Consider the following 57671-nt stretch of genomic DNA (forward strand, 5'->3'; position numbering starts at 1 on the left):
GGCGCCATCGACGTTTTCCGGCGGCGAACAACAGCGCGTGAATATTGCCCGCGGCTTTATCGTCGATTACCCGATTCTGCTGCTCGACGAACCCACGGCGTCACTGGATACAAAGAACAGTGCGGCAGTCGTTGAGCTCATCACCGAAGCGAAAGCGCGTGGGGCCGCGATTGTCGGTATTTTCCATGACGAAACGGTGCGTAACCACGTCGCCGATCGTCTCCATCCGATGAGTACAACATCATGATTATCAATAACGTAAAGTTAGTGCTGGAAGATGAAGTTGTTCATGGTTCTGTCGACGTCAGGGATGGCATGATTCGCGCGTTTGCGCAGACCCAGAGCGGCCTGCCGGAAGCGATGGATGGTGAAGGCGGCTGGCTGTTGCCAGGCCTGATAGAGCTGCATACCGACAATCTGGATAAATTTTTTACGCCGCGTCCGAAAGTGGACTGGCCTGCCCATTCCGCGATGAGCAGCCATGATGCGCTGATGGTCTCCAGCGGGATCACCACGGTGCTGGATGCGGTCGCGATTGGCGACGTGCGCGACGGTGGCGATCGGCTGGAAAATCTCGAAAAGATGATCAACGCCGTCGAAGAGACACAAAAACGCGGCTTAAATCGCGCCGAACATCGCCTGCATTTGCGCTGCGAGCTGCCACATCACACCACCCTGCCGCTGTTTGAAAAACTGGTTGATCGTGAGCCGGTGACGCTGGTGTCGTTGATGGATCACTCACCAGGACAGCGCCAGTTCGCCAATATTGAGAAGTATCGCGAGTATTATCAGGGCAAATACCAGCTGACCAACGAACAGATGGCGCATTACGAAGAAGAGCAATTGCAACTGGCCGCCCGCTGGTCGCAGCCCAACCGTGAAGCCATCGCCGCGCATTGTCGCCAACGGGGGATTTCCCTGGCGAGCCATGACGACGCCACCCGCGATCATGTCGTGGAATCGCATCAGATTGGCAGCGTGATCGCCGAATTTCCCACCACGTTTGAAGCGGCAGAAGCGTCGCGACAGCATGGAATGAACGTGCTGATGGGCGCGCCGAATATCGTGCGCGGCGGTTCGCACTCCGGCAACGTCGCGGCACACCAGCTGGCCTCACTCGGTCTGCTGGATATCCTGTCGTCCGATTACTATCCGGCAAGCTTGCTGGATGCGGCCTTTCGCGTGGCGGACGATCACGACAACGCCTTCACGCTGCCGCAGGCCATCCGCCTGGTGACCAAAAACCCGGCACAGTCGCTGAACCTGCATGATCGCGGCGTGATTGGCGAAGGTAAACGCGCCGACCTGGTGCTGGCGCACCGCAAAAGCGAACACATCCACATCGATCATGTCTGGCGTCAGGGCAAGAGGGTTTATTGATGGCGGGAAAGCTGGTCTGGTTAGTGGGGCCGTCTGGCTCCGGTAAAGACAGTCTGCTGGAAGCACTGCGCGTACTGGAACATCCGCGCATTCTGGTGGCGCATCGCTACATCACCCGGCCCTGGAATGCGGGCAGCGAAAACCATGTGGCGCTGAGTGAACAGGAGTTTTTTACCCGCGCCGCACAGCAGTTGTTTGCCCTGAGCTGGCACGCCAACAACTTTTACTATGGCGTCGGCGTGGAAATTGACGTCTGGCTGCATGCCGGGTTTGACGTGGTGGTGAACGGATCGCGGGCGCATCTTCCGCAGGCGAAAGCGCGCTATGGCACAGCGCTGCTGCCCGTCTGCCTGCATGTGTCGCCTGAAGTGCTGCGCGAGCGGCTTGAGCTTCGTGGCCGCGAGAACGCCAAAGAGATCGACCAGCGTCTGGCACGGGCGGCGCGCTACACGCCGGATGACTGCCATATGCTGAATAACAACGGAAGTCTGCTACAGTCAGTGGAGACGTTTTTATCCCTGATCCGCCAACCCGTTGCGTCACAAGAGAACCCTCATGCCTGCCTGTAACCTGATGCAAGGTACACGCTGTAAGGAGGAATGATGAGTCTGATTCTTCGCTTAACCGGCACCGGAGGCGCGCAGTTGGTTCCGGTCTTCGGCTGCGATTGCGCCGCCTGCCGCCGCGCCCGCCAGTATCCTCAACATCGTCGCCGTCCGTGCAGCGGCGTGGTGAGCTACAACGATGCCGTCACCCTGCTCGATGCCGGGATCCCCGACATAATGGAACATCACCCCGCTGGCAGCTTTCATCAGTTTTTACTTACCCATTACCATATGGATCATGTTCAGGGGTTGTTCCCGCTGCGCTGGGGGATTGACGAACCCATTCCCGTCTACGGGCCGCCGGATGAAGAGGGTTGTGACGATCTGTTTAAACACCCGGGGATCCTGGATTTCAGCCACACCGTGGAGCCGTTCGTGGTGTTTGACCTGCAGGGACTCCAGGTCACACCGCTGCCGCTCATCCATTCAAAACTGACCTTCGGCTATCTGCTGGAGTCTGCGCACAGCCGCGTCGCCTGGCTGACCGACACCGCCGGGCTGCCCGACAAAACGCTGACGTTTCTGCGCAATAATCATCCGCAGGTGATGGTGATTGACTGCAGTCACGAGCCGCGCGACGAAACGCCGCGCAACCATAACGATCTCAATACGGTTATCTCGATCAAGGAAGAAACGGGTTGCCCGCGGGTGATCCTGACGCATATCAGCCATCGTTTCGATGTGTGGATGATGGACAATCCACTCCCGGAAGGGATAGAAGCAGGGTTCGACGGCATGGAGATTATGCTGGATTAACGAGCGTAATCATCCTCAAAACGGCGTTCCTCATCTTCCAGCTGGCGCCGCTCCTGATCGAGCTGGCGCTGGCGGTCATCGAGTTGGCGACGCCGGTCTTCGAACTGCCGACGACGATCGTCATATTGTCGGCGACGATCGTCGCTCATCTGCTGTTCCCAGCCCTGATCACGGTCATCGTCATAGTCCCGGTTGTTGTCGGGTTTCCAGGCATCATTAATCGCCTGCTGAATATTACCGATCGCGTCGTCAATCACATCCGCGTGAGCCAGTGGGCTGCTCAATGAGAGCAGGCTGAACAGAATCGCTGCTACATGCTGTTTCATAAGGTTAATCTCGATGCCGGGCTGATCTCACGGTAGTGAATCGCCAGCAGCACGTGTAGTGGAGGATTCTCAAAACCATCAGCCCCCGGCGATTATCACTTTGTCAGCCCGCGTTATCATTTCGAGAAACGTCGCCACCGCCAGCCATTTCGACACGTCAAATCTGACGAGAATCTGCTTTTCGTCATGACATCGCCCAATACTCGCCCGTAATATCAGGGGATACCCACAATAAAAACATGGCATAGAAGATGCATAATCAGTGTGAAAGCGCGAGAGCGTAAATTGATTAACTGGAGCGAGACCGATGAAAAAAGTCGTCACGGTTTGCCCGTACTGCGCATCAGGTTGCAAAATCAATCTGGTGGTGGATAACGGCAAAATCGTCAGGGCTGAGGCAGCGCAGGGGAAAACCAACCAGGGTACGCTTTGTCTGAAAGGGTATTACGGTTGGGATTTCATTAACGATACGCAAATCCTCACCCCCCGTCTGAAATCCCCCATGATTCGCCGGCAGCGCGGCGGCAAACTGGAGTCTGTCTCCTGGAACGAAGCGCTGGATTACGTCGCCACCCGTCTGAGCGCCATCAAAGAAAAGTACGGCCCGGACGCCATCCAGACGACAGGCTCTTCACGCGGAACGGGTAATGAAACTAACTATGTGATGCAAAAATTTGCACGCGCCGTTATTGGTACCAATAACGTCGACTGCTGCGCTCGCGTCTGACACGGCCCTTCGGTTGCAGGTCTGCACCAGTCGGTCGGTAATGGCGCCATGAGTAATGCCATCACAGAGATTGATAACACCGATCTCGTGTTTATCTTCGGGTACAACCCGGCAGATTCACACCCTATTGTGGCGAATCACGTGATTAACGCCAAACGCAATGGGGCGAAAATTATCGTCTGCGATCCGCGCAAAATTGAAACCGCGCGTATTGCGGATATGCACGTCGCGTTAAAAAACGGCTCGAACATCGCGCTGCTTAACGCCATGGGGCATGTCATCATTGAAGAAAATCTGTACGACAACGCGTTCGTCGCGGCCCGTACGGAAGGCTTTGAAGAGTATCGTAAAATCGTCGAAGGCTATACGCCAGAGTCGGTTGAAGAGATCACCGGCGTCAGCGCGCAACAGATTCGTCAGTGCGCGAGAATGTACGCCACCGCGAAATCCGCGGCGATCCTGTGGGGGATGGGCGTTACGCAGTTCTATCAGGGTGTGGAAACCGTCCGTTCACTGACCAGCCTCGCGATGTTAACCGGCAACCTCGGTAAGCCGAGCGTTGGTGTTAACCCGGTTCGTGGTCAGAACAACGTTCAGGGCGCCTGTGATATGGGCGCATTGCCGGATACCTTCCCGGGCTATCAGTTTGTCAAAGAGGAAAAACATCGCGAGAAGTTCGCCAAAGCGTGGGGCGTGGAAAGTCTGCCTGCCCACACCGGTTATCGCATCAGCGAGCTGCCGCACCGCGCGGCGCATGGCGAAGTGCGTGCGGCGTACATCATGGGCGAAGATCCGCTGCAAACCGATGCCGAGCTCTCTGCTGTTCGCAAAGGGTTTGAGGATCTGGAGCTGGTGATCGTGCAGGACATCTTTATGACCAAAACCGCCGCGGCGGCAGACGTCATCCTGCCTTCCACCTCCTGGGGCGAGCACGAAGGGGTTTACACGGCGGCGGATCGCGGCTTCCAGCGCTTCTTTAAAGCCGTTGAGCCGAAATGGGATCTGAAAACGGACTGGCAAATCATCAGCGAAATCGCCACACGCATGGGTTACCCGATGCACTACAACAACACCCAGGAGATCTGGGACGAGTTGCGGCATCTCTGCCCGGACTTCTTTGGCGCAACCTATGAGAAAATGGGCGAACTGGGTTATATCCAGTGGCCATGCCGCGATGAGTCAGATGCCGATCAGGGTACCTCGTATCTCTTTAAAGAGAAATTCGATACCGATAACGGGCTGGCGAAATTCTTCACCTGCGACTGGGTGGCGCCCATCGATAAACTCACTGATGAGTATCCGATGGTGCTCTCCACTGTACGTGAAGTGGGCCACTACTCCTGTCGTTCGATGACCGGCAACTGTGCCGCACTGGCGGCGCTGGCAGATGAGCCCGGCTATGCACAAATCAATACCACCGACGCCGAGCGTCTGGGCATTGAAGATGAAGCGCTGGTATGGGTGAACTCCCGGAAAGGCAAAATCATTACCCGTGCGAAAGTCAGCGACCGCCCGAACAAAGGTGCGGTTTACATGACCTATCAGTGGTGGATTGGCGCCTGTAATGAACTGGTGACGGAAAATCTGAGCCCGATAACCAAAACGCCGGAGTATAAATACTGTGCTGTTCGCGTTGAACCTATTGCTGATCAACGCGCTGCGGAACAGTATGTGATCGACGAATATAATAAATTGAAATCCCGCTTGCGTGAAACTGCAATGGGTTGAATTAATTATTTTCGCTAATAATAAGGGGTGAATTAATTCACCCCTTTTTTATATTCAAATTATGCGATCCTGATTCCAGAGAAATGTAATTTTTTCTTAAAGGAATTACATCTTTGCTTCGTGAAAATCAGCGGTATTATTCAGGTCGGGTGCTTAAGGCTTTCTGTCTTAAGCATTAGTGAGGGACAGAAAGCAGTAAGCCCCGGGAAGATGTTTCCATCCACCCGAGGCTATCCCTCATACCCACGCAAGGATGAGGGTAGCCTCTTACTTCACGCATTGCAAGGAGTAAAAGGCATGACGCCATTTAAATACCTGTTAGGCATTTTGTTAATAATCTGTCTGACAATCCTGATTTTCTCCTTAATTAATCGCGGTTCTCTTTGCGAATTAACGATAAGGAACGGACATCAGGAGGTGGCGGCAAAATTAGCCTGTCATAAAGGTTAGTCCACAGGCGGGGAAACCCGCCTGGCTTGCGGAGGGTCAGAGGTCTTAATGCACCCGTTTTATTTTTCCTGCCAGCCAATTATACTGCGGACTCTGTACTCTGAAGATAACTAAAAATGAAATACCTCTATTTATTACTTTTCTTGTTTGTATTCTCATTACATGCAAACGACATTGGCAGCCAGTTTCAGCAGCAGGCGCAGGCGGGTGATCCGCACGCACAGTACCTTCTCGCCGACACGTACTACAGTTCCGGCGATGAGCAGAAGGCGCACTACTGGGCTGAAAAGGCGGCGGAAAACGGTAATGCCGATGCCATTGCGTTGCTGGCGCAAATGTCGTTGAAAAAGAATATCGCGGCGGCGAAAACGCTGGCTGAACAGGCAAGCGTTGCTGGCAGTAAAATCGGCGATATCATCCTCGCCCGCGTTCTGGTTAACAGCGAGGCGGGCACGCCAGACTATCCGCGGGCGGTTAAGCTCCTGGAGAATGCCGCGCAGAATATCGAAAGCGATGCCGCTGTCGATGCGCAAATGTTGCTGGGTCTCATTTATGCCAACGGCGGTCCGATGCCCGAGGACGACGTCAAAGCCGCCTGGTACTTCAAACGTAGCTCTACCCTGTCGCGTACCGGCTATGCCGAATACTGGGCGGGGATGATGTTCCTGCAGGGGGAAAAAGGATTTATCACGCCGAACAAACAGAAAGCGCTTCAGTGGCTCAACCTGAGCTGTATGGAGGGGTTTGATACCGGTTGTGAGGAGTTTGATCGGCTGAGCTACGAATAACCGCCTCAGTCGTTGACAGGCCGGGTGCGCATTCGCGTCACCCGGCAGACCGTGTTAAGGATTTGCGGTTTTATCAAATTTGCCCAGCACCTCGCGCTCGTAAGCCAGTGCTTTTTTGCGGTCAAATTTGTGCTCCCATTTGGCAATAACCAGTACCGCCAGCGCGTTACCGACCACGTTCAGCGCCGTACGCGCCATGTCGAGAATACGGTCAACCCCGGCGATAAACGCCAGACCTTCCAGCGGGATCCCAACGCTGCCCAGCGTCGCCAGCAGCACCACAAAGGAAACGCCCGGAACACCGGCAATCCCTTTCGACGTCACCATCAGCGTCAGCACCAGAATGATCTCCTGACCCAACGACAGATCGATACCGTACAACTGCGCAATAAAGATAGCCGCGATGCTCTGGTAAAGCGTGGAGCCATCAAGGTTAAAGGAGTAGCCGGTCGGCACCACAAAGCTGGTAATCGACGCGGGCGCGCCGTAGGCTTCCATTTTCTCGATAATGCGCGGCAGCACGCTCTCGGAACTGGCGGTAGAGTAAGCCAGAATCAGCTCTTCTTTCAGGATGCGGATCAGCGTCCAGATACTCAGGCCGCAAATGCGCGCCACCAGCCCCAGCACAACCAGCGCGAAGAACAGGATCGCGACGTAAACCAGCACCACCAGTTTGGCGAGCGGCCACAGCGAGGCGAAACCGAAGTTCGCCACCGTCACCGAAATCAGCGCGAACACCCCAACCGGCGCGTAACGCATCACCATGTGCGTCACTTTGAACATCGTTTCAGAGATCGCGCGGAACACCGTCACCAGCGGTTCACGGTGTGACGACGGCAGTGACGACAGTCCCAGACCAAACAGCACCGAGAAGAAGATCACCGGCAGCATGTCGCCCTTCGCCATTGAGGCGAAAATGTTGGTCGGCACCAGCGACAGCAGCGTACCCATCAGGCCATGCGCGTGGCTCTGCACGTCCGCCGTCGTACTCTGGTATTTCGAAATATCCACGGTCGCCAGTTGCGACATATCAATGCCCGCGCCAGGCTGGAAAACGTTCGCCAGCGTAATGCCAAGTACGATGGCAACGGTTGTGATCACTTCGAAATAGAGAATGGTTTTCGCGCCAATACGCCCGAGTTGCTTCGCATCACCCACGCCCGCAATCCCGACCACCAGCGTCGAAATCACGATCGGTACCACAATCATTTTGATCAGATGGATGAAGATATCACCGGCCGGAGATAACAGGTTCGTGATCAGCCACTCGCGGCTGTCACTTTGGTAATGCAGATAGCTGCCCAGCAGAATGCCCAGCACCAGCGCCAGCAAAATTTGCCAGGCCAGGCTGACTTTTGTTGTTTTCATGACTACAGACTTCCTCAATGAGAGATGTCATTCCTTTAATGAATGACACCTGCTGAAAGGGGTATGAATTGTGTTGCGTTTGTTAGTGGGGTTTTTTAACGCGCGATATCAGTATCATTTGCATGGCATGCTGCGCAACCCTTTCAGAATGGGGCTTTTGTCTGCTGAAGTGCATAAACGTGCGAGTTTATTTCATTTAGATTGCATAAGTTTTTGTTATAAAAAACTTTTTAAATTCACCATTTCTATAAATTCATATCCGCAATTATTTCCTGTCTAAGATTCATTTGATGCATTTTCATACAATTCACTGATTGCGTGATCCGTCGCGCAAATAATAAACAAAAGTGATAGATCCTCCTTCAATTAACGTTTATTTGACATATTATTAACATCTTACAAGGAGAAAAAAAGCCATGAGCCAAATACATAAACACGCGATTCCCGCCAGCATTGCGGACAACTGCCTGATTAACCCGGAACAGTACAAGGAGAAGTATGCGCAGTCTGTGACTGACCCGGATGCCTTCTGGCGTGAGCAGGGAAAAATCATTGACTGGATCACGCCGTATCAGAAGGTCAAGAACACCTCTTTTGCGCCAGGTAACGTCTCGATCAAATGGTACGAAGACGGCACGCTGAACCTGGCGGCAAACTGCCTCGACCGCCACCTGGCCAGACGCGGCGATCAGACAGCCATCATCTGGGAAGGTGATGATGCCACGCAGAGCAAACATATTACCTATCGCGAACTGCATCGCGATGTCTGCCGTTTTGCCAACGTCCTGCTGGATCTGGGCGTCAAAAAAGGCGACGTGGTTGCTATTTATATGCCGATGGTGCCTGAAGCCGCGGTGGCGATGCTGGCCTGCGCGCGTATTGGCGCCATCCACTCGGTGATCTTTGGCGGCTTCTCACCGGAAGCGGTCGCCGGGCGTATCGTCGATTCTAACTCCCGTCTGGTGATCACTGCCGACGAAGGCGTTCGCGCCGGACGCGGTATCCCGCTGAAGAAAAACGTCGACGACGCGCTGAAAAACCCGAACGTAAAAAGCGTTGAACACGTTGTGGTGCTGAAACGCACCGGGGGAAACATCGACTGGGAAGCAGGCCGTGACCTGTGGTGGAGCGACCTTATCGACAAGGCGAGCGAGGAAAACACGCCAGTTGAGCTGAACGCCGAAGATCCGCTGTTTATCCTCTATACCTCAGGCTCCACCGGGAAACCAAAAGGCGTGCTGCACACCACCGGCGGTTATCTGGTGTATGCCGCGACCACCTTTCAGTACGTGTTTGATTACCACCCGGGCGAAATCTACTGGTGTACCGCGGACGTGGGCTGGGTGACGGGGCACAGCTATCTGCTGTACGGACCGCTGGCCTGCGGCGCCACCACGCTGATGTTTGAAGGGGTGCCAAACTGGCCGACCCCGGCGCGCATGTGTCAGGTGGTGGACAAACATAAGGTCAACATTCTCTATACCGCGCCGACGGCGATCCGTGCGCTGATGGCGGAAGGAGATAAAGCCATTGAAGGGACTGACCGTTCCTCCCTGCGCATTCTCGGTTCTGTGGGCGAGCCGATTAACCCGGAAGCCTGGGAGTGGTACTGGAAGAAAATCGGCAATGAGAAGTGCCCGGTGATGGATACCTGGTGGCAGACCGAAACGGGCGGTTTCATGATCACCCCGCTGCCTGGCGCTATTGAACTGAAAGCCGGTTCCGCCACGCGTCCCTTCTTCGGCGTAAAACCGGTACTGGTCGATAACGAAGGCCATCCGCTGGAAGGCGCGACCGAGGGGAATCTGGCGATCGCCGACTCCTGGCCTGGTCAGGCGCGTACGCTGTTTGGCGATCATGATCGCTTCGAGCAGACCTATTTCTCGACCTTCAAAAATATGTATTTCAGCGGTGACGGCGCGCGCCGCGATGAAGATGGTTACTACTGGATCACCGGCCGAGTCGATGACGTGCTGAACGTTTCCGGTCACCGTCTGGGTACGGCAGAAATTGAATCCGCGCTGGTGTCACACCCGAAAATTGCGGAAGCGGCCGTTGTCGGGATCCCGCACAACATCAAAGGCCAGGCCATTTACGCCTATGTAACGCTTAACCATGGAGAAGAACCGACGCCAGAACTGTACGCCGAAGTGCGTAACTGGGTGCGTAAAGAGATTGGGCCGCTGGCGACGCCGGACGTGCTCCACTGGACTGACTCCTTGCCGAAAACGCGTTCCGGCAAAATCATGCGCCGTATTCTGCGCAAAATCGCGGCTGGCGATACCAGCAATCTCGGTGATACCTCGACCCTGGCCGATCCGGGCGTAGTCGAAAAACTGCTCGAAGAGAAGCAGGCCATCACTATGCCTTCCTGATGCCCCACCTGACCCTCTCCCTGCAAGGGAGAGGGGAATAAAGCAAAAGCCCTATCTACCTCTGGAGACTCTGTGATGAATAACGATATTTGTCAGCAGATAGAGAGCAGTGCGCATTACAGGGAGTTGGTTGAAAAACGGCAACGGTTTGCCTTCGTGCTTTCCATCATCATGCTGATTATTTACGTCAGTTTTATTTTGCTGATTGCCTTCGCGCCTGGCTGGCTGGGCACCCCGCTTCACGCCGGAACCAGCGTAACGCGCGGTATTCCTATCGGGATTGGCGTCATCGTGATTTCCTTCGTACTGACCGGTGTTTATGTCTGGCGGGCGAACGGGGAGTTTGACCGTCTGAATAAAGCTGTAATGCACGAGGTGAAAGTATCATGAAGAAAGTCCTGACGGCGCTTGCCGCCACGCTTCCTTTGGCAGCAAATGCCGCCGACGCCATTACCGGCGCGGTTCAACGCCAGCCCACCAACTGGCAGGCCATCGTCATGTTTTTGATCTTCGTGGCGCTGACGCTGTACATCACGTACTGGGCCTCCAAACGTGTGCGCTCTCGCCGCGATTATTACACCGCGGGCGGCAATATCACCGGTTTCCAGAACGGTCTGGCGATTGCCGGCGACTTCATGTCAGCCGCCTCGTTCCTCGGGATCTCCGCGCTGGTTTACACCTCCGGGTATGACGGGCTTATCTATTCGCTCGGCTTCCTGGTCGGCTGGCCCATCATTCTGTTCCTGATCGCCGAACGCCTGCGTAACCTCGGCCGTTATACCTTTGCGGACGTGGCCTCCTATCGCCTGAAACAAGGCCCGATCCGCACCCTCTCCGCCTGCGGTTCGCTGGTTGTTGTCGCCCTGTATCTGATTGCTCAGATGGTCGGCGCGGGCAAACTTATCGAGCTGTTGTTTGGCCTCAACTACCACGTCGCCGTGGTGCTGGTCGGCGTGCTGATGGTGATGTACGTCCTGTTCGGCGGCATGCTCGCCACCACCTGGGTGCAAATCATCAAAGCGGTACTGCTGTTGTTTGGCGCCAGCTTTATGGCCTTCATGGTGATGAAACACGTCGGCTTCAGCTTCAACAACCTGTTCAGTGAAGCGATGGCAGTTCACCCGAAAGGCGCGGCCATTATGAGCCCCGGCGGACTGGTGAAAGATCCCATCTCCGCGCTGTCGCTCGGACTGGGTCTGATGTTTGGTACTGCGGGTCTGCCGCATATCCTGATGCGTTTCTTTACCGTCAGCGATGCCCGCGAAGCGCGCAAGAGCGTCTTCTACGCCACTGGTTTTATGGGTTATTTCTACATTCTGACCTTTATCATCGGTTTCGGCGCCATCATGCTGGTTGGGGCTAACCCGGCGTTTAAAGATGCGGCGGGCGCGTTGATTGGCGGCAACAACATGGCGGCCGTTCATCTGGCTGATGCGGTCGGCGGGAACCTGTTCCTTGGCTTTATCTCTGCGGTGGCGTTCGCCACCATCCTGGCGGTGGTCGCCGGGTTAACACTGGCGGGCGCATCGGCGGTCTCCCATGACCTGTACGCCAACGTGATCCGCAAAGGCGCGACCGAACGTCAGGAACTGAAGGTCTCCAAAATCACCGTTCTGGTGCTGGGCATTGTGGCTATCCTGCTGGGGATTTTGTTTGAGAATCAGAACATCGCCTTCATGGTCGGCCTGGCGTTTTCCATCGCCGCCAGCTGTAACTTCCCGATCATTCTGCTCTCCATGTACTGGTCGAAGCTGACCACCCGTGGCGCAATGATTGGCGGCTGGCTGGGTCTGTTGACCGCCGTGGTGCTGATGATCCTCGGCCCGACGATTTGGGTGCAGATCCTCGGCCACGAGAAAGCCATTTTCCCGTATGAGTATCCGGCGCTGTTCTCAATAGCGATTGCCTTTATCGGCATCTGGTTCTTCTCTGCGACTGATAACTCCGCCGAGGGCGCCCGTGAACGCGAGCAGTTCCGTGCGCAGTTTATTCGTTCGCAGACCGGGCTGGGTATCGAGCAGGGTCACGCGCACTAAGTATGGTTCCCCGGCCTGCTGGCCGGGGAATGTCAGAATAACAACCAGCCCACCAGCGGTGCTGTCAGCACCATCGCCACGCCGGAAAGCATCATCACCAGGCTCGCCACCACCCCTTCCTGCTGCCCCAGTTCATACGACCGCGCCGTTCCCGCACCGTGCGATGCCGCACCGAAACCGGCCCCTTTCGCCATGCCTTCACGAATGGAAAGCCGCAGAAACAGGATGTCGCCGATAGCCATTCCAAACACGCCCGTTACCACCACAAACAGCGCCACCAGATCCGGCTGACCGCCCAGCGGTTTCGCTGCGGCCAGCGCAAACGGCGTGGTGACCGAGCGCACCGCGAGACTGCGTTGGATAGTCTCCGGTAAGGTAAACAACCGCGCCAGCCAGACGGAGCTGGTTACAGCCACCAGTGTGGCGGTAATGACCCCGGCAGAGAGGGACATCCAGTGGCGTTTGATGATCGCCAGATTATCGTAAACCGGCACCGCGAACGCGATGGTCGCCGGGCCGAGCAGCCACAGCAGCCAGTGGGTTTCCCCCAGATAGTTCTGGTAAGAGATATGCCCAAACACCAGCAACAACACCAGCAGAACAGGCGTGAAGACCAGCGGCATCAGCGGCAGTTTCCGAAAGCGGCGGTACAGTCGTTTGTTGGCGAAATAGAGCCCGAGCGTTATCACCAGGCACAGGACGCTGAGCTGAAAATTAGTCATGATTCAGCCTGCGCATCTCAAAACGATAAACCCTGTCGACCACCCAGGCCGTAGTGCCGAGCACCAGTATCGTGCTGAGGGCGATGACCAAAAAAATCCGCCAGCCGTCCACCATCAGCAATTGCGCGTAATTGACGACGGCCACCACGGCGGGCACGAAGAAGAGCAGCATTTCGGCCAGCAACCAGCGCGCGCCTGCCCTGACCCATTTTAGCGGGATGATGCGGCAGACAATCAGCGCCAGCAGCATCACCATGCCGACGAGATTGGCGGGAAGCGGCAGATCCAGCCAGCTCACCACATACTCGGCCACAACGAACAATCCTGCATACAGTAAAACCTGAACCGGAACCTGAATATGATGAAGCACGCGCGGCGTCACGCGCGCTAAGGCCATAGCCATGAAGGAAATTCCTGCGAAAAAGAAAGGGCAGAGTATAGAGAGCACGCGACAATGACTGAAATGAATTAAAATCATCGTTAGCATAGTCTGAAGGAATAATCATGGACATCCGAACGCTGCGTTATTTCGTTGAAGTCGTTCGCCAGCAAAGTTTTACCCGTGCGGCAGAAAAGCTGTTCGTCACGCAGCCCACCATCAGCAAAATGTTGAAAAACCTTGAAGATGAACTGGAATGTACGCTGTTGATCCGCGACGGTCGCAAGCTGCTGTTAACCGATACCGGCCGGGTGGTGTTCGAGCGCGGGCTGGCCATTCTCGGCGAATTCCGCCAGCTGGAAGCGGAACTCAGCGATATCAATCACCTGAATAAAGGCGTGCTGCGTCTCGGCATTCCGCCGATGGTCGGCATGCTGATGGCCGGGCCGATCGGCCTCTTCCGCCAGCGCTATCCGGGCGTTGAGCTAAAAATCTCCGAATTTGGCGGACTGACCGTGCAGCAGGCCGTGATGAACGGCGAGCTGGATGTCGCCATGACGGCATTGCCGATCGAAGACGAAAACGGCATGGCAACGCTGCCGCTGTTCAGCCACCCGCTGTGCGTGCTGGCGCCGCGCTCCGGTGACTGGGTCAACATCGACCGTGTCACGCCGGAACAGCTCGCTCAGCAGCCACTGCTCATCTACAACGAAGATTTCGCCCTCAGCCGTCAGTTGATGCAGCTGTTTACCCGCCACAACGTGAAACCGCGCATTGCGGTGCGCAGCGGGCAATGGGATTTCCTCGCCGCCATGGTGCAGGCGGGTGTTGGTGTGGCGATTTTACCCGAACCGATTTGCCAGCGACTGGATAAGCAAACGCTGCGCTGGATCCCGCTGGAAAGCGATCTGCGCTGGCAACTGGGGATGATCTGGCGGGAAGGCGTCTATCTGTCGCACAGCGCCCGGGCCTGGCTGGAGTGTTGCGAGGGGTTTTGGGTGAAAACCGAATAATGCCGGGCAGCGACATCGCCTGACCCGGCAATCAATCAACGGCTACCGATCTTCTACCAGCAGCGCTTCCAGCAGATCGAGATCGTGCAGCAGTTTTTGCAGCGTCTCGTTGCTGATCTGCCGTGTGGCGCGCAGATGGTACAGCTCGCCGCGTTCGGAGCGGAGCGCCGCCAGACGGAACCGGCGTTCAAGTTGCTCTTCCTGCCGCGACGTTTCAACATCGTTACGTCCGTCCGCACGGCGTCGCAGGTTACCGATGACGCGCGAACTGACCTCGGTCAGTAGCTGATTATCAATATTCTCATCGGCGTCCGCCGCCAGGCGCTCTTCCATCTTCTGAATTGAGACAATCGCCACTTCGGCGGTCGCCGCTCGCGCCAGCCGCTCTTCTTCGCGCTGCCGGGTGTGGTCGCCGGATTCAATGTGCTGCAGCAGAATGGGCAACATGACGACGCCGACAAACAGCGAAAAGAGGATCACCCCGGCGGCGAGGAATACCAGCTCATAGCGCGCCGGGAAGACTTCGCCACTCGGCAACAGCAGCGGAATAGAGAGCACACCGGCCAGCGTAATCGCCCCGCGCACGCCCGCAAACGAAGCAATCAGCAGCTCACGGGTAGTCCATGACCCGAACTCCATCGGCTTTTTCTTCAGGAATCGCTGGCTGAAACGCTGCATCGTCCACAGCCAGCCAAACCGCACCAGCATCAGCGCGACGTAAATCAGGATGATATCGGTGAATAGCATCCACAGTTCAACGTTCGGATCGGCTTCCGCCGCCACCAGCGAGGACTCAAGAATGCCGGGGAATTGCAGCCCCAACAGCAGGAACACCATGCCGTTAAAGACAAATTCCAGCATCGCCCAGGTGCTGTTGGCGCGCAGACGCATTGCCAGCGGCGCGGTACGCATGACGCCGGAACGGGTGATGGTCATCCCCGCGGCCACCGCCGCCAGAATGCCGGAGACGCCGATATGTTCCGCAATCAGGTAGGAAGCGAACGGCAACAGGAACAGCAGCACGATCTGTGTTGCCGGTTCATCACCGCCCCAGCGGCTGAGAAAACGCAGCGAACGGCCATACAGCCAGCTGACGATAAACCCGGCGAGGATGCCGCCAATCGCCACTTTGAGGAATTCTACCGTCGCGCCGCCGATGGTAAATACCATCGTCCCCATCGCCACGGCGACAGCGAATTTCAGTGACACCAGGCCCGATGCGTCGTTCATTAACGCTTCGCCCTGCAGAATGCCCATGATTTTCTTGGGAATACGCCCCTCGCCGACGATCCCTGAGAGCGCCACCGCATCGGTCGGCGACAGCACCGCCGCCAGCGCAAACGCAGGGACCAGCGGAATGCCAGGCACCATCCAGTAGATAAGGAAGCCAATCCCCACCACCGTCACTAATACCAGCGCCAGCGCCAGCCCTAAGATCTCGCGCCCGTGCTCAAGAAATTCGCGGGTGGGTGTTTTCCAGCCATCGGCAAACAGCAGCGGCGGAATGAACAGCACCAGAAACAGTTCTGGATCGAATTCGACGTGGAGGCCGAACGTCGGCCATGCCAGCAGTGCGCCAATGGCGATTTGCATCAGCGGCAGCGGTACCTGAAAGGGCAGAACGCGAGTCACTACCCCCGACAGCGAGACCACGAGGGTCATAATGAGTATGGTAAAGAAAATTTCCATGCTATCCCTGTGTGCGATGTTTTCTTATAAGCGGTACTTCAGACAGACAGTCCATGTCTGATAATAAAACATGATAATCAACGCAAGGGAAACAGGATGTGCCCGAAAAGCAGAAAGGGTGGCCTGAGCCACCCTTCATCCTGACGGTATGACGAATTAAATCGCCCAGCCGCCCGCGTAGAAGATCACCAGTGCGAGGGCAATCACCACAGTGCCGATGTTCAGTTTACGCCATTCACCGGACACGATGCGGCCAATCACCAGCGTCGCGAAACCGATCATGATCCCGGTAACGATGTTACAGGTGAGCACGATAAACACGGCGGTGATAAGCCCAGCCATCGCATCAACGAAATCATTGAAATCGATTCTCGCCACGTTGCTCAGCATCAACAGACCGACGTACATCAGCGCAGGCGCTGTCGCGTAAGCCGGAACCAGATAAGAGAGCGGAGAGAGGAACAGGATCAGCAGGAACAGCACGCCGACGGTGATCGCTGTCAGACCGGTTTTACCGCCCGCTGCCGTACCGGCTGCGGATTCGATATACACCGCCGCAGGTGCTGCGCCGACAAACGCGGAGAGCACGCTGCTCAGGGAGTCCGTGGTCAGCGCTTTACCGCCGTTGATGATCTGACCGTCTTTATCCAGCAGATTCGCCTGACCAGCCACCGCGCGGATGGTGCCCGTCGCGTCAAACACCGCCGTCATCACCAGCGCCAGAACGCTCGGCAACACCACCGGACTCAGCGCGCCCATGATATCCAGGCTGCCAATCAGCGATTTACCGTTCTCATCGCTCAGCGACGGCATCGCAAAGAAGCCGGAGAAATGAACGTTCGGATCGAAAATCAGACCCACGATGGAAACACCGATGATGGTCAGCAGAATGCCGCCCGGCACTTTCATTTTTTCGAGGCCGATAATCACTGCCAGGCCAATCAGCGACATGATCACCGGAAAGCTGGCGAAATGGCCGAGAGAGACCGGCAGACCGTCCAGCGGGTTTTTGATCACCAGGCCCACACCGTTCGCCGCGATCAACAGCAGGAACAGGCCGATACCGATACCGGTGCCGTGCGCGACTCCCTGCGGCAGATTGCGCAGGATCCAGCTACGAATACCAGTCGCAGAAATCACGGTGAACAGCACGCCCATCAGGAACACCGCGCCGAGCGCCACCGGAATGCTGATCTGCTGGCCCAGCACCAGGCTGAACGCGGTAAAGGCCGTCAGTGAAATGGCGCAACCAATGGCCAGCGGCAGATTCGCCCACAGCCCCATCACCAGCGAACCAACGCCAGCGACCAGGCAGGTAGCGACAAACACGGCAGCAGGCGGGAAACCGGCTTTGCCAAGCATGCCTGGCACCACAATCACCGAATACACCATCGCCAGAAAGGTCGTCAGACCGGCGACGATTTCCTGACGCACGGTACTGCCGCGAGCAGAAATTTTAAACCAGGCGTCAAGTGAGCCGCCGGTACGCGCAGAAGGCGTAGACATAGAAAACATCCCCTAAGAGTTTTTATCTTATCGTTCGTCTGTCGGCGTGGTGGAACATCCACTGCCAGTTAAACGTCCTGTCCATGTGCAGCCTCACGGCAAGGGGCGCCGGGAAAACGCAAACGTTTAACTCCGCGCTGACAAAACGGCTAGTTAAAAAAAGGCAAACGATTATCTGGCTTTTAGCAGGCCATTTTCAACAGAAGTTTGCGCCGTTTCGCCAAAAATCATCGTCGCTGCTGAAGAAACCGCCAGAAGATGCGCAAACGTTATCGTCGATGCGCAATCTGGCAACATGTTTCACATGCCTGTTAGATAATTTGTTCAAATTAACTCTGGAAACTGCGAGTGAATGGCGGAAAAATTTCGGCGAAAAAGTCGCCAGTTTTGATGGCGAAGAGACCGCCATGGCATAGACTTAAAGTGTCAGCACAAACCGGAACCTCCAACCCCTGATGAGACGATGAGGGGTGCTGATGTCGGGGGAAACCCTCCCGTGACTCAACGGGATAGAGCGAAAGACAAAGACCGGAACGACTAAAGCGCCCTTCGTGGCGCTTTAGTTTTTTATTCGTCTTCCGGAAAGTGCGCGCCCGGCCCCTTTTCACCGAGTTTATCGCCAGGGTTTCGCAGCGGGCAGTCAGTGCGCGACAGACAGCCGCACCCGATGCAGCCGTCCAGTTGATCGCGCAGCGCCACCAGCGTGTGGATGCGGCTGTTCAGCTCCTCACGCCATTGTGAAGAAAGTTGCTTCCACTCTTTGGCGCTCAGCCGGTGCCCTTCCGGCAGCACACCAAATGCCTCGCCAATGGTCGATAGCGGAATGCCGATGCGCTGAGCAATCTTGATAATCGCCACATGACGCAGCACGTCACGACGGTAACGGCGCTGGTTTCCGGCGTTACGCGTACTTTTGATAAGCCCTTTGCTTTCGTAGAAATGCAGCGCAGAAACGGCAACACCACTTCGTTTCGCCACTTCGCCGGGCGTCAGCAGGGATTTTATGCGGGGTGATTTCTTTTCCATAAAGCGCTTTACCTCAAGTTAACTTGAGGAATTATACTCGCCTTCAGACACTACGACGAATCGAAAAATGCAAAAAGAGGCCCTGTATGTCCCATCAGGATATTATTCAAACGCTTATTGAATGGATTGATGAACATATCGATCAACCGCTTAACATTGACGTGGTCGCGAAAAAATCAGGTTACTCGAAGTGGTATCTGCAACGGATGTTCCGTACCGTGACGCACCAAACGCTGGGGGATTACATTCGCCAGCGCAGGCTGCTACTGGCGGCGGAGGCGCTGCGCACCACGCAACGTCCTATCTTTGATATCGCGATGGATCTGGGTTACGTCTCGCAACAAACCTTCTCCCGGGTCTTCCGCCGCGAGTTCGATCGCACGCCGAGCGACTATCGCCATCAGATTTCCGCCTGAGGCACCCGCAGGCGGACCTGGCATGATGAAACATCCAGCCACTGCATAAATTCCTGCGGTGGCATGGCTTTCGCGAAGTGCCACCCCTGACAGAACTGCACACCCCGTTTCGCCAGCCACGAGACCTGCTCAACAGTTTCCACGCCCTCAGCAATGGTCTTCAGCCGGAGGCTTTGCGCCATCTCGATAATATGCTCGGCGATCAGATGGCTGGTGCTGTTGGTGGTGAGGGTATCGATAAACGACTTATCGATTTTAAGAATATCGACATTCAATGAATAGAGGTTGTGCAGGTTGGAATAACCGGTGCCAAAGTCGTCGATAGCCACTTCATAGCCCGCCTGACGAAATGCCTGGATCACCGGGGTGGTTTTCGGTACATCAATAAACCCGCGCTCGGTGACTTCGATTTTGATTTGTTGCGCACGGACATGGTGGCTTTGCGCTTTTTCTGAGATCAGCGCAATCAGCCGGGAAGAATGGAAATCCGACGCGGAAAGATTGATGGAGACATACAACTGCGGGTGTGTTGCCAGAAATTGCCCCATCTCCGCGAACATCTCTTCGACCACGTAATCGGTCACCTGCTCTATTAAGGCTTCTTTTTCGGCGAGCGGAATAAATTCCGTCGGGCTCATGACCTGACCATTGAATCCCGGCCAGCGCAGCAGCGCTTCGGCACCCACGCAGCAATTATTTTTAATGTCGACGATCGGCTGATAATGCAGTCGCAATTGCCGTTTATTAAGCGCGCGCTGGAGTTTGCGTCGCGGCGAATTAATTTGCTGACGGGTGCGCGACCAGACCAACAAAATGAGTACGCTGCAGATCGCCCCCAATGGCAGGGTTAACGTCGCCTGATGCCAGAGATTTTCGTAATAGCGGTGATCCTGCGTCGAGACAATAACCGCAACGGGACGACGGTCAGACAGTACGACAGTATAAAAACGCCCGTCATTTCGAAACGACGCATTACTGTCGCGAATCAGCGGGCGTAATGTCTGTGGATCAGATATCGCGCTGACCGAGAAAAAAGAATTGGTTTTGGTGTCATAAACACCGTAACTCAGCGACGTATCTTCAGAGATCACTTCGCTATAAGAGAGAGGATTGACCACCGCGACATAATTATCCCGCTGCATGTAGATCATCGAGTAACCCGAATAAAACGGCGTGTCACGATAGTAATAAACCGATATATTCGGATTTTTCTGATAACTCGGCAGCGGCATAGTAAAGGGCTGTGCCGGATGATAAACAGTCGAACAAAGGAACTGATTACCCTCGGCGTAGATTAAATCCGTGACGTACAACTGCCCGCGCACAATATTTAGCATCGCCTGTTGATGCTCCGGTGTACAGACCTCGCCACGATAGTCTTCCGCCTCGCGACGGGTCTCTTCCGCCTCGTGGATAACGATTTCGGTTTTATCGAGCGCAAGCTGCGCAAAGGTCTGCAATTGACCGGTGGTTTCCGACATTGCCCGCATTTGCGCAAACCAAAGCGCCAGCATCACGGGTAATAATACCACCATGATAACGCCGACAACGCGCAGCACCTTGTCTCGCACCCTACGATTCATCCAGCCCGATATCCCTGTTTCATTGCGCCTGAATGTCAGGCCCATGGCTTTGATTGCAGGTGATTACGTTGCATGAATCAAACAACATTAGCAACCGTCTTTTTGCTCTATATTCCTGATATTTCGTTATGACGATTTTATTTCACCGTAAGGCAAACCAGGAGACAGGCTGGCGTTTTTATTAAGGGCACAATTTCCTTTACGTTAAAAACGCGCAGTACGACTCTTTTTTAAACCCGTCACATCCACGCCAATATTTAGTATCGTGCCATCGGCCATGGTAATATTCGACCACAGCGTTGTCAGCGTGGCGCCATCGCGACGCACCGGGTAGCGGGTATGCATTTCCGTTACGGGCGTGTCATTGAACGGGCTAAAAGAAAGGCGCACCTGCTCACGCATCACCGGGTCAGGGTAAAATAATTCCAGCGGATCGGCGTAACGATTAATGTCGTTTTGCGTCCAGCCAAACGATCGCTCACAAGCCCGATTCCATAATATGCATCGCCGACGGGCATCGAATGAATTTAATAATATTGGCGCGCAGTCTAACATGACTTTATATCTCACCATGATGGCATTTAATTCACTGGCAGTACGCTCTTTAAGAATCACATCGGAAAGGTAGCCTTTCAGTTTTTCCGCCAGAATAATAGCAATGCTTTTAATCACTGAGGAGGATGTCTGCGAATAAGGAAAAGCGACAAATAAATAATTACTGTGGCTGGCACCCTGTAAAGGAATTTTGCATAACGCCGCGCTTTTTATTATTCCGGCGTCAGGATGAGAGTCCGGATAAAGCAACTTGCCCGCCTCATTTCGCCAGTACCGGATGCGCCAGTTTCGATCCGATTCAAGCCGGGATAGCGCCAGCAGACGCATGACGTGATGATAGTGACATTCAAGTTCCCCGGCGACCTCCAGCCGCGGCTCCTTGCCATCGTCGATCATCGTCCACGTCAGGCACGCGCCCAGCGCGGTGTTGATGGTAAAAAGTAAGGGGCGCAACGGCTGATGCGTGGATAATCCGGGCATCAGTTGCGCCAGCATATGCAGCCCTAAGGCGGCATCATTTATTGCGGTGTGCAGCGTGTCATTATTCATTTTATCAATCACAGGTTGAGGGAACGAAATAAACCTGCAATGAAAATCAGACGTCGATCCAGCCTACGCAAAGTATTTGCGCAGCAAATGTTCAGGAGTTAATACAACCACGAGAAAGGTGTTCAGCAATGCTTACAAGAAATCAAAACAACCCAGTAAATCCAGCCGCTGATTGCCTTATTGCAAGTAAAAATAACTGTCCACGACAGCATAATCCAGCTGGCTGGCCCTGTAAATATTGTACAACGGCACCGCGCGGGTACAGATTTGGCTATCTCTCTGAATTGGCATGAAAGGGAGGTAAATAAAAGTAATGTTCAACGGAGAATATATTCTCTGTTCCCGTGACGCCTCGCAAATTTAACCGGCAAAAAAAGTCACTTTTTGAACTGGCGAATAAAACACCAAATGTGATATAGTTCACACATCCTAATGCAAAAGAAATTTCGTTTCATTCAATCGCTAAATGTCCTGAGATAGCCAGCCTGCAATGACGTTCGCGCTGTCAAAGGCAACCGTTTTTCTGAGGAAAAATTCATGGCATCGATCACCACCGGCGTTGTGCTGTTGCGCTGGCCGCTTTTCAGTGCAGTGCTGATGTTCTTAGCCAGTACGCTCAACATTCAGTTGCGTAAATCCGACTATGCCGGGCTGGCAGTAATCTGTAGCGGCCTCGGTGTGGCTGCCGCCTGCTGGTTCGCGACGGGCTTGCTGGGCATTACGTTAGTGGATATCGCCACCACCTGGGGCAACATTAAAGACGTGATGATTGAAGTGATGAACCAGGCGCCGCCAGAATGGCCGATGGTGTTAACCTGATACAAAAAGAGCTTCCCGGGGGAAGCTCTTTTTTTCGTCTGATGACCGCAAAAAGCGGGATCAGAACGGGATGTCGTCGTCGAAATCCATCGGCGGTTCGTTAGACGGCGCCGGAGCAGATTGCTGCTGCGGACGAGACTGCGCGCCGCCGCTGAACTGTGCGCCACCCTGCGGCTGCTGAGGCTGACCCCAACCGCCCTGCTGCTGCGGCTGACCACCGCCTGCCGGTGCACCTGCGCCCTGCTGACGGCCGCCCAGCATCTGCATGGTGCCGCCGACGTTCACCACCACTTCCGTGGTGTATTTTTCTACGCCGGACTGATCGGTCCATTTGCGGGTACGCAGCTGGCCTTCGATGTAAACCTGAGAACCTTTACGCAGATATTCGCTGGCGACTTCAGCCAGTTTGCCGAACAGCACAACACGGTGCCATTCCGTCTGCTCTTTCATTTCCCCGGTCTGCTTGTCACGCCAGGATTCGGAAGTAGCCAGCGTAATGTTGGCAACTGCACCACCATTCGGCATGTAGCGTACTTCCGGGTCCTGGCCCAGATTACCGACGAGAATCACCTTGTTTACGCCTCTGCTGGCCATGATCGTGTCTCCTGAATACGTTTTGAAATAGTGTAAACGCGCGATTGTACCACCACAAAGCGACATTTTGATAGCTGCGAGCATGATTCCAGAAATCTCGCGTCATTAATCATTTTTGCACATAATCGAGGAAGATGCATTCCAATACTGTATATTCAAACAGGTTTAATTGTGTCATAATTAGCCGTTTCTGCCGTTTGTCCTTCAAGCAAACCAGGCATTCCGAGTCTCTACCGGGAAAGGTGAATGGATAAGATCGAAGTTCGGGGCGCCCGCACCCATAATCTCAAGAATATCAACCTCGTCATCCCTCGCGACAAACTGATTGTCGTCACCGGGCTGTCGGGTTCAGGCAAATCTTCACTGGCTTTTGACACGCTGTACGCCGAAGGGCAGCGCCGCTATGTTGAGTCGCTGTCAGCCTACGCGCGCCAGTTTCTGTCGTTGATGGAAAAACCGGACGTCGATCATATCGAAGGCCTGTCGCCCGCGATCTCCATTGAACAAAAATCGACCTCGCACAACCCGCGTTCGACGGTGGGGACGATCACGGAAATCCACGATTATCTGCGCCTGTTGTACGCCCGCGTCGGGGAGCCACGCTGCCCGGATCACGACGTACCGCTGGCCGCACAGACTGTCAGCCAGATGGTGGATAACGTGCTGTCGCAGCCAGAAGGCAAACGCCTGATGCTGCTGGCACCAATCATTAAAGAACGTAAAGGCGAACACACCAAAACGCTGGAAAACCTGGCAAGCCAGGGGTATATCCGCGCCCGTATCGACGGTGAAGTGTGCGATCTCTCTGATCCGCCGAAACTGGAATTACAAAAGAAACACACCATCGAAGTGGTGGTCGATCGCTTTAAAGTCCGGGAGGATCTGGCGCAGCGTCTGGCCGAATCCTTCGAAACCGCGCTGGAACTGTCCGGCGGCACGGCGGTCGTCGCGGATATGGACGATGAAAAAGCCGAGGAGTTACTCTTCTCCGCTAACTTCGCCTGTCCGATTTGCGGTTACAGCATGCGTGAGCTGGAGCCGCGTCTGTTTTCGTTCAACAACCCGGCGGGTGCCTGCCCGACGTGCGACGGCCTCGGCGTACAGCAATATTTCGATCCGGATCGCGTGATCCAGAACCCGGAGCTGTCGCTGGCAGGTGGCGCGATCCGCGGCTGGGATCGCCGTAACTTTTACTATTTCCAGATGCTGAAATCGCTGGCGGACCACTACAAATTCGACGTGGACGCGCCGTGGGGCAGCCTGAATCCGTCCGTGCATAAAGTGGTGCTGTTCGGTTCCGGTAAAGAGTCGATTGAATTCAAATACATGAACGATCGTGGCGACACCTCAATCCGCCGCCATCCGTTCGAAGGCGTTCTGCATAACATGGAGCGCCGCTATAAAGAGACCGAATCGAGCGCCGTTCGTGAAGAGCTGGCGAAATTCATCAGCAACCGTCCGTGCGCGACATGCGACGGTACGCGCCTGCGTCGTGAAGCGCGCCACGTGTTTGTCGAAAACACCCCGCTGCCGACCATTTCAGACATGAGCATCGGCCACGCGATGGACTTCTTCAATAATCTGAAGCTGTCCGGCCAGCGCGCGCAAATTGCCGAAAAAGTGCTGAAAGAAATTGGCGATCGCCTGAAGTTTCTGGTCAACGTCGGTCTGAACTACCTGACGCTTTCCCGCTCAGCGGAAACGCTGTCCGGCGGCGAGGCGCAGCGTATTCGTCTGGCAAGCCAGATTGGCGCCGGGCTGGTTGGCGTGATGTACGTGCTGGATGAGCCTTCTATCGGCCTGCATCAGCGCGATAACGAACGTCTGCTCGGCACGCTGATCCATCTGCGCAATCTTGGCAATACGGTGATTGTCGTTGAGCATGATGAAGACGCGATCCGCGCGGCAGACCACATTATTGATATCGGCCCGGGTGCGGGCGTTCACGGCGGTCAGGTGGTGGCCGAAGGGACGCTGGACGCCATTATGTCGGTGCCGGAATCGCTGACCGGTCAGTTCATGAGCGGTAAACGCCAGATTGAAATCCCGAAAAAACGGGTACCGGCGGATCCGCAGAAAGTGCTGAAACTGAGCGGTGCGCGCGGCAATAACCTGAAAGACGTCACGCTGACGCTGCCCGTCGGCCTGTTTACCTGCATCACCGGGGTTTCAGGTTCCGGTAAATCAACGCTGATCAACGATACGCTATTCCCGATCGCCCAGCGCCAGCTCAATGGCGCGACGATTGCAGAACCGGCGCCGTATCGCGAAATCCAGGGGCTGGAGCATTTCGATAAAGTCATTGATATCGACCAGAGCCCGATTGGCCGTACGCCGCGTTCCAACCCGGCGACTTATACCGGCGTTTTCACACCGGTACGCGAACTTTTCGCCGGGGTGCCGGAAGCCCGTTCGCGCGGGTATACGCCAGGACGTTTCAGTTTTAACGTGCGCGGCGGACGCTGCGAAGCCTGTCAGGGCGACGGCGTGATCAAAGTCGAAATGCACTTCCTGCCGGATATCTACGTACCGTGTGACCAGTGCAAAGGCAAACGCTATAACCGCGAAACGCTGGAGATTAAATACAAAGGCAAGACGATCCACGAAGTGCTGGATATGACCATCGAAGAAGCGCGTGAATTTTTTGACGCGGTTCCGGCACTGGCGCGTAAGCTGCAAACGCTGATGGATGTGGGGCTGACCTACATTCGTCTCGGTCAGTCGGCAACCACCCTCTCCGGCGGTGAAGCGCAGCGCGTTAAGCTGGCTCGCGAGCTGTCGAAACGGGGTACCGGTCAGACGCTCTACATTCTCGATGAGCCAACCACCGGTCTGCACTTTGCCGATATCCAGCAGTTGCTGGACGTACTGCATCAGTTGCGCGATCAGGGCAATACCATCGTGGTGATTGAGCATAACCTGGACGTCATTAAAACGGCGGACTGGATTGTCGATCTCGGCCCGGAAGGCGGTAGCGGCGGCGGGGAAATCCTCGTTTCCGGTACACCAGAAACGGTGGCGGAATGCGAAGCCTCGCACACCGCGCGCTTCCTGAAACCAATGCTGAAATAATCCCCCTGCGCCCTGTTGATTCTCTTCAGGGCGCATGACTTTGCCTCTTTTTTACTCACTTAATACCGCGGGCTTGCGCTATGCTGGACGACATTCACCGCTTGCCCGGGCCACGGCTATGCCTGCTATCCGCCTCATCAGAATCACTTTTTTATTACCGCTGCTGCTGTTAACCGCCTGTTCCATGACGGGAAGCTATAACGGCGACGCCCATCGTCAGCTGGTGATGCTACAGGCACTGCATATGCAATTCATTGATGACGCCACGTTGAGCGATACCCGTGACGCAGTGCTGGATGAGCGCGATTATCGTCTGCAGTACCGCGCGGCGCGGCTGTTCGCTGAAAATCTGGGCGATCCGCTGCGTCTGGATAACCTGCAGTCGCTGCACAAAATCTGGCAAGCGCAGTCTGATCGCTTCCGGCAGCAGCAGCGGCCGTTCAACAGCGCACAGGCCAGCGTGTTCAGCCGCCAGGCGAGCGCTGCTTACCAACAAGCCATCCACGGTGAATGCTTACGTCCGCATTCCGTTTGTCACCAGGGGTTATAAATGTCGATTTTAAATGATCTGGAAACGGCGTTTACCCGCCCGGCATTTCGCCAGCAGGCCGGGGAGATTGTCGGCGGAGAATGCCTGGCGCTGTTTAAGCAGGGTCTGGAGGACAACGACGCCTTTATTCGCGAAACCTGCCAGCAACTGGCAGAGGCGTTACGCGCCAGAGCGCGTGGCGAACTGGAAGAGGAAGATATCAGGGTGGTGCTTGAAGGGTTGCAGGAGCAATTAGCAATACAAATGACCAACGCGCAGATCGCCGTGCGATCCCGCATGCAGAGTATTGTTGAGCAACTGATCAGCCTGTCGCTGTCGGTGCTGATCACCGCACTGTAGTTATTAGCCGGAAGTGATTGATCGGCAGTTATTCGCCGAGAATGCTTTTCCGGGTCTCTTCCGGGATCAGCGTCAGCGCCTGCTCCCACGAGGCATCAACCAGATAGTAAATTTGCGAATCCGGCAGCGTGCCGTCGAGATACACCGTGCTCCAGTGCGCTTTATTGAGATGTTTGCTGGGCCGCACATCGCTGTGCTGCTGACGCAGCAGTTCGGCAAGCTCCGGGCTGGTTTTTAATGATGTCGCCGGGCGACCCTCAACTTCCTTCACCATGGCAAACAACACGTCGGCAACCTTGATCTGTGTGGCCTTCCAGTCACTGTGGACGCTCTGCTCAGCGCCAGGTTTCTTCATGCAATACTGCAAAAGCTCCGAAATGGTCATTTCTGTTCTCCGTGCCCACTCAGGCAATTCCAATGTAATGTAGAGAGGATCTGTCTAAGTGTGCAGCAAGATGACGAAAGGTGAAACTTTCACCACACGACCAGCACAAAAAAAAAGCAACCCGAAGGCTGCCGTGACGAAAAATGGCTGAATAGTCTGGTTTTACCGAAGCGTTAGTATTCCGAATTAACGATCACCTCTTCACCAAATTTTCCGGCCATCGGTAACGGCTGGTAAGTTGAGTTTGATGCCCGCAACACACGGATCCCCCGCACACCCACTTCGCGCGCGGCGGCGATATCGTTATCAGAATCGCCGTAGAACATCCGAATGTTCTTTTTCTGCAACCAGACCGTTTTGGCATTTTGCCCCGGCTTATCACCAGCAAAAATGACCGGATTCATGTTCGCCGCAGGAATGAGAAAATCATCCTGCAGGGTTTTCGAGACCGTTTCCGTACGGGTCTGGCTACGGCCGGTGACGAAATAAATGCTGTCTCCGCGTTTGATGTGCATGGTGATCAGCGCTCGCGCGACTTCTTTCGGAATGCTGAACTCATCCCAGCCGTTATTCATTTTTTGCCAGAATTCGGGGTTCTTCAGATACGCTTCACTCTGGGGCGACCAGGTTTTTTTCCCCCGCCAGAAGCCCGGGCTGGAAAACAGCACGGTGTCATCAATATCAAAACCGACCGCCATCGGCGGACGACCCAACAGACTGTTCTCAATTTGCGCCACAGAAACCCAGTGGATGGGCGCCTGTTCAGCCAGGCGAGCAACGTTAGTACCGGAATAGACGGGAGAAGGTGATGAAGCACGGGCAACAACCGGGTTGTTGAGCGTGAATAGCAGGCAGACGGCGCTTAACGCCATGGTGATCTTACGCATATTATTCCCTGAGTGTGCTAAAGATTTTTTGGGATTTTATATTTCTGATCGAGTTGTCGATCTGACCTTACTCTCGACGGGGTTTTGACGGAAGGGAAAAAGTCGGAGAAAAAGGGGGTGATCACACTCATCACCCCGGTTTAAGAAAAATTGCAAGTAAGTACTTACATTACCGCGCAGAACGCCTCTGCAACGCGGTGAACGTTGCGCGAATTGAGGCCCGCAACGCACATGCGGCCGCTGGCGATGAGGTAAACGCCAAACTCGTCACGCAGCCTGTCCACCTGCGCCGCGCTGAGTCCGGTATAGCTGAACATGCCGCGCTGCCTGAGCAGGTAATCGAAATTACGGCCCGGCATCGCCGTTTTCAGCACGTTGACCAGTTCCTGACGCATCGCCAGGATGCGGGTGCGCATCGTCTCCACTTCTTCCAGCCATGACGCTTTCAGTTCCGGGTTGCCCAGCACTGTTGCGACAACCTGCGCGCCAAAATTCGGCGGGCTGGAGTAGTTGCGACGCACGGTCGCTTTCAGTTGCCCCAGCACGCGCCCGGCTGTTTCTGCGTCTTCACAGACCACTGACAACCCACCAACGCGCTCGCCGTAGAGCGAGAAAATCTTCGAGAAGGAGTTGCTGACCAGCAGTGGCAGGCCTGAGCTGGCAAAGGCGCGAATGGCGTACGCGTCCTCTTCCATGCCCGCGCCAAAGCCCTGATAGGCGATGTCGAGGAACGGGATCAGCTCGCGGCTCTTTGCCACTTCCACCACCGCATCCCATTGGGTATTGGTTAAATCCGCACCCGTCGGGTTATGGCAACACGGATGCAGCAGCACGATGCTTTGCGCCGGGAGTGTGTTCAGTTTTTCCAGCAGCGCGTCGAAGCGCACGCCGTTGGTTTCTGTGTCGAACCACGGGTAAGTGCTTACTTCGAAACCCGCGCCTTCAAAAATCGCCACATGGTTTTCCCACGTCGGGTCGCTGACCCATACGCCGGAATCGGGGAAGTAACGTTTCAGGAAATCAGCGCCAATTTTCAGCGCGCCGGAGCCGCCCAGCGACTGGATTGTCGCGACACGTTTTTGCGTCAGCACCGGATGATCCGCGCCAAAAAGCAGCGGCGCAATGCTGTTACGGTAGGTATTCAGACCTTCCATCGGCAGGTAAACCGATGCGCCGTGCGGCTGTGCGTTGAGCTGCGCCTCTGCGCTCGCCACGGCCTGTAGCTGCGGGATAATCCCGTCTTCGTTGTAATACAGACCAATACTGAGGTTCACTTTGTCACTGCGCGGATCTTCTTTAAAACGCTCCATTAAGGAGAGGATGGGGTCGCCAGCGTAGGCGTTAACTTTCTGAAACACGCGATGCTTCTCCGGATTGTAGACGGGCAGGAATAACAACAATAAACCGGAAGTCAGAGAAGATCGAGGGGATGCGGGAGAAAACGAGAGCGGCCTGAACGCCGCTCCGGTTTTTCATGAAGCAAAAGGATTTAGCCTTCGTACTGCATCGCGACCCGGGAGGTCAGACGCGTAATAAGTTCGTAAGCACTTACTTTTGTGATTTCGGCGATGCGCTCAACGGGTAACCCTGCGCCCCACATCACCACCGGATCGCCAGCGTTATCCTGCGCCTGCGGGCCTAAATCGACACAAATCATGTCCATCGCCACGCGTCCGACAATCGGCACTTCGCGACCGTTCACCAGCACCGGCGTGCCCGACGGCGCCGCGCGAGGGTAACCGTCGCCATAGCCCATCGCCACCACGCCAAGACGCGTATCGCGATCGCTTATCCAGGTGCCGCCGTAACCCACCGGCTCGCCCGCTTTATGCTCGCGTACCGCAATCAGGCTGGAGGTCAGCGACATCACTGGCTGGAAGCCAAAATCCGGCCCCCACGGTTTTTGATCCAGCGGGGAAACGCCATACAGAATGATGCCAGGGCGAACCCAGTCAAAATGCGACTGCGGCCACAGCAAAATCCCGCCGGAAGCGGCAATTGAACGCTGCCCCGGCTTCCCTTCGGTGAAGGTGGTGAAGATATCCAGTTGCTGTTCTGTCGCGCCGCACTCAGGCTCGTCGGCGCGGGCGAAATGGCTGACGATGTTGACCGGCTGGCGAACGTTTTTGCACTGGCAAAGGCGCTGATAAAATCCGTCGGCCTGCTCCGGGCGGATCCCCAGGCGATGCATGCCGGTATCCAGTTTCATCCATACGGTGACCGGCTCAGGCAAATCAGCCTGCTCCAGTGCGTCCAGTTGTTCCTGGTTATGCACCGCCGTGTGCAGATGCTGCTGAGAAATCACCGGCAGGTCGCTGGCATTGAAAAAACCTTCCAGCAGCAGGATCGGCTGAGTGATGCCCCCTTCCCGCAGTCGTAGCGCCTCTTCAAGGCGAGCGACGCCGAAAGCATCCGCATCAGTGAGCGTTCGCGCGGTCTCCAGAAGACCATGTCCGTAGGCGTTCGCTTTCACGACTGCAACCAGTTTGCTGGCGGGCGCCAGTTCACGCAGACGTTGCAGGTTGTGTCGCAGAGCGCGGCGGTTAATTACCACAGTTGCCGCTTGCATTTGAATTCCTTAATAAAATAATCACCTGAATCATTCGCGTTGCAGGAAGGCGACAAGCCCGGGAATCCCCGGGAGCTTAGTAAACTAAGTGACCGGGGTGAGCGGGCGCAGTCAACGCGCCTGCGGCGCGAAGGATGACGGTGATTTACTCATCATCATACTGGGGACCGGCGTAGTTATCAAAACGCGACCACTGACCGTTAAAGGTGAGACGCACGGTGCCAATAGGGCCGTTACGCTGCTTACCAATAATAATTTCTGCGATGCCTTTCAGGTCGCTGTTCTCGTGATACACCTCATCACGGTAGATGAACATGATCAGGTCAGCATCCTGCTCGATGGAGCCCGATTCACGCAGATCGGAGTTTACCGGGCGTTTATCGGCGCGTTGTTCCAGCGAGCGGTTAAGCTGCGACAGCGCCACGACCGGCACCTGCAACTCTTTTGCCAGCGCTTTCAGCGAGCGCGAAATCTCGGCGATTTCCAGCGTACGGTTGTCGGATAGCGACGGCACGCGCATCAGTTGCAGGTAGTCGATCATGATAAGCCCGAGACCGCCGTGTTCGCGGGCGACACGGCGTGAACGGGAGCGCACTTCGGTGGGCGTCAGGCCGGAAGAATCATCGATATAAATATTTCGTTTTTCCAGCAGGATGCCCATGGTGCCTGAGATACGCGCCCAGTCTTCGTCATCCAGTTGCCCGGTACGAATACGGGTCTGATCGACGCGGGACAGCGACGCCAGAGAACGCATCATGATCTGTTCAGAGGGCATTTCAAGGCTGAAAATCAGCACCGGTTTATCCTGCAACATCGCCGCGTTTTCGACGAGGTTCATCGCAAATGTCGTTTTGCCCATCGACGGACGCGCCGCCACGATGATCAGATCCGATGGCTGCAAGCCCGCGGTTTTCTTGTTCAGATCGTCATAGCCAGTGTTAACGCCCGTGACGCCGTCGTGCGGTTGCTGGAAAAGCTTCTCGATACGCGCCACGGTCGCATCAAGCACATCGGCAATGTTCTTCGGCCCTTCGTCTTTATTGGCGCGGCTTTCGGCGATTTTAAAAACGCGGGATTCGGCGAGATCGAGCAGATCTTCACTGGTGCGGCCCTGCGGATCAAAACCCGCTTCGGCAATCTCGTTGGCAACAGAAATCATTTCGCGGACAACAGCGCGTTCGCGCACGATGTCGGCATACGCGCTGATGTTCGCAGCGCTTGGCGTGTTTTTTGATAATTCAGCCAGGTAGGCGAAACCGCCGACGCTGTCGAGCTGACCCTGTCGCTCCAGCGATTCCGCGAGCGTGATCAGATCGATAGGACTGCCGGTCTCCTGCAGGCGCGCCATTTCGGTAAAAATGTGGCGATGCGGACGGGTATAGAAATCATCCGACACAACGCGTTCGGCGACATCGTCCCAGCGTTCGTTGTCCAGCATCAAACCGCCCAACACCGACTGTTCCGCTTCAATCGAGTGCGGCGGCACTTTCAAACCGGCCACCAGCGGATCGCGGTCGCGAGGTTCAGTCTGTTGTTTGTTGAAGGGTTTATTTCCTGCCATAGTGAATGGAGTTACCGAGCCTGATATTGGGTCGTAAGATTATCACAGAGTTCAGGAGGAAGCATGGCAACACGAATTGAATTTCACAAGCATGGGGGTCCTGACGTACTGAAAGCGGTCGAATTTACCCCCGCAGACCCCGCCGACGATGAAATCCAGGTGGAAAATAAAGCCATCGGCATTAACTATATTGACACCTATATCCGCGGAGGATTGTACCCGCCGCCGTCTTTGCCAAGCGGTATCGGCACCGAAGCCGCGGGTATCGTCAGCAAAGTGGGCCGTAATGTGACGCATATTAAAGCGGGCGATCGGGTGGTGTATGCGCAGTCCGCGCTGGGAGCGTACAGTTCAGTGCACAACGTACCCGCCGCGAAAGCCGCCATCCTGCCGTCGGCCATCTCTTTTGAGCAGGCCGCCGCCTCGTTCCTGAAAGGTCTTACCGTCTTTTATCTGCTGCGCAAAACCTATGAAATCAAACCGGATGAACAGTTCCTGTTTCACGCGGCCGCCGGTGGCGTGGGGCTGATCGCCTGCCAGTGGGCTAAAGCGCTCGGCGCGAAGTTGATTGGTACCGTTGGCAGCGCGCAGAAAGCGCAGCGGGCGAAACAGGCGGGCGCCTGGCAGGTGATTAACTATCGGGAAGAGAGCGTCGTTGAACGGCTGAAGGAGATCACCGACGGCAAAAAAGTGCGCGTGGTGTACGATTCCGTGGGGAAAGATACCTGGGAAGCGTCGCTGGATTGCCTGCAACGCCGCGGGCTGATGGTCAGTTTCGGTAACTCATCAGGCGCGGTAACCGGCGTTAACCTCGGCATCCTGAATCAGAAAGGATCGCTTTACGCCACGCGTCCGTCTCTGCAGGGCTATATCACCACCCGCGAAGAGCTGGAAGAAGCGAGCAACGAGCTGTTTTCGCTGATTGCCAGCGGCGTGATTAAGGTTGATGTCGCGGATAATCAGAAGTACGCCCTGCACGACGCGCAGAAAGCGCATGAGGTGCTGGAAAGCCGCGCAACGCAGGGTTCCAGCCTGTTGATTCCATAAAAAATTTGGGCTTCCACCGTAGTGGAAGCCCTTTCTTTTTTTGTTCGGCTGTCTGTAGGGTACAGCGCGATGAATTCGTTACTGCGGGATAGTGACAGATTTATTTCGCAAAACCTAAGTACTTTTATGCAAAACTTCTCAGGTTGTGATCCCCTGCACAATCAATCAGTAACGCCAGCGATCATTGCGGCGATACTGCGGAATTTTCGGCTCCTTAATAAGCCGGATCACCCACACCACCGCCACGGCCAGCAACAGCCAGGGCAGCAGTTTCAGCATCATCGCGAGCAGACCGCCAACAAACATCAGCGCTGTCGCCACGACGATAGCCACCAGGATCCCCAGCAATGACACGCCCGTCACCAGCAGCATGACGAAAAATCCAACCACAAATAACAGTTCCAGCATGGTGCTCTCCCCAAAGAATCGTTGTTACGCTGCATGGGGTATTACAAGAAGCATGCCAGAAGTTAACTCATTGAACAAAAAGCAAAACGCCCTGAAATGCTTTTCAGGGCGTGGTGAATTTGACGAAATAATAGTGAAAAATTAACGCTTATTCGCCACCAGCTGCAGCGCCTGCTCAAGGACGTTAATGTCAGCCCCCGCTTTGTGGGCGTTTTCGCTGAGGTAACGACGCCACTGGCGCGCACCGGGAATGCCCTGGAACAGACCGAGCATATGGCGGGTGATGTGCCCCAGATACGTGCCATTGCTGAGCTCGCGCTCAATGTAAGGATACATCGCCCGTACCACGGCCACCGGGTCGGCATCTGCCGCGTCCACCGCGAAAATCTCGCGATCGACCGAGGCGAGAATACCGGGGTTCTGATACGCCTCACGACCGACCATGACGCCGTCCATGTGTTGCAGGTGCGTTTTCGCCTCTTCCAGCGATGTAATGCCGCCGTTAATCGACATCGTCAGCTGCGGAAAATCACGCTTGAGCTGCCAGACGCGCGGGTAATCGAGCGGCGGGATTTCGCGGTTTTCTTTCGGGCTCAGGCCGGAAAGCCAGGCTTTGCGCGCATGAATGATGAACGTATCGCACTCGCCGTGACCGGAAACGGTGCTGATGAAATCGCAAAGAAATTCGTAGCTGTCCTGGTCGTCGATCCCGATACGCGTTTTGACCGTCACAGGCACCGACACCACATCGCGCATCGCCTTTACGCAGTCGGCGACCAGTTGCGCGTTGCCCATCAGGCAGGCGCCAAACATGCCGTTCTGTACGCGATCGGACGGGCAGCCAACGTTGAGGTTGATTTCGTCATACCCCCGCGCCTGCGCAAGTTTTGCGCAGTGCGCAAGCTGCGCCGGATCGCTACCACCGAGTTGTAACGCGACCGGATGCTCTTCATCGCTGTACGCCAGATAGTCACCTTTGCCATGAATAATCGCCCCGGTTGTGACCATTTCCGTGTACAGCAATGTGTGGCGTGACAGCAGGCGCAGAAAATAACGGCAGTGCCTGTCCGTCCAGTCGAGCATTGGCGCGATGGAGAAACGGTGAGCAGGGAAAACAGATGACGAGGTCTCTTGCAGCATGGCGAATAATTAAGCATCCGGGTAAAAAGGGGCGCTACTATAGCATAAAGATAAACCGGAGGCGTGAACCTCCGGTCAACATCAGAATGTCACGCTCAACTGCGCCCCGGCCCCCCAGGTTTCGTCTTCACCGTACAGGCCCATCAGATCGAGGTGAACACGGTTAAACGGCGCAAAACCGACACCGGCGGTGAAGACGTTGCTGTCATTACTCTTCACATCCGCACGATAACCGACACGCACCGCCAGCCAGTTCAGCGGCTGAATTTCAGCGCCAACACCGACGTATTGCGAGTTCTCTTCGCTTTTAAAGCCTTTCGTTTCAGTCAGATCACCATCGGCGGTGAGGGTCAGCAGATCGTTATGCCAGGCGACACCGGCTGTCACCAGCGGGCTGATCTGGTAGGTATCGCGCACGCCCCCCACCTCTTTGGTGTCGATATCGCGCGACATCAGGTTCTGACCGCTTAAACCGACAGTCCAGTTTTCGCCAAAATCGGCGGCCAGCCCGGCATCCACGTTAAACCCGGTGTCGTCATTACGGTAACGGCTGTTTTTGAGATCGCCGCTGTTGTAGCTGTAAATCGACACCGTGTAGTTATAGAGCCAGGTTTTTTGCAGCTTCGGGGTAATGCCCACCGAGACCGGCACGCCGCCAATATCGAACTGCCGGGCGACGGCCACGCCGTAGTCGGAAACGATAGCCGCGCGACCAAAGCCGGTGGATTTCAGGTTATCAGGATCAACGGTCAGGGCGGTGGCGGGCACCGCTTCAATCGCCCGTAGCTGGTCGATATCGCCCTGATCGATATAAGAACTGACCCGCGCACGGGCGTTGGCTTTCGCCACAAACGCCACCGACAGCGTGTCATTCGGAATACTCACCGCGATCCCGCCTGCGGCTTTACCCGTGGCGGTTTTCCCTTTCAGCGATTCAAGCTGATCGGCAAGCGAACCGGCCGCCGACGAGACCTGACGATATCCCGGTGAGCCAGGGATAAAGAGATCAGCCAGATTCAGGTTATCTAAGGTATCGCGGTAGTTATCCACGTCATCGCTGATATCATCGATTTTATCGCGCAGGTTGTCCTGATCGCTGATCTGCGCGCCAATCGACGGAAAAACCACCGTCACGTTATCGTCAGGTTTCGCTTTAGCCAGTAACGCCGGGTTACTGAACACGGCACTACCATACCCGGAAGCGGCGACACCCGTTCCCCCCATCGCGTTGTTCCGCGTTTCCGCACCAAAACCTGCTGCACTTGCCTGATTTGCCATAAGGAATGAGAGTGCTACTGGCAACACCGAAATTTTCACTATTTTTTTCACAGTATGCTCGTTCTATGCAGATGAATGTTTATCCCTTTCCAGTTATCACCTGAAAAGGGGTGAACTATTGCTGTGAATAACGATGAAAAAAACGGGTTTCACGCAGGATTAACCACAGGGGGAGCCACTGTATTTGTTATAATCTGTGTCACCCCTCACTATTTATAGATGAGAATATTCCTTTCTGGAAAGTTTCGGATTACTGGAAATTTACAATGCTGAAGGATCGTTACCGACGTTCCGTGCGGATCTCGGTGTTTCCGGTATTACATGGTAAAGTAAGGGATTAAAATTCACGCAACCAGAGGATGCTCATGGACAAGACAACTTCGCAAGCGCTGCTAGCCCATGCAGAGAAAGCCTGCGCGCAACGCGGCGTGCGCCTGACTCCGCAGCGCCTTGAGGTACTGCGCCTGATGAGCCTGCAACCTGGCGCCATCAGTGCCTATGATCTTCTGGATCTGCTGCGTGAAGCCGAACCGCAGGCAAAACCGCCCACCGTCTACCGGGCGCTGGAATTTTTACTTGAGCAGGGCTTCGTGCATAAAGTGGAGTCCACCAACAGCTATGTGCTGTGCCATCTGTTCGATCAGCCAACGCACACGTCAGCGATGTTTATCTGCGACAGATGTGGTGTCGTTAAAGAAGAAGGTGCGGAAGGGGTCGAAGATATCCTGCATACGCTGGCGGCCAGAATGGGGTTTGCGCTGCGTCATAACGTGATTGAAGCGCATGGCTTGTGCGCAGAGTGCGTGGAAGTCGAAGCCTGTCGCCATCCTGGTGAGTGCGGTCACGATCACTCCATTCAGATGAAGAAAAAAGCGCGCTAAAAAACAGAACGGGCGGCAAAAAAGCCGCCCAGAGGGTTGTACGTCCGTGTACGCTCGGGTAAGAGCATGATTACCAGTGCGTTATCACCAGTGGTAGTCGTTACGGGTTTCCCAGTCACGAACCTCTTTCTCCGCCTGGTCTTTGGCGTAGCCATAACGCTCCTGAATACGACCGACCAGCTGATCGCGACGACCTTCAATCACCGTGAAGTCATCGTCAGTGAGTTTACCCCACTGCTCTTTCGCTTTACCTTTCAGCTGTTTCCAGTTACCGCCGATTTCGTCTTTATTCATCATCAACTCCTCATCGTTCGGTTGTTAAAAAATTCTCGTCAGCCCTTCGCTTTCTGCTGAACGTAATAATAAGTTTAGACGAGACTGCTGCACCCGATTCGATATTCAGAATTTTTAACCGTCAGGTAAACCATGTGTTGTGCTGCCAGTGACGTCGCCAGATCCACGCTAAGGACAACCCGCGCAGTGCCAGGAAGACCGCCAGCGACAGCCATAACCCGTGATTTCCCAGCACCGGTACCGTCAGCAGCGTTAAGGCAAACCCTGCCGCCGCCACAGCCATGCTGTTACGCATTTCAGCGCCGCGGGTTGCGCCGATAAACATGCCATCCAGCAGGTAACACCAGACGCCGATCACCGGCAGGATGACCTGCCAGATGACATAACGATCGGCCAGTTGTTGCAGCGAAGACAAAGACGTGAGCATGGCAACGATCTGCTCGCCCGCCAGCAGATAAACCAGCGCAAACGCCAGCGCCACCAGCCCGGACTGACGGCACGCCGCGCGCCAGACATGCAGCAACTGGCTGCCGTCTCGCGCACCGTACGCTTGCCCGGAATGGGCTTCTACAGCATAGGCGAAGCCATCCAGCGCATACGCCGTGAAGGTCAGCATGGTCATCAGTACCGCGTTGACCGCCACGATATCGCCCCCCAGACGCGCACCGAAAACGGTGATGGCACCGAAGCACAATTGCAGCAGCAGGGAACGCAGCATGATGTCGCGGTTGAGCGCCAGCAGCCGTCGAAAATTGCCGCGCCATGCCTGTTTCAGTAATGCCAGCGAGACGCCACGCAGCGCCAGAACCCGGCGCGCCATCAGCAGGCCGATGATGAATGTGGCATATTCGGCAATCGCCGTTGCCAGCGCCGCCCCCTGGACGTTCAGGTGCAACCCCATCACCAGCCAGAGATCGAGAACGATATTCAGGATATTGCCGACCACCAGCAGGATCACTGGCGCGCGGGCATACTGAACGCCCAGCAGCCACCCCAGCAACACCAGATTCGCCAGCGACGCGGGCGCGCTCAGCCAGCGGATCGCCAGAAACCGCCGTGCCTGTTCAAGCACAGCATCGCTGCCGCCGACGATATGCAAGGCAAGGTCAATGATCGGCCCGCGCAACAGGACGATTAACGCCCCGGCGCCCAGCGCCATCAGTAGCGGTTGCACCAGTGCTCTCGCCAGCGCCAGCGGATCTTTTGCGCCAAAGGCCTGCGCGGTAAGCCCTGTAGTGCTCATCCGCAGAAACAGCAGCAGCATGAACAGGAAACTGGTTGCCGTCGCCCCGACCGCCACGCCACCGAGGTAAACCGGGCTGTCGAGATGACCAATCACAGCGGTATCCACCAGCCCAAGCAAAGGCACGGTGATATTGGAGAAAATCATCGGCAACGCCAGACGCCACAGCGCCTTATCGGCTGCGTTGAAAAGCTGCATGGGGGAATGCCTGAGATAAAACAATGCACACACTGCGGCACGGATTGCGCCGCAGTAGGGAAAGGGAGGTTACAACCACTCGCCGTTGCGAATCACGCCGACGGCCAGCCCTTCAATGGTAAAGCTCTGGTTGCGCAGATCCACCACGATAGGGGAAAACTCGGTGTTTTCCGGCAACAGTTCAACCGTGTTGCCCTGTTTTTTCAGGCGTTTAACGGTAACTTCGTCATCGATGCGCGCGACAACGACCTGGCCGTTGCGGACATCCTGCGTTTTATGAACCGCCAGCAGGTCGCCATCAATAATACCGATGTCTTTCATGGACATGCCGCTGACGCGCAGCAGAAAATCCGCGCTCGGTTTGAACATGGACGGATCAACCTGATAGTGACCTTCGATGTGCTCCTGCGCCAGCAGCGGTTCGCCCGCCGCGACGCGGCCAACCAGCGGCAACCCTTCTTCCTCTTCAACCAGCAGGCGGATACCGCGAGAAGCACCAGAGACAATCTCAATAACGCCTTTGCGCGCCAGCGCTTTCAGGTGTTCTTCAGCGGCATTCGGGGAACGGAACCCCAAGCGCTGAGCGATTTCCGCACGCGTCGGTGGCATGCCCGTCTGGCTGATGTGATCCCGGATGAGATCAAACACCTCTTGCTGCCTGGTCGTTAACGCTTTCATTCCGCCCCCTGGGTGTATATACAGTTATGCTGTGAGTATATACAGTTAACGCCCATTTTGAAACCACAAAAAGCACAAAAACCAGAGTCTTCTTCAATTCTGGAAGCGTTATCGGAAATGTGACCACAACAGCGTGACCCAGGTGATGAGCGCGATAATAATCGCCAGCAGCACCGCCGCCGAACCCATGTCCTTCGCCCGGCCAGAAAGCTCATGGCGTTCCGTCCCGATGCGGTCCACCACCGCCTCTATCGCGCTGTTGAGGATTTCCACTATCATCACCAGAAGAACGGAGCCAATCAGTAACACCCGCGTGATGGCATCGACATCCAGCACGCAGGCAATGATAATCGCAACGATGGCGGCAACGCCCTCCTGACGAAACGCGGCTTCGTTGACCCACGCAGCGCGTATTCCTTTCCAGGAATATCCAGCCGCGTTGATGATTCGGGTTAACCCGGTGGTATTATTAGCCATCAAAAAGAACCTTTTGTTATGTGCGTCAATGACAAGTACGGGTATTAACCGGAATAATTCACGCTTCGGCCTACACCATCGCGGCATGAAGTATGACGGCTTACCACAGATATTCTGTACGCTTTCTGTTATTCTTGCCGCGCATTTGCATTATTAACCAGAGGCTTTACATCGTTTATGTCCGGCTGGCCACGAATTTACTACAAATTACTGAATTTACCATTAAGCGTACTGGTAAAAAGCAAGTCGATTCCGGCAGAACCTGCTCAGGAGTTAGGGCTCGATACATCACGCCCTATTATGTACGTTTTGCCTTATAACTCTAAGGCAGACTTGCTGACCTTGCGCGCCCAATGTCTGGCGCATGATCTACCCGATCCGCTGGAGCCGCTTGAAATCGACGGCACCGTGCTGCCGCGTTACGTGTTTATCCACGGCGGCCCGCGCGTCTTCACCTATTACGCGCCGAAAGAAGAGTCCATCAAACTGTTCCATAACTATCTGGATTTGCATCGCAGCAATCCGGATCTCGACGTGCAGATGGTCCCGGTTTCGGTGATGTTTGGTCGTTCGCCGGGGCGTGATAAAGGCGAAGAGAACCCGCCGTTGCGTATGCTGAACGGCATTCAGAAGTTTTTCGCCGTCACCTGGCTTGGGCGCGACAGCTTCGTGCGCTTCTCCCCTTCCGTCTCCCTGCGCCGGATGGCGACGGAGCACGGCACGGATAAAATCATTGCCCAGAAACTGGCGCGCGTGGCGCGTATGCACTTTGCCCGTCAGCGTCTGGCGGCCGTCGGCCCGCGTCTGCCAGCGCGTCAGGATCTGTTCAACAAGCTGCTGTCCTCGAAAGCAATTGCCCGCGCGGTGGAAGACGAAGCACGCAGCAAAAAAATCTCCCACGAGAAAGCCCAGCAGAACGCCATCGCCCTGATGGAAGAGATTGCGGCGAACTTCTCCTATGAGATGATCCGCCTGACCGACCGCATCCTCGGTTTTACCTGGAACCGGTTGTACCAGGGGATTAACGTTCATAACGCGGAGCGCGTGCGTCAGTTAGCGCATGACGGCCACGAAATTGTCTATGTGCCCTGCCACCGCAGCCACATGGATTACCTGCTGCTTTCGTATGTGCTCTATCACCAGGGGCTGGTGCCGCCGCACATCGCTGCGGGGATCAACCTTAACTTCTGGCCCGCCGGGCCGATTTTCCGTCGCCTCGGCGCGTTTTTCATCCGCCGTACCTTCAAGGGCAACAAGCTCTACTCCACCGTGTTCCGCGAATATCTGGGCGAGCTGTTCAGCCGTGGCTATTCCGTGGAGTACTTTGTGGAAGGCGGGCGTTCGCGTACCGGCCGTTTGCTGGATCCGAAAACCGGCACGCTGTCGATGACCATTCAGGCAATGCTGCGCGGCGGCACCCGTCCGATCACTCTGGTGCCGATCTACATCGGCTACGAACACGTGATGGAAGTGGGCACCTACGCCAAAGAGCTGCGCGGCGCTACCAAAGAGAAAGAGAGCCTGCCGCAGATGATGCGCGGCTTAAGCAAGCTGCGTAACCTCGGCCAGGGTTATGTGAACTTTGGCGAGCCGCTGCCGCTGATGACGTACCTGAATCATCATGTGCCGAACTGGCGCGAGGCTATTGATCCTATCGAAGCCGTGCGTCCGGCCTGGCTGACGCCGACGGTCAATGACATCGCCGCCGACCTGATGGTGCGCATCAATAACGCCGGGGCCGCCAACGCCATGAACCTGTGCTGCACGGCGCTGCTGGCGTCTCGTCAGCGTTCTCTGACCCGCGAGCAGTTAACGCAGCAGCTGGATTGCTACCTTGAGCTGATGCGCAACGTGCCCTATTCGCCGGATTCAACCGTGCCGTCCGTGTCAGCCAGTGCGCTGATCGACCACGCGTTGCAGATGAACAAGTTTGAAGTCGAGCAAGACACCATCGGCGATATCATCATTCTGCCGCGCGAGCAGGCAGTGCTGATGACGTACTACCGCAACAACATCGCCCATATGCTGATGCTCCCGTCGTTGCTGGCGGCCATCGTGACGCAGCATCGCCACATTTCCCGCGACGCGATCCTGCGCCACATCGAAATCCTCTACCCACTGTTGAAAGCGGAGCTGTTCCTGCGCTGGGAAAACGATGACATTGTCGATGTCATTGATGCGCTGATCGCGGAAATGCAGCGTCAGGCGCTGATCACCCAACACGACGGCGAGATCACTATCAACCCGTCACACTCCCGGACGCTACAACTGCTGGCGGCGGGCGCGCGTGAAACGCTGCAGCGCTATGCCATCACCTTCTGGCTGCTCAGCTCGAACCCGTCTATCAACCGCAGTACGCTGGAAAAAGAGAGCCGCACCGTGGCGCAACGTCTGTCGGTGCTGCACGGCATCAACGCGCCGGAGTTCTTCGATAAGGCGGTGTTCAGTACGCTGGTGCTGACGCTGCGTGATGAGGGCTATATCAGCGACACAGGTGACGCCGAGCCGGAAGAGACGATGAAGGTGTACCAGCTTCTGGCGGATTTGATTACTTCGGATGTTCGCCTGACGATTGAAAGCGTCAGTCAGGACGCATAACACGCCCTTTATGACAGAGCCCTCTCCCCGGAGAGGGCTTTTTTTATGCCATAAAGCTCATCGCCAGCCCGAGAAACAGTACCAGTCCGACGTAGTTGTTATTCATAAATGCTTTGAAACAGGCATCGCGTTCGCGATTTTTAATCAGCTTCTGTTGATAGACAAACAGCGCGCCAGCCACCGCGACCGACCAGTAAAACGCCCAGCCGAGGTGATTCATCATGCCGATAGCGACCATCAGCGCCAGCACGGCGACCTGCAAAATGCCGATGATCAGCTTGTCGTATTGCCCGAACAGGATCGCCGTCGATTTAATGCCGATTTTCAGGTCGTCATCGCGATCAACCATCGCATATTGCGTATCGTAAGCCACTGCCCAGAAGATATTGGCGAGGAACATCAGCCAGCAACTCAGCGGCAGTGATTCGCTGACCGCCGCGAACGCCATCGGAATAGACCAGCCAAACGCCGCGCCCAGCACCACCTGTGGCAGATGGGTGTAACGCTTCATGAAAGGATAAACCCAGGCCAGCGCCAGCGCCGCCACGGAAAGCAGGATGGTCATGGTGTTAAGCGTCAACACCAGCAAAAATGAGAGCATTACCAGTACAACAAACAGCGTACGCGCCTCTTTTTCGGTGACATCGCCGCTGGGCAACGGGCGGTGCGCTGTACGTTTAACATGACCATCGAATTTGCGATCGGCATAATCGTTGACCACACAACCCGCCGCACGCATCAGCCAGACGCCCGCGACAAAGACGGCGAGGATCCACAGCGGCGGCAGACCAGGCGCCGCCAGCCACAACGCCCACAGCGTCGGCCACAGCAGCAGCAGCGCGCCAATCGGTTTGTCGGTACGCATCAGGCGATGAAACGCCAAAAGCTTATTCTGCGTAAGACTCCACTCCATTTTTTGTACCTCTTAATACAGCGGTGATGCAGGCAAAAACAGTTCTGTCAGCAACAGCGGTTTACCGCTCAGACGAAGGCGCGAACGGCGCCCCCACAGCTCTGCATAGCGACCGATTTCAATAAAATCCCGGGTCAGCGATGATGACGTAAACAGGTAACGACCCAGCGGCACGTTCCCGAGCTGTTGCAGCGCCAGTTCCGGGCCGGTCAGCGTGGATTCAGGCACCACGGTGCGCCCCGCCAGCCACGGCTCGCCGTCGGCACACAGCAGGATTTCCCGCAACCAGTAGCGCGGCTCGTCAGGTAACAACGACTGCTCTTCTTCGATGGCATCGCGCGTCACAAAGCCTTCGCGGATCATCGTCACGGTGATGGTTTTGCCCTGCTGCTCAAAACGTTTGGTCATGGAATCTTCCAGCAGCAGCCAGTCCAGCAGTTGCGGATCCAGAGAGGGAATTGCGTCGTAATAGCGTAACTCACGCAGTTGCGTGAGTGCCGGATGTGTCATGCCTGACGTCTCCAATACATAACTTTGAGGCATTGTAACGCAGAAAAGCGATTTCGGGGGCGGATACACGTCAATATACGATCATTAGCGTAACAGGCACGTAACGAACCTTAATAATAAAAAAGGTGCGCCCGGGGTGGACGCACCGAAAGGCTTCGCCTAAACATCAGCATTGCGGGGAGACGATCACCCCTTGCCTTTTACACTGCTGATAAAGGTGGAACGAGCAGATGTCGAGCCGAGGCGCTCAGCTTCGTCCAGGAGTTTCAGGGCTTTATCTACATCACCTTTGGCAACCGCCTGCTTAATGGCGTTGTTGAAATAGGCTTCCGTATCATTGAGTACCGGAGCGCTCGGTTTCGCAGGTGCTGCAGGCGCTGCCGCAACCGGCGCGGCATAGGCCGGTGCCGCCGTGTTGCCGACTGTGACCGGACCAGGTTTAGAGGCGCCGAACAGCGGGCCGACCAGCACGCTGGAGCCGGAAGAGGTTTTCACCTTCAGTTTCACCGTGCCGTCAGTCACGTGGCGGGCAATCGGATCCGGGATGTCAGGTACCGCGTTGCCGGTGCCTTTCGCATAGGCTTTTGCCGGATCAAGCAGCGTGGTGGTCTGCTGGAGATCCTGCGGCGTAGTGAAGACCAGCACGTAAATTTTCTGCTGGCCCAGCGCTGGCGTCAGGCGCATTTCGCCTTCCAGGCGATCGGCGCTCATGACGCCCGGCTCCTGATAGGTGAAATAGCTGCTCGGGAAAAAGGCGGAAGGCGTCATGTTCTGATCAAGAATCAGCACGTTCGGCGCAAAAACCTGCGTTCTCTTATCCACTTCGCTACTGAGCGTCAGATACAGCTCGCCGATATTAGCCGGTACGCTATACGCGGCGACCGGACCGCTGATGCCCGGCACGTTAAGCTGCTGGCCGCCCGTGGAAAGTTGGGTCGCCTGCATTTTGGATTGATCGACCGGCGTCCAGGTCAGTTGCTGGAGTGCATCAGTCGGGATGGTGGGTGCGGCAGAGGTATTCTGCGGCACAATATTCACATCAGCGAGCGTCACCATCGGAGCGCTGGCCAGTAAACCTGCACAGAGACTCAGTGCGACGAGACTTTTTTTCATTTTCATCGTTATTCCCTCAAACAGGGTCCAGTCGGTAGCCAGGCAATGGCGCGCTGAACCTAAGGAGAGAGGGGCTTGCGCCCCTCTTCAGGTCATTACATCGGGTTAACTTACTATTACCACCAGATTTCCATCTGGGCGCCGAAGGACCACTCGTCGTTGTCGCCACGGCTAAAGGTGCGTGCAGCGGTGTCAGCATAGGCCTGACCCGGGGTGTAACCCGCGATCGTGCCATTACCGGCCGGTGCATAGCCCCATTTCTCATCCCACTTGGCATAGGTAGCGAACAGACGGATAGCCGGACGAGACCAGATGCTGTCGCCCGCCTGCCACTGTTGTGCCAGGGTGATTTTGTACTGATTGTTGGTGTCGCCAGTTTCCTGGGATTTCACGTTGTCGTAGCCGACTTCAAGCAGGGTGCTCATGATTGGCGTCCACTTGTACATCGGGCGTACGCCGACGGTCCACCACTTGGTGCCGTTGTTGCTGTCCAGGTCGATATCCTGATACATACCAACGTACATCAGGTCCCAGCTATCGCCGAGGGAGATCGCCCCGTGATCCAACACGCGCCACAGGCTGCCGTTGTTGTTCATGGCATAGTTGATGTTATCGCTGGTGCCGATGCTGGAACCCTGCGACAGGCCTTTGCCCTGAGAGGTCATAGAGTCTGTGGCGTACTGCAGCACAAACTTGTTGTAGCCCTTCAGCATGCTCTGAGTGTGCTCAGCGGTGAACATCCAGCCATCTTTCGATGCACCGTCCACCAGGTAGTAACCGTCACGCTCGTTTGCACGACCGTAGTCCACACCGAGTTCCAGCGTGCCGCCCGGGTTGATTTCCATCTGCGCTAAACGCACATCGAAGACGTCGTTCGCGGTGCGGGTGGTGTAGTCATAAATACTGTTGCTGGCGAAAGAAGACGAACCGCCCGCTTCAGAAGAACGGGTGGCGGCCAGGGAGAGTTTACCGAAGCCAACATCCACGTTTTCCAGACCTGCGCCCGGGCCAGAAATATCCCAGTAGTAGAAGTCGATCATGTGAACGTCATGACGCTGGTAGAAGCGCTTACCGGCCCAGATGGTGGAGCCTGGCAGCCAGTCGATCAGGTTTTTACCCTGAACGTTAGCTTCACGAAACGCCGGATCAGTGGCTTCCCAGTCGTTCTGCTGAGCAACGGAGTAAGCTACGTTGGTATCGAAGTAGAAGCTCTTATCGCCTTCTTTCCAGACTTCCTGTCCCAGTTTCAGCTCGGCATAGGTTTCACATTCGTTACCGAGACGATACTTACTTTGAGCACCGGTGGCCTGGAAGCATTGCTGCTCGCCGCCGCTGCCGGTCCAGCCAATGCCAGAACGGGCGTACCCGTGGAAATCTACGGCCATTGCCTGAACAGACATAACGCCTGCTGCGACGGCAACTGCCAGTGGAAGTTTGCGCAGAGTAATCATCATTCTATCTCCTGAGATCATTGCTTTTCTCTTGATTTTTATGGGATTTAAACGCCAGGCTCTTTGTGCAGCCGACGACAAGCTGTGCCATCCTCACGGAACAGATGACAACGCTCTGGCGGCAAACCAATGGCGAATGTGGCTCCCTCTTCTACCAACACCACGTCAGACTGGCGGTACACCAGGTTCTGTCGGATGGCGGGGATCTGGATATGAATCTGTGTTTCGTGACCAAGTTGTTCGACGACCTGCACGTCGCCTTCCAGCGTGACGTCCGCGATATCGCTGGGTAACAGGTGTTCCGGGCGAATACCCAACGACATGTTGGCGCCTGGCTGTACGTTCGCACTGTCCACCGGCAGCCAGATTTGCTGACGGTTTGGCAATTCCACCTGCACCTGTTCGATGGCGGTGGCCGTGACTTTCACCGGCAGGAAGTTCATTTTCGGCGAGCCGATAAAGCCCGCGACGAAACGATCTGCCGGGTAGTGATACAGTTCCAGCGGCTTGCCCACCTGCGCGACCCGCCCTGCATCCAGCACCACGATGGTGTCGGCGAGCGTCATCGCTTCGACCTGATCGTGAGTGACATAAATCATCGTGCGCCCCAGTCGCTTGTGCAGACGGGAAATCTCGATGCGCATCTGTACGCGCAACGCCGCATCGAGGTTCGACAGCGGCTCATCGAGCAGGAACACGTTCGGTTCCGCCACCAGCGTCCGGCCAATCGCCACACGCTGACGCTGACCGCCCGAGAGCGCTTTCGGCTTGCGATCCAGCAGATGCGCCAGTTGCAGCACTTCAGCCACCTGCGTCACCCGCTGTTGAATCAGTTCTCTTTTGGCGCCCGCCAGCTTGAGACCAAACGACATGTTTTCTGCGACAGAAAGGTGGGGATACAGCGCATAGGACTGGAAAACCATCCCCACGCCGCGCTCGGCAGGAGGAATATCATTCATGCGGGTATCACCAATGAACAGATCCCCGCTGGTAATCGTTTCGAGTCCCGCGATCATTCTCAGCAGCGTCGATTTACCACAGCCTGACGGACCGACGAACACCACAAATTCCCCTTCGTGAATGTCGAGATTGATGTTTTTTGACACCACCACGTCGCCCCAGGCTTTCGTTACATTTCGCAGCTGTACGCTCGCCATGCCCTTCTCCCTTCGTTACAACCTGTCATCAACAGACACATTCAAGTTCGGCTGACTATGCGCCAATGATTGCGGGCGTGAATCCTCCACCCCCGGAGTTTTTCATGGGGGAGGAGACGGGAGGATGAGAGAGCAGGCTCTGCCACCGGAGACGGCAGGCGCAGAGGATTTTTGTGATGGTCGTTACAAAAATAGGGGCATTTTTATGTGCGCTGGCACCCATAACTCACTTTTATGTAACAGCGATCACACAAACCGGGGTTGGGGCGTAGACAAAGGGAGGATGGAAAGGGGTTGCTAAATAAGGAAACTCATCGTCGTTAAGCCACCGAAGTGTATCCACGAGCACACACCAAAAAGGACGGGATATATGAAAATCAAAACTGGCGCTCGCATCCTCGCGCTGTCCGCATTGACTACGATGATGTTCTCCGCCTCTGCCCTCGCCAAAATTGAAGAAGGAAAGCTGGTTATCTGGATTAACGGCGATAAAGGCTATAACGGCCTTGCCGAGGTTGGTCAGAAATTCGAAAAAGATACGGGCATAAAAGTGACCGTTGAGCACCCGGACAAGCTGGAAGAGAAATTCCCGCAAGTTGCCGCCACGGGCGACGGCCCGGACATTATTTTCTGGGCGCACGACCGTTTTGGCGGCTATGCACAATCTGGCCTGCTGGCGGAAGTCTCGCCGGATAAGGCCTTTCAGGACAAACTTTATCCCTTCACCTGGGACGCCGTTCGCTATAACGGCAAGCTGATCGCCTATCCGATCGCCGTGGAAGCGCTGTCGCTTATCTATAATAAAGACCTCGTGCCGAACCCGCCGAAAAGCTGGGAAGAGATCCCTGCGCTGGATAAAGCACTGAAAGCGAAAGGCAAATCCGCACTGATGTTCAACCTGCAGGAACCGTATTTCACCTGGCCGCTAATTGCCGCTGATGGCGGTTATGCCTTTAAATATGCCAACGGCAAATATGACGTGAAAGATGTCGGCGTTGACAGCACAGGCGCGAAAGCCGGTCTGACCTTCCTGGTTGACCTCATCAAGAACAAACATATGAATGCTGATACCGACTACTCGATCGCAGAAGCAGCGTTCAACAAAGGCGAAACCGCGATGACCATCAACGGTCCGTGGGCCTGGTCAAACATCGATAAAAGTAAGATCAACTATGGTGTCACCCTGCTGCCTTCCTTCAAAGGCAAACCCTCCAAACCGTTCGTAGGCGTGTTGAGCGCCGGGATTAACGCGGCAAGCCCGAACAAAGAGCTGGCGAAAGAGTTCCTCGAAAACTACCTGCTGACCGATCAGGGTCTGGAGGCGGTGAACAAGGACAAACCGCTGGGCGCCGTGGCGCTGAAATCGTATCAGGATCAGTTAGCGAAAGATCCACGCATTGCGGCAACCATGGATAACGCCCAGAAAGGCGAAATCATGCCGAACATCCCGCAGATGGCCGCCTTCTGGTATGCCACCCGCACGGCGGTGATCAACGCAGCCAGCGGTCGTCAGACCGTAGACGCCGCGCTGAAAGACGCACAGGGACGTATTACGAAGTAAGTCAGAAAAACGGCGGGTGGCGCTTCGCTTACCCGCCCTACCACTACGGCCCGGACCGTAGGTCAGGTAAGTGCAACGCCACCTGACACCCGTTTTCACCGTTGTAGAGGAAGATTCCCCATGGATGTCATTAAAAAGAAGCACTGGTGGCAAAGCGACGCCCTGAAGTGGTTAATCATTGGTGTGCTGGGCCTGCTGGTTGGTTACCTTGTCGTTTTAATGTACGCCCAGGGAGAGTACCTGTTCGCCATCATGACGCTTATTTTAAGCTCTGTTGGCCTTTATATTTTTGCGAATCGTAAAGCCTATGCCTGGCGCTATGTCTACCCTGGTGTTGCCGGGATGGGTCTGTTTGTTCTGTTCCCGCTGATCTGTACCATTGCCATCGCGTTCACCAACTACAGCAGCACCAACCAGCTGACGTTTGAGCGTGCGCAACAGGTGCTGATGGACCGCGTTTACCAGGCCGGGAAAACCTTCAACTTTGGTTTATATCCGTCGGAGAATGCGTGGAAGCTGGCGCTGACCGACGGGGAAAGCGGGAAGAATTACCTCTCTGACGCCTTTACGCTGGGCGGCGAACAAAAGCTGACGGTAAAAGAAACCGATGCCCTGCCTGAAGGCGAGCGGGCAAATCTGCGCGTCATCACCCAGAATCGCCAGGCGCTGAACCAACTGACCGCGATCCTGCCTGATGAGAGCAAAGTGGTGATGAGCTCGCTGCGTCAGTTCTCCGGCACGCGTCCACTGTATACGCTTAGCGACGATGGCGTTCTGACCAACAATCAAAGCGGCACAAAATATCGCCCAAACAACAGTGCCGGGTTTTATCAGGCGATCAACGCGGATGGCAACTGGGGTGACGAAAAACTCAGCCCCGGCTATACCGTGACCATTGGCTGGGACAACTTCACCCGCGTCTTTACCGACGAGGGCATTCAGAAGCCGTTCCTGGCGATTTTCGTCTGGACGGTGGTCTTCTCCGTGCTGACCGTGCTGCTGACTGTGGCGGTCGGTATGGTGCTGGCCTGTGTGGTGCAATGGGACTCGCTGAAAGGCAAAGCGATTTATCGCGTGCTGTTGATCCTGCCCTACGCGGTGCCGTCGTTTATTTCTATTTTGATTTTCAAAGGGTTGTTCAACCAGAGCTTTGGTGAAATCAACATGATGCTGAGCACGTTGTTTGGCATCCGACCGGCATGGTTCAGCGACCCGACCACCGCCCGCGCGATGATCATCATCGTCAACACCTGGCTGGGCTATCCGTACATGATGATCCTTTGCATGGGGCTGCTGAAGGCGATCCCTGACGATCTTTATGAAGCGTCGGCGATGGACGGCGCGGGCCCGTTCCAGAATTTCTTCAAAATAACCCTGCCGCTGCTGATCAAACCGCTGACCCCGCTGATGATCGCCAGCTTCGCGTTTAACTTTAACAACTTCGTGCTGATCCAGTTGCTGACCAACGGCGGGCCGGATCGCCTCGGCACCACCACGCCCGCGGGTTATACCGACCTGCTGGTGAGCTACACCTACCGCATCGCCTTCGAAGGCGGCGGCGGGCAGGACTTTGGACTCGCGGCGGCGATCGCCACGATCATCTTCCTGCTGGTGGGTGCGCTGGCGATTGTGAATCTGAAAGCCACACGAATGAAATTTGACTAAGGAGGGACAGACGATGGCAATGGTACAACCGAAATCTCAGAAGCTGCGCCTCTTTATCACGCACCTGCTGCTGCTTGTTTTCATCGCGGCAATCATGTTTCCGCTGCTGATGGTAATCGCCATCTCCCTGCGTGAAGGCAACTTCGCCACCGGCAGCCTGATCCCGGATAATATCTCCTGGGAGCACTGGCGGCTGGCGCTCGGATTCAGCGTTGAGCATGCCGACGGTCGCGTCACGCCGCCGCCGTTCCCGGTGCTCTTGTGGCTGTGGAACTCGGTGAAAATCGCCGGGATCACCGCTATCGGCATCGTGGCGCTCTCCACCACCTGTGCGTACGCCTTCGCCCGTATGCGTTTTCCCGGCAAAGCCACGCTGCTGAAAGGGATGCTGATTTTCCAGATGTTCCCGGCGGTGCTGTCGCTGGTGGCGTTGTATGCCCTGTTTGACCGTCTCGGCCAGTACATTCCGTTTATCGGTCTCAATACGCACGGCGGGGTGATCTTCGCTTATATGGGCGGCATTGCGCTGCACGTCTGGACCATCAAAGGCTATTTCGAAACCATCGACGGTTCGCTGGAAGAGGCGGCGGCGCTGGACGGCGCCACACCGTGGCAGGCCTTCCGCCTGGTGCTGTTACCCCTGTCAGTGCCGATTCTGGCGGTGGTGTTTATTCTGTCGTTTATCGCGGCGATCACCGAAGTGCCGGTCGCCTCGCTGCTGCTGCGTGATGTCAACAGCTACACGCTGGCGGTAGGTATGCAGCAATACCTGAACCCGCAGAACTACCTGTGGGGCGATTTTGCCGCGGCGGCGGTGCTGTCCGCGATCCCCATCACCCTCGTGTTCCTGCTGGCGCAGCGCTGGCTGGTCAGCGGTCTGACGTCGGGAGGCGTGAAAGGGTAAGTTTCATTGTTATGCCACTGCAACCCTCAAATGCTGTTCATTGCGAATAATTGTGACTGTTCAGGCGGCCTTCGGGCCGCCCTTTTTTATTCGCGTTTCAGCCGCTTAGAGTTGCAGAGCCATAACGTGATCACCAACAGCAGGATCGCCGCCGAGTAGATCAGCACATCCAGCGGAGATTTGTGATCAACGATGATCAGCCGCACGATGGCGGTGATCCCGATGTAAATAAAGTAGCGCAGCGGGAAGTGAAAGCCTGACTGAAAATACTTCACAATCAGAGCGATAAATTCAAAGTAGAGAAAATAGACCACCAGCCCTTCCACCAGCGCGTACTTGCTGGTTTGCTCAGGGGCGAACAGGACATCTGCCAGATGCAGCGTCTCTTTGCCAAGAAAAACGACCAGAATCAACCCAAGGGTCAGCAGACCCAGATTCAACACGGTCTGCAGGATGGTGGAGATGAACTCAACACGGGGACGAGTGAGTGATGTCATAACAGCACCTTTATCGCAGTGGCGAGCCTCCTGTATAACGCAAAAGTGTGACGGAGATCTATATTTTTTATTTATGCTTATTGCCGGGTAAGCACAGCGCCACCCGGCAATAAAACATCAACGGAAATTCACGCTGCGATCGCTGGTCATGTCATACAACTGGAATTTGCGCCCCAGTTTCTGACCGCCGTCACGCGTCAGCGGCGTCCAGCCGATGGCGGCACGGCTGCGGGTCGGGCCGGACGAGAAAATATCCAGCGGCACAGACACGTACACGCCTTTAGTGAAATCCCCTTCCCCGTACTCTTCCGGCGACACGTTGGTGATCGTCGCGTACGCGCCCACCACCACGCCGCTGTCGAAGTGTTTCGCCACTTCGAGCGTACCACCCTTATCGCCTGCCAGATATTGCCCGACGCTGGCTTTGATCAGCACATCCTGCGCAAACGGCGGTGTCCAGTAGGCGGTCAGGTGACCGGTTTTGGCGCTGTAATCGGTGAACTTCATCATGTCCTGCGCGCTGCGCCAGTCACGCTGTTTCACGTAGTTCGCATCAATACCAAACGCCCAGTTGCTGTCGACCGGACGATAAAGCACTTCCGCGCCCGCGCCGCCGAACATGGTCTCCAGATAACCGCCATACACCTGGCCGTAGAAACCGTTGCCGAAATACTGCAGGTAGTTGGCCTGCAGGTTATTGACGTAAATATCGTTCTCCACATACTCACGCACGTGGGTTCTGACGCGCGGCAAATGCGTGTCCTGCGGCGGATTGGTGTAGTTGAACTTGTCGTAGTTGTTGGCCAGGTTGGCGAACAGGCTGCCGGTGGTGATCAGGTGGTCGGTCACCCACCAGTCCGCGGTGCCCATCACGCCCAGCTGATACATGTAGAAGCTTTCCGGGCCGCCGATGGACTGATTCAACACCGGGTCGATGTGCACGTCGAAACGCGACTTATCGATATACCAGCCCTGCTCCGTTTTCTCCGGTATCACCGGCTCGATGCGTTTCTGCGCCAGTGGCGTTTCGTGACCTAACGGCTCGCCCTCCAGATGATTGCGCAAGCTGGCGACGTCAGTTTCGGTGGTCACCTGCGGCAGATTGAGACGGTTTTCAGTGATGCGGATGGTGCGGATCCCGTCCGGCAAATCGTTCATGATGATCCGGTTAGCGCGCTCAATACCTTCACGCGAGTCGCGGTATTTCACCTGCTCGCCAGTGACGTACAGCGTGTCACCTTTCACCTGAATCTGCGGGTCCGCCAGGCCAGCGTTGTATTTCAGCAGGGTCAACTGGTTCGACACCACCGAATGTTGCAGAATAGCGTCCTGCGGTTCCGGCTGGTATTTCGGCCGGGCGTTGTCGTTGTAAGACGGCCGCAGATCGTTAAAGTTGGTACGCAGCGTCACACCAAACATGAAGGTGTTGCCGCGCTCATAGCTCAGGTTAACGTCGGCCCAGTCAGTGACACGGTAAATGGCGCCGACGTTAAACTTGCTCTTCTGTTCGATTTTGCCCGCAAATTCATCGCTGTAATCGTTGCCTTCATATTCCAGTTTCAGGCGCAGCGGTTGCCACGGGGTCTGATATTCAACGCCGCCAAACAGCGCGGTCGGGCCGTGGAACATCTGGCTGCCATCCACCGAGCCCGCTTCGCGGTAGCTGTTGTCGCGGTAGCAAAATTTATCGCTATAAGTACAGAGTGGGTTTTTCACGTTGCCGCTGGTGCCGAGATAACCCCAGCCGAGCCCCAGCGAGAAATCAAACGGTCCCCAGGCTTTGCTGGCGACAATGTATTCCGCATCAAACAGACCGGTCCCGCCGATATCCCGCGCCCCCACCGCCACCTGCGGCAGCCAGTAGCCCTCTTCCCACAACCGCAGCTTGAGATCGAACGCTTTGTCTTTGTAGGTCTGGTCGCCGGAGAAGGCATCGACGCTGCTGTACTGCCGGGTGCGCACGTCGGTATAGCGCAGGGTGGTTTCCAGCCAGGGGAAGAGCTGGATCGAACCGGAGTAATAGCGATACTGATCGTTATCGCGATAGTTGATGCTCATCTCCCCTTCCCGCGCCATCCGCGCGGTAGGCGTTTGCATCAGCCCCACGCCGCCAAAATCCGACTGTGATGGCCCTACGGGCGCCGGATACGTTTCTGCATGGCAGGCCGCGCTCACGCCCAATGCCAGCAGACTATAGAGGAATCTTTTTTTCATTATTCAGGTATCCGCTGTGTGAGTGAGTGAAGAATGTCGGCGTTCAGCTCGTCGTATTTCTTCGTCCACAGGGAATCGGCAAAGCCGACAAAAATAAGGCTTCCAGGCATCAGTTCAACGTGGCGTTTGTTCCAGTACGCCACTGGCGCTTTTTGCGTCCGCCCGTCGGGGTAAATCACCCAGGCGTAACTGCGGTCGGCGCCGCTGAGCAGGCTTTGATCGTCGAGATAACTCGCCACATCACGCTCTGGCGTGAACGGCAGCGTACCCGGACGGCTGATTAAACCGAACAGACGCACCGTGGAGGGCTGATGACCCACCCACAGGGTGTAATCGCCCTGTAACGGCGGGTTCGCGCCCGGTTTCACCCGCACGACATCCGGGTCGAGACTGACTAACTGGCGGCCCGTCACGTTGATGCTCTGTAACTGCTGGCGCAGCGCGTTAATCGCCGCGCCATCGTCACCGCCCTCGTCAGCGGCCAGCGCCGCCAGCCGGGCAAGCAACGCCTGATGCTGCTGTTTCGCGATGGCGGTTGACTGACGTTCGCTGATAACCGCGCCCGGCCACCAGCTGTCTGCCAGCCGTGGCTGAGCGACCAGATCGGCCAGATGCCCGGCGTCGGTGAGCTTTTTCGGCTGCGCCGCGCCGTTGATATAGACATCCACATTGCCGGCAGCGAAAGCCGTTAATGGTGCGATGGACGAGGCAATCAACGCGGCAATTAAACGTTTTTTCATGATTTTGCCGCCTTAATCAGCGTGGTTTTCACCGGGAAATAATCCGCCCCGAGATACTGTTCCGACTGGCGAACTTGCCCCTCGTCATCAATCCAGTAGCGATTACGCCAGTGGGTTTGATCGGTGCTGACCGACTCTTCCAGCACGCGCACCTGAGTCTCTTCACCCGCCAGCGTCAGGGTATCAGTGCCCTGCCAGCGGAATTCGGAACGCGCGGTGGCGTAACGCACCTGCTTATGCTCGGTCCAGCCCATCGTGCGCGTCCAGCTCGCGCCATCAACAATCTGATTGGGTTTCGTCAGCGGGTCAGCCTGCAGGTTGTTCACCTCCAGCAGGTTGTCGCCGCCAAGCTGCGTTTTAATCAGACGACCGTGTCGGGTCACGAGGGTGGCCTGATCCTGCGTCACCCATTTCTGCTGCCCGTTTTCCGAGAAAGCGAGCACCACAAACAGCTGAGGGCCGCCGTTGAGCTGCATATACTGGCTGGCATACGGCATGTTCTGGATGTCATCGTCGGTGAGCTGGACACCCGGTGTGCCGAATACGCTATCCCAGAGGGATTGTCCCAGTCCTTTTGTACTGGCTGAACATGCCTGAAGCAGCAGGCAAAGAAGGATAATAATGGGTCGCTTCACGACTCTTCTCCGAAGGGGCAAAATAACCACACCGAAGTGTGGTTATGGTTAAAGCACCCGCTATTACTGGGTACTGGTGGTTGTTGTGGTGGTGGTTCCAGTATTGGAGCCATCACCACCACCGGTCGCCGCCAGTGCGACACCCACGGCCGAACTTACGGTGCTGGCGCTGGTTGCGGTCGAACTGCCCGCAGACACAGACGTCGCTGCCGACCCGGCCGCTTCACCCACTTCCACAGGTGCTGCATAAGCTGAGGTCGCCGCAAGCGCGGATATGGCAAAAATGCCATACAGGATTTTCTTCATAACTACTTCCCTTCATTGAATGAATGGAGATATGCCTGAAAAGAAATTCAGACGGGATCGAGTATACACAACTAAAGCAGGCTAATTAGCGCAGGGGAAAATAGCAGAACGGTTTTCGGATTTATGGATGAAAGGGTTATTAAGCGGCAAGTTGAAATTTATTAAAATACGCAAATTCAAGCAATTATAATATAAATATGTGCATTCCATTCTCCGTAAAATCCTAAAATAACCCGCAGTAATTAACAGGTTAAATAGTCTTTTCAGATTAAACTCAGAACAGAAATTTGCGCTACGTAACGGACAACCGGAATTATCTGATAAAAAAAATGCCGACATTTCGTCGGCATTCATTATTCAATATTAATTACCCACGCCATTGCTTATAACGGTTAATCAAACCGTTAGTAGAGCTGTCGTGGCTGCTGATAGGTTTGTCATCTTTCAGTTCCGGCAGGATGCGGTTCGCCAGCTGTTTGCCAAGCTCAACGCCCCACTGATCGAAGGTGAAGATGTTAAGGATAACGCCCTGGGTAAAGATTTTGTGCTCGTACAGCGCGATCAGCGCACCCAGGCTGAACGGGGTGATTTCACGCAGCAGGATGGAGTTGGTCGGGCGGTTGCCTTCGAACACTTTGAACGGTACTACGTGTTCCAGCGTTGCCGGATCTTTCCCCTGGTCACGATATTCCTGCTCAACCACTTCACGGGATTTACCGAACGCCAGTGCTTCGGTCTGCGCAAAGAAGTTAGACAGCAGTTTCGGATGATGATCAGACAGCGGGTTATGGGTAATGGATGGCGCGATAAAATCGCACGGCACCATTTTGGTCCCCTGGTGAATCAACTGGTAGAACGCGTGCTGGCCGTTAGTGCCCGGCTCGCCCCAGATAATTGGCCCGGTCTGGTGCGTCACTTTGTTGCCGTTACGGTCAACGTACTTACCGTTGGATTCCATGTTGCCCTGCTGGAAGTAGGCAGCAAAACGGTGCATGTACTGGTCGTACGGC

General features: G+C 55.6%; 56 protein-coding genes (2 of these 56 only partly in view). 23 read left to right on the plus strand and 33 right to left on the minus strand.

Features of this window, described 5'->3' with window-relative positions; translation table 11 throughout:
• The 4 genes in view from phnL to phnP are tightly spaced (at most 33 nt apart) and all read left to right on the plus strand, a layout consistent with a single transcriptional unit that may run on beyond the window.
• Positions 1-247, plus strand: the 3' portion of a protein-coding gene (gene phnL, locus AOY23_RS11360; protein WP_054179739.1) for a phosphonate C-P lyase system protein PhnL. It extends 434 nt beyond the left edge of the window; the window shows 247 of its 681 coding nt (coding positions 435-681); its start codon lies off the left edge, out of view; the stop codon is at positions 245-247.
• The gene (phnM, locus tag AOY23_RS11365; RefSeq protein ID WP_054179740.1) at positions 244-1380 is read left to right on the plus strand and encodes an alpha-D-ribose 1-methylphosphonate 5-triphosphate diphosphatase; all 1137 of its coding nucleotides are present in this window, start codon (positions 244-246) and stop codon (positions 1378-1380) included. Before phnL ends, phnM begins: the two co-directional genes overlap by 4 nt.
• Positions 1380-1949 (plus strand): ribose 1,5-bisphosphokinase, encoded by a 570-nt coding sequence (gene phnN / locus AOY23_RS11370; protein WP_054179741.1) that lies wholly within the window; start codon positions 1380-1382, stop codon positions 1947-1949. Before phnM ends, phnN begins: the two co-directional genes overlap by 1 nt.
• Before the next feature lie 33 nt (positions 1950-1982).
• On the plus strand, positions 1983-2741 hold the full coding sequence (phnP, locus tag AOY23_RS11375; protein ID WP_054179742.1) for a phosphonate metabolism protein PhnP: 759 nt from the start codon (positions 1983-1985) through the stop codon (positions 2739-2741).
• Here phnP and yjdP read toward each other — a convergent pair.
• A complete protein-coding gene (gene yjdP / locus AOY23_RS11380; RefSeq protein ID WP_054179743.1) occupies positions 2738-3067 on the minus strand; it encodes a DDRRRQL repeat protein YjdP in 330 nt (109 codons plus the stop codon). The genes phnP and yjdP overlap by 4 nt on opposite strands.
• Positions 3068-3374: 307 nt before the next feature.
• Here yjdP and fdhF point away from each other — a divergent pair, with 307 nt between their 5' ends.
• The 3 genes from fdhF (at position 3375) to AOY23_RS11395 (ending at position 6760) form a co-directional block, all read left to right on the plus strand.
• Positions 3375-5522, plus strand: coding sequence for a formate dehydrogenase subunit alpha (fdhF, locus tag AOY23_RS11390; protein WP_081005597.1), 2148 nt, complete (start codon positions 3375-3377; stop codon positions 5520-5522).
• Positions 5523-5819: 297 nt separating this feature from the next.
• Positions 5820-5972 (plus strand): Hok/Gef family protein, encoded by a 153-nt coding sequence (locus AOY23_RS21780; protein WP_072170987.1) that lies wholly within the window; start codon positions 5820-5822, stop codon positions 5970-5972.
• 116 nt (positions 5973-6088) lie between these two features.
• Entirely contained in the window at positions 6089-6760 is a 672-nt protein-coding gene (locus tag AOY23_RS11395) for a tetratricopeptide repeat protein (RefSeq protein WP_054179745.1), read from the plus strand.
• A gap of 54 nt (positions 6761-6814) precedes the next feature.
• Here AOY23_RS11395 and gltP read toward each other — a convergent pair whose 3' ends face one another.
• Positions 6815-8128 carry a glutamate/aspartate:proton symporter GltP gene (gltP, locus tag AOY23_RS11400; RefSeq protein ID WP_054179746.1) on the minus strand — a complete coding sequence of 438 codons (1314 nt, stop codon included), beginning with the start codon at positions 8126-8128 and terminating at the stop codon, positions 6815-6817.
• A gap of 416 nt (positions 8129-8544) precedes the next feature.
• On the opposite strand from gltP, the gene acs reads away from it, so the two are divergent.
• From acs to actP, 3 genes are all read left to right on the plus strand, one after another.
• Positions 8545-10503 carry an acetate--CoA ligase gene (acs, locus tag AOY23_RS11405; RefSeq protein WP_054179747.1) on the plus strand — a complete coding sequence of 653 codons (1959 nt, stop codon included), beginning with the start codon at positions 8545-8547 and terminating at the stop codon, positions 10501-10503.
• 75 nt (positions 10504-10578) lie between these two features.
• Entirely contained in the window at positions 10579-10893 is a 315-nt protein-coding gene (locus tag AOY23_RS11410) for a DUF485 domain-containing protein (RefSeq protein ID WP_054179748.1), read from the plus strand.
• Entirely contained in the window at positions 10890-12539 is a 1650-nt protein-coding gene (gene actP / locus AOY23_RS11415; protein ID WP_054179749.1) for a cation/acetate symporter ActP, read from the plus strand. Before AOY23_RS11410 ends, actP begins: the two co-directional genes overlap by 4 nt.
• A 32-nt stretch (positions 12540-12571) precedes the next feature.
• Here the strand turns inward: actP and AOY23_RS11420 are convergent, their stop codons facing one another.
• Positions 12572-13261, minus strand: a complete 690-nt coding sequence (locus AOY23_RS11420) for an LrgB family protein (protein WP_054179750.1) — start codon at positions 13259-13261, stop codon at positions 12572-12574.
• Positions 13254-13664, minus strand: coding sequence for a CidA/LrgA family protein (locus AOY23_RS11425; RefSeq protein WP_054179751.1), 411 nt, complete (start codon positions 13662-13664; stop codon positions 13254-13256). Before AOY23_RS11425 ends, AOY23_RS11420 begins: the two co-directional genes overlap by 8 nt.
• 101 nt (positions 13665-13765) lie before the next feature.
• Here AOY23_RS11425 and AOY23_RS11430 point away from each other — a divergent pair, with 101 nt between their 5' ends.
• Positions 13766-14653 carry a LysR family transcriptional regulator gene (locus tag AOY23_RS11430; protein WP_054179752.1) on the plus strand — a complete coding sequence of 296 codons (888 nt, stop codon included), beginning with the start codon at positions 13766-13768 and terminating at the stop codon, positions 14651-14653.
• A gap of 42 nt (positions 14654-14695) precedes the next feature.
• Here the strand turns inward: AOY23_RS11430 and AOY23_RS11435 are convergent, their stop codons facing one another.
• Both AOY23_RS11435 and AOY23_RS11440 read right to left on the minus strand, forming a co-directional pair.
• The gene (locus tag AOY23_RS11435; protein ID WP_054179753.1) at positions 14696-16342 is read right to left on the minus strand and encodes a Na+/H+ antiporter; all 1647 of its coding nucleotides are present in this window, start codon (positions 16340-16342) and stop codon (positions 14696-14698) included.
• A gap of 156 nt (positions 16343-16498) precedes the next feature.
• The gene (locus tag AOY23_RS11440; protein WP_054179754.1) at positions 16499-17848 is read right to left on the minus strand and encodes an NCS2 family permease; all 1350 of its coding nucleotides are present in this window, start codon (positions 17846-17848) and stop codon (positions 16499-16501) included.
• Positions 17849-17931: 83 nt separating this feature from the next.
• Here AOY23_RS11440 and AOY23_RS11445 point away from each other — a divergent pair, with 83 nt between their 5' ends.
• Entirely contained in the window at positions 17932-18264 is a 333-nt protein-coding gene (locus AOY23_RS11445) for a hypothetical protein (protein WP_054179755.1), read from the plus strand.
• Positions 18265-18415: 151 nt separating this feature from the next.
• Here AOY23_RS11445 and soxR read toward each other — a convergent pair whose 3' ends face one another.
• Positions 18416-18874, minus strand: a complete 459-nt coding sequence (soxR, locus tag AOY23_RS11450; protein ID WP_038158349.1) for a redox-sensitive transcriptional activator SoxR — start codon at positions 18872-18874, stop codon at positions 18416-18418.
• A gap of 86 nt (positions 18875-18960) precedes the next feature.
• Between soxR and soxS the strand changes: the two genes are divergently transcribed.
• Positions 18961-19290: a superoxide response transcriptional regulator SoxS gene (gene soxS / locus AOY23_RS11455; RefSeq protein ID WP_015368734.1), complete on the plus strand. Its 330-nt coding sequence runs from the start codon at positions 18961-18963 to the stop codon at positions 19288-19290.
• Here the strand turns inward: soxS and AOY23_RS11460 are convergent.
• A complete protein-coding gene (locus AOY23_RS11460; RefSeq protein WP_054179756.1) occupies positions 19275-20873 on the minus strand; it encodes an EAL domain-containing protein in 1599 nt (532 codons plus the stop codon). The two genes, soxS and AOY23_RS11460, sit on opposite strands and share 16 nt — an antisense overlap.
• A gap of 204 nt (positions 20874-21077) precedes the next feature.
• A complete protein-coding gene (locus tag AOY23_RS11465) occupies positions 21078-21824 on the minus strand; it encodes a PAS domain-containing protein (RefSeq protein ID WP_152958521.1) in 747 nt (248 codons plus the stop codon).
• A gap of 690 nt (positions 21825-22514) precedes the next feature.
• Here AOY23_RS11465 and AOY23_RS11470 point away from each other — a divergent pair.
• Positions 22515-22796, plus strand: coding sequence for a YjcB family protein (locus tag AOY23_RS11470; RefSeq protein WP_049849108.1), 282 nt, complete (start codon positions 22515-22517; stop codon positions 22794-22796).
• 60 nt (positions 22797-22856) lie between these two features.
• Here the strand turns inward: AOY23_RS11470 and ssb1 are convergent, their stop codons facing one another.
• On the minus strand, positions 22857-23390 hold the full coding sequence (ssb1, locus tag AOY23_RS11475; RefSeq protein WP_054179758.1) for a single-stranded DNA-binding protein SSB1: 534 nt from the start codon (positions 23388-23390) through the stop codon (positions 22857-22859).
• A gap of 246 nt (positions 23391-23636) precedes the next feature.
• On the opposite strand from ssb1, the gene uvrA reads away from it, so the two are divergent.
• The 3 genes from uvrA (at position 23637) to AOY23_RS11490 (ending at position 27351) form a co-directional block, all read left to right on the plus strand.
• Positions 23637-26462, plus strand: coding sequence for an excinuclease ABC subunit UvrA (gene uvrA, locus AOY23_RS11480; RefSeq protein ID WP_054179759.1), 2826 nt, complete (start codon positions 23637-23639; stop codon positions 26460-26462).
• A gap of 118 nt (positions 26463-26580) precedes the next feature.
• Complete coding sequence (locus AOY23_RS11485; RefSeq protein WP_054179760.1) at positions 26581-27012, plus strand: hypothetical protein; 432 nt, start codon at positions 26581-26583, stop codon at positions 27010-27012.
• Entirely contained in the window at positions 27013-27351 is a 339-nt protein-coding gene (locus tag AOY23_RS11490) for a hypothetical protein (protein ID WP_054179761.1), read from the plus strand.
• 28 nt (positions 27352-27379) lie between these two features.
• On the opposite strand, the gene AOY23_RS11495 is transcribed toward AOY23_RS11490, so the two are convergent.
• From AOY23_RS11495 to dnaB, 5 genes are all read right to left on the minus strand, one after another.
• Complete coding sequence (locus AOY23_RS11495) at positions 27380-27736, minus strand: MmcQ/YjbR family DNA-binding protein (protein WP_038158366.1); 357 nt, start codon at positions 27734-27736, stop codon at positions 27380-27382.
• Positions 27737-27909: 173 nt separating this feature from the next.
• Complete coding sequence (aphA, locus tag AOY23_RS11500) at positions 27910-28623, minus strand: acid phosphatase AphA (protein ID WP_054179762.1); 714 nt, start codon at positions 28621-28623, stop codon at positions 27910-27912.
• Between the two features lie 164 nt (positions 28624-28787).
• The gene (tyrB, locus tag AOY23_RS11505; RefSeq protein ID WP_054179763.1) at positions 28788-29981 is read right to left on the minus strand and encodes an aromatic amino acid transaminase; all 1194 of its coding nucleotides are present in this window, start codon (positions 29979-29981) and stop codon (positions 28788-28790) included.
• 131 nt (positions 29982-30112) lie between these two features.
• A complete protein-coding gene (gene alr, locus AOY23_RS11510) occupies positions 30113-31192 on the minus strand; it encodes an alanine racemase (RefSeq protein ID WP_054179764.1) in 1080 nt (359 codons plus the stop codon).
• A gap of 145 nt (positions 31193-31337) precedes the next feature.
• Positions 31338-32753 carry a replicative DNA helicase gene (gene dnaB / locus AOY23_RS11515; RefSeq protein ID WP_054179765.1) on the minus strand — a complete coding sequence of 472 codons (1416 nt, stop codon included), beginning with the start codon at positions 32751-32753 and terminating at the stop codon, positions 31338-31340.
• Between the two features lie 63 nt (positions 32754-32816).
• On the opposite strand from dnaB, the gene AOY23_RS11520 reads away from it, so the two are divergent.
• Complete coding sequence (locus AOY23_RS11520; RefSeq protein WP_054179766.1) at positions 32817-33800, plus strand: quinone oxidoreductase; 984 nt, start codon at positions 32817-32819, stop codon at positions 33798-33800.
• A 165-nt stretch (positions 33801-33965) separates the two neighbouring features.
• On the opposite strand, the gene pspG is transcribed toward AOY23_RS11520, so the two are convergent.
• The 3 genes from pspG to AOY23_RS11535 form a co-directional block, all read right to left on the minus strand.
• On the minus strand, positions 33966-34208 hold the full coding sequence (gene pspG / locus AOY23_RS11525) for an envelope stress response protein PspG (RefSeq protein ID WP_054179767.1): 243 nt from the start codon (positions 34206-34208) through the stop codon (positions 33966-33968).
• 141 nt (positions 34209-34349) lie between these two features.
• Positions 34350-35348 (minus strand): tRNA dihydrouridine(20/20a) synthase DusA, encoded by a 999-nt coding sequence (dusA, locus tag AOY23_RS11530; RefSeq protein WP_054179768.1) that lies wholly within the window; start codon positions 35346-35348, stop codon positions 34350-34352.
• An 81-nt stretch (positions 35349-35429) separates the two neighbouring features.
• Positions 35430-36677, minus strand: coding sequence for a conjugal transfer protein TraF (locus tag AOY23_RS11535; protein WP_054179769.1), 1248 nt, complete (start codon positions 36675-36677; stop codon positions 35430-35432).
• A gap of 314 nt (positions 36678-36991) precedes the next feature.
• Between AOY23_RS11535 and zur the strand changes: the two genes are divergently transcribed.
• Positions 36992-37507 carry a zinc uptake transcriptional repressor Zur gene (zur, locus tag AOY23_RS11540; protein WP_054179770.1) on the plus strand — a complete coding sequence of 172 codons (516 nt, stop codon included), beginning with the start codon at positions 36992-36994 and terminating at the stop codon, positions 37505-37507.
• An 84-nt stretch (positions 37508-37591) separates the two neighbouring features.
• Here the strand turns inward: zur and AOY23_RS11545 are convergent, their stop codons facing one another.
• From AOY23_RS11545 to AOY23_RS11560, 4 genes are all read right to left on the minus strand, one after another.
• Positions 37592-37801: a CsbD family protein gene (locus AOY23_RS11545; RefSeq protein WP_054179771.1), complete on the minus strand. Its 210-nt coding sequence runs from the start codon at positions 37799-37801 to the stop codon at positions 37592-37594.
• Between the two features lie 121 nt (positions 37802-37922).
• Complete coding sequence (gene dinF / locus AOY23_RS11550; RefSeq protein WP_054179772.1) at positions 37923-39242, minus strand: MATE family efflux transporter DinF; 1320 nt, start codon at positions 39240-39242, stop codon at positions 37923-37925.
• A 69-nt stretch (positions 39243-39311) separates the two neighbouring features.
• Positions 39312-39920 carry a transcriptional repressor LexA gene (gene lexA / locus AOY23_RS11555; protein WP_054179773.1) on the minus strand — a complete coding sequence of 203 codons (609 nt, stop codon included), beginning with the start codon at positions 39918-39920 and terminating at the stop codon, positions 39312-39314.
• Positions 39921-40028: 108 nt separating this feature from the next.
• The gene (locus AOY23_RS11560) at positions 40029-40397 is read right to left on the minus strand and encodes a diacylglycerol kinase (protein ID WP_054179774.1); all 369 of its coding nucleotides are present in this window, start codon (positions 40395-40397) and stop codon (positions 40029-40031) included.
• 177 nt (positions 40398-40574) lie between these two features.
• Here AOY23_RS11560 and plsB point away from each other — a divergent pair, with 177 nt between their 5' ends.
• Positions 40575-42995: a glycerol-3-phosphate 1-O-acyltransferase PlsB gene (plsB, locus tag AOY23_RS11565; protein ID WP_054179775.1), complete on the plus strand. Its 2421-nt coding sequence runs from the start codon at positions 40575-40577 to the stop codon at positions 42993-42995.
• Between the two features lie 43 nt (positions 42996-43038).
• Here the strand turns inward: plsB and ubiA are convergent, their stop codons facing one another.
• From ubiA to malK, 5 genes are all read right to left on the minus strand, one after another.
• Positions 43039-43908, minus strand: coding sequence for a 4-hydroxybenzoate octaprenyltransferase (gene ubiA / locus AOY23_RS11570; RefSeq protein ID WP_054179776.1), 870 nt, complete (start codon positions 43906-43908; stop codon positions 43039-43041).
• 12 nt (positions 43909-43920) lie between these two features.
• Positions 43921-44418, minus strand: coding sequence for a chorismate lyase (ubiC, locus tag AOY23_RS11575; RefSeq protein ID WP_054179777.1), 498 nt, complete (start codon positions 44416-44418; stop codon positions 43921-43923).
• A 186-nt stretch (positions 44419-44604) separates the two neighbouring features.
• Positions 44605-45537: a maltose operon protein MalM gene (malM, locus tag AOY23_RS11580; protein ID WP_054179778.1), complete on the minus strand. Its 933-nt coding sequence runs from the start codon at positions 45535-45537 to the stop codon at positions 44605-44607.
• 110 nt (positions 45538-45647) lie between these two features.
• A complete protein-coding gene (locus tag AOY23_RS11585) occupies positions 45648-46985 on the minus strand; it encodes a maltoporin (protein ID WP_152958523.1) in 1338 nt (445 codons plus the stop codon).
• A 44-nt stretch (positions 46986-47029) separates the two neighbouring features.
• Positions 47030-48139: a maltose/maltodextrin ABC transporter ATP-binding protein MalK gene (malK, locus tag AOY23_RS11590; RefSeq protein WP_054179779.1), complete on the minus strand. Its 1110-nt coding sequence runs from the start codon at positions 48137-48139 to the stop codon at positions 47030-47032.
• 370 nt (positions 48140-48509) lie between these two features.
• Here malK and malE point away from each other — a divergent pair, with 370 nt between their 5' ends.
• The 3 genes from malE (at position 48510) to malG (ending at position 52269) form a co-directional block, all read left to right on the plus strand.
• Positions 48510-49700: a maltose/maltodextrin ABC transporter substrate-binding protein MalE gene (malE, locus tag AOY23_RS11595; protein ID WP_054179780.1), complete on the plus strand. Its 1191-nt coding sequence runs from the start codon at positions 48510-48512 to the stop codon at positions 49698-49700.
• Positions 49701-49820: 120 nt separating this feature from the next.
• On the plus strand, positions 49821-51365 hold the full coding sequence (malF, locus tag AOY23_RS11600) for a maltose ABC transporter permease MalF (protein WP_054179781.1): 1545 nt from the start codon (positions 49821-49823) through the stop codon (positions 51363-51365).
• 13 nt (positions 51366-51378) lie between these two features.
• The gene (malG, locus tag AOY23_RS11605) at positions 51379-52269 is read left to right on the plus strand and encodes a maltose ABC transporter permease MalG (RefSeq protein WP_038158406.1); all 891 of its coding nucleotides are present in this window, start codon (positions 51379-51381) and stop codon (positions 52267-52269) included.
• 86 nt (positions 52270-52355) lie between these two features.
• On the opposite strand, the gene psiE is transcribed toward malG, so the two are convergent.
• The 6 genes from psiE to pgi all read right to left on the minus strand — a co-directional run.
• A complete protein-coding gene (psiE, locus tag AOY23_RS11610) occupies positions 52356-52766 on the minus strand; it encodes a phosphate-starvation-inducible protein PsiE (RefSeq protein WP_038158408.1) in 411 nt (136 codons plus the stop codon).
• Positions 52767-52883: 117 nt separating this feature from the next.
• Positions 52884-54980 carry a YjbH domain-containing protein gene (locus AOY23_RS11615; protein ID WP_054179782.1) on the minus strand — a complete coding sequence of 699 codons (2097 nt, stop codon included), beginning with the start codon at positions 54978-54980 and terminating at the stop codon, positions 52884-52886.
• Complete coding sequence (locus AOY23_RS11620; protein ID WP_054179783.1) at positions 54980-55720, minus strand: capsule biosynthesis GfcC family protein; 741 nt, start codon at positions 55718-55720, stop codon at positions 54980-54982. The genes AOY23_RS11615 and AOY23_RS11620 overlap by 1 nt, the downstream gene beginning before the upstream one ends.
• Positions 55717-56355, minus strand: coding sequence for a YjbF family lipoprotein (locus AOY23_RS11625; protein ID WP_054179784.1), 639 nt, complete (start codon positions 56353-56355; stop codon positions 55717-55719). The genes AOY23_RS11620 and AOY23_RS11625 overlap by 4 nt, the downstream gene beginning before the upstream one ends.
• Before the next feature lie 63 nt (positions 56356-56418).
• Positions 56419-56661 carry an exopolysaccharide production protein YjbE gene (yjbE, locus tag AOY23_RS11630; protein ID WP_038158418.1) on the minus strand — a complete coding sequence of 81 codons (243 nt, stop codon included), beginning with the start codon at positions 56659-56661 and terminating at the stop codon, positions 56419-56421.
• Between the two features lie 367 nt (positions 56662-57028).
• Positions 57029-57671, minus strand: partial view of a glucose-6-phosphate isomerase gene (pgi, locus tag AOY23_RS11635; RefSeq protein WP_054179785.1) — the 3' portion only. It continues 1007 nt past the right edge of the window; 643 of the gene's 1650 nt are visible here — the last part of the coding sequence; its start codon lies beyond the right edge, outside the window; its stop codon occupies positions 57029-57031.

The organism is Trabulsiella odontotermitis, assembly GCF_001297775.1.
Taxonomy (GTDB): Bacteria; Pseudomonadota; Gammaproteobacteria; order Enterobacterales; family Enterobacteriaceae; genus Trabulsiella; species Trabulsiella odontotermitis.

Excerpts from the sequence above, each read along its gene's own strand:
- phnM (WP_054179740.1), top strand. The coding sequence starts at position 244 with ATGATTATCAATAACGTAAAGTTAGTGCTGGAAGATGAAGTTGTTCAT.
- phnN (WP_054179741.1), top strand. The coding sequence starts at position 1,380 with ATGGCGGGAAAGCTGGTCTGGTTAGTGGGGCCGTCTGGCTCCGGTAAA.
- phnP (WP_054179742.1), top strand. The coding sequence starts at position 1,983 with ATGAGTCTGATTCTTCGCTTAACCGGCACCGGAGGCGCGCAGTTGGTT.
- yjdP (WP_054179743.1), bottom strand. The coding sequence starts at position 3,067 with ATGAAACAGCATGTAGCAGCGATTCTGTTCAGCCTGCTCTCATTGAGC.
- AOY23_RS21780 (WP_072170987.1), top strand. The coding sequence starts at position 5,820 with ATGACGCCATTTAAATACCTGTTAGGCATTTTGTTAATAATCTGTCTG.
- AOY23_RS11395 (WP_054179745.1), top strand. The coding sequence starts at position 6,089 with ATGAAATACCTCTATTTATTACTTTTCTTGTTTGTATTCTCATTACAT.
- gltP (WP_054179746.1), bottom strand. The coding sequence starts at position 8,128 with ATGAAAACAACAAAAGTCAGCCTGGCCTGGCAAATTTTGCTGGCGCTG.
- acs (WP_054179747.1), top strand. The coding sequence starts at position 8,545 with ATGAGCCAAATACATAAACACGCGATTCCCGCCAGCATTGCGGACAAC.
- AOY23_RS11410 (WP_054179748.1), top strand. The coding sequence starts at position 10,579 with ATGAATAACGATATTTGTCAGCAGATAGAGAGCAGTGCGCATTACAGG.
- actP (WP_054179749.1), top strand. The coding sequence starts at position 10,890 with ATGAAGAAAGTCCTGACGGCGCTTGCCGCCACGCTTCCTTTGGCAGCA.
- AOY23_RS11420 (WP_054179750.1), bottom strand. The coding sequence starts at position 13,261 with ATGACTAATTTTCAGCTCAGCGTCCTGTGCCTGGTGATAACGCTCGGG.
- AOY23_RS11425 (WP_054179751.1), bottom strand. The coding sequence starts at position 13,664 with ATGGCTATGGCCTTAGCGCGCGTGACGCCGCGCGTGCTTCATCATATT.
- AOY23_RS11430 (WP_054179752.1), top strand. The coding sequence starts at position 13,766 with ATGGACATCCGAACGCTGCGTTATTTCGTTGAAGTCGTTCGCCAGCAA.
- AOY23_RS11435 (WP_054179753.1), bottom strand. The coding sequence starts at position 16,342 with ATGGAAATTTTCTTTACCATACTCATTATGACCCTCGTGGTCTCGCTG.
- AOY23_RS11440 (WP_054179754.1), bottom strand. The coding sequence starts at position 17,848 with ATGTCTACGCCTTCTGCGCGTACCGGCGGCTCACTTGACGCCTGGTTT.
- AOY23_RS11445 (WP_054179755.1), top strand. The coding sequence starts at position 17,932 with ATGTGCAGCCTCACGGCAAGGGGCGCCGGGAAAACGCAAACGTTTAAC.
- soxR (WP_038158349.1), bottom strand. The coding sequence starts at position 18,874 with ATGGAAAAGAAATCACCCCGCATAAAATCCCTGCTGACGCCCGGCGAA.
- soxS (WP_015368734.1), top strand. The coding sequence starts at position 18,961 with ATGTCCCATCAGGATATTATTCAAACGCTTATTGAATGGATTGATGAA.
- AOY23_RS11460 (WP_054179756.1), bottom strand. The coding sequence starts at position 20,873 with ATGAATCGTAGGGTGCGAGACAAGGTGCTGCGCGTTGTCGGCGTTATC.
- AOY23_RS11465 (WP_152958521.1), bottom strand. The coding sequence starts at position 21,824 with ATGATCGACGATGGCAAGGAGCCGCGGCTGGAGGTCGCCGGGGAACTT.
- AOY23_RS11470 (WP_049849108.1), top strand. The coding sequence starts at position 22,515 with ATGGCATCGATCACCACCGGCGTTGTGCTGTTGCGCTGGCCGCTTTTC.
- ssb1 (WP_054179758.1), bottom strand. The coding sequence starts at position 23,390 with ATGGCCAGCAGAGGCGTAAACAAGGTGATTCTCGTCGGTAATCTGGGC.
- uvrA (WP_054179759.1), top strand. The coding sequence starts at position 23,637 with ATGGATAAGATCGAAGTTCGGGGCGCCCGCACCCATAATCTCAAGAAT.
- AOY23_RS11485 (WP_054179760.1), top strand. The coding sequence starts at position 26,581 with ATGCCTGCTATCCGCCTCATCAGAATCACTTTTTTATTACCGCTGCTG.
- AOY23_RS11490 (WP_054179761.1), top strand. The coding sequence starts at position 27,013 with ATGTCGATTTTAAATGATCTGGAAACGGCGTTTACCCGCCCGGCATTT.
- AOY23_RS11495 (WP_038158366.1), bottom strand. The coding sequence starts at position 27,736 with ATGACCATTTCGGAGCTTTTGCAGTATTGCATGAAGAAACCTGGCGCT.
- aphA (WP_054179762.1), bottom strand. The coding sequence starts at position 28,623 with ATGCGTAAGATCACCATGGCGTTAAGCGCCGTCTGCCTGCTATTCACG.
- alr (WP_054179764.1), bottom strand. The coding sequence starts at position 31,192 with ATGCAAGCGGCAACTGTGGTAATTAACCGCCGCGCTCTGCGACACAAC.
- dnaB (WP_054179765.1), bottom strand. The coding sequence starts at position 32,753 with ATGGCAGGAAATAAACCCTTCAACAAACAACAGACTGAACCTCGCGAC.
- AOY23_RS11520 (WP_054179766.1), top strand. The coding sequence starts at position 32,817 with ATGGCAACACGAATTGAATTTCACAAGCATGGGGGTCCTGACGTACTG.
- pspG (WP_054179767.1), bottom strand. The coding sequence starts at position 34,208 with ATGCTGGAACTGTTATTTGTGGTTGGATTTTTCGTCATGCTGCTGGTG.
- dusA (WP_054179768.1), bottom strand. The coding sequence starts at position 35,348 with ATGCTGCAAGAGACCTCGTCATCTGTTTTCCCTGCTCACCGTTTCTCC.
- zur (WP_054179770.1), top strand. The coding sequence starts at position 36,992 with ATGGACAAGACAACTTCGCAAGCGCTGCTAGCCCATGCAGAGAAAGCC.
- AOY23_RS11545 (WP_054179771.1), bottom strand. The coding sequence starts at position 37,801 with ATGAATAAAGACGAAATCGGCGGTAACTGGAAACAGCTGAAAGGTAAA.
- dinF (WP_054179772.1), bottom strand. The coding sequence starts at position 39,242 with ATGCAGCTTTTCAACGCAGCCGATAAGGCGCTGTGGCGTCTGGCGTTG.
- lexA (WP_054179773.1), bottom strand. The coding sequence starts at position 39,920 with ATGAAAGCGTTAACGACCAGGCAGCAAGAGGTGTTTGATCTCATCCGG.
- AOY23_RS11560 (WP_054179774.1), bottom strand. The coding sequence starts at position 40,397 with ATGGCTAATAATACCACCGGGTTAACCCGAATCATCAACGCGGCTGGA.
- plsB (WP_054179775.1), top strand. The coding sequence starts at position 40,575 with ATGTCCGGCTGGCCACGAATTTACTACAAATTACTGAATTTACCATTA.
- ubiA (WP_054179776.1), bottom strand. The coding sequence starts at position 43,908 with ATGGAGTGGAGTCTTACGCAGAATAAGCTTTTGGCGTTTCATCGCCTG.
- ubiC (WP_054179777.1), bottom strand. The coding sequence starts at position 44,418 with ATGACACATCCGGCACTCACGCAACTGCGTGAGTTACGCTATTACGAC.
- malM (WP_054179778.1), bottom strand. The coding sequence starts at position 45,537 with ATGAAAATGAAAAAAAGTCTCGTCGCACTGAGTCTCTGTGCAGGTTTA.
- AOY23_RS11585 (WP_152958523.1), bottom strand. The coding sequence starts at position 46,985 with ATGATGATTACTCTGCGCAAACTTCCACTGGCAGTTGCCGTCGCAGCA.
- malK (WP_054179779.1), bottom strand. The coding sequence starts at position 48,139 with ATGGCGAGCGTACAGCTGCGAAATGTAACGAAAGCCTGGGGCGACGTG.
- malE (WP_054179780.1), top strand. The coding sequence starts at position 48,510 with ATGAAAATCAAAACTGGCGCTCGCATCCTCGCGCTGTCCGCATTGACT.
- malF (WP_054179781.1), top strand. The coding sequence starts at position 49,821 with ATGGATGTCATTAAAAAGAAGCACTGGTGGCAAAGCGACGCCCTGAAG.
- malG (WP_038158406.1), top strand. The coding sequence starts at position 51,379 with ATGGCAATGGTACAACCGAAATCTCAGAAGCTGCGCCTCTTTATCACG.
- psiE (WP_038158408.1), bottom strand. The coding sequence starts at position 52,766 with ATGACATCACTCACTCGTCCCCGTGTTGAGTTCATCTCCACCATCCTG.
- AOY23_RS11615 (WP_054179782.1), bottom strand. The coding sequence starts at position 54,980 with ATGAAAAAAAGATTCCTCTATAGTCTGCTGGCATTGGGCGTGAGCGCG.
- AOY23_RS11620 (WP_054179783.1), bottom strand. The coding sequence starts at position 55,720 with ATGAAAAAACGTTTAATTGCCGCGTTGATTGCCTCGTCCATCGCACCA.
- yjbE (WP_038158418.1), bottom strand. The coding sequence starts at position 56,661 with ATGAAGAAAATCCTGTATGGCATTTTTGCCATATCCGCGCTTGCGGCG.